Genomic DNA, 57,671 nt, shown 5'->3' with positions numbered 1-57,671 from the left:
ACCCAGTACCCGAATGGTAGATTCTGGAGCACCTGAGATTTTGCTGAAGAATTCCTGCACGGCTTTATCCCTGAGCTGAATTCTCTCTTCGCGGCTGTATTCTCCTTCAGCGATACTTTTGATCGTGGCGGAGGTGCCAATGGGGATGAGTTCGGGATAGCGCCGTGCTTGTTTATCCGGGGTAACGTTACTCAACCAGTCTTGTCTGGCATTGGCTAAGTGCGTTCTGACTCGTCGCATCAGTAGGGCGATGTTGCTACCGAGAGTACCGCGATAGGTGTGAACTTCATCGAGGACTAGGAAGCGACAGCGATGATTGGCAAAGATGTCCTCTCGGTCTGCTGGGCGTACCAAGAGGTACTCCAGCATCATATAGTTGGTAAGAAGGATGTGAGGAGGATTTTGACGTAAAGCCTGCCGTTCTTTCTGTTTAGTGCCTCGGTCGTATTGAGCAACGGAGACTGCACCTGCCCATCCAGACGATTCCAGGTAAGATTCGATCCGCTGTAGCTGGTCGTTGGCAAGGGCGTTCATGGGATAAACCAGAATTGCCGTGAGTCCGGACTGCTTGAATTGGATGGCATCCTCAATGGCATTCTGGATGACTGGCAGCAGGAACGACTCGGTTTTACCGCTCCCCGTCCCGGTGGTGACGACTAGGGGCGAGGCAATTTCCCCTAATAAGTGGGCGATCGCTTCACTTTGGTGCAAGTAAGCAAACTCACTGCGCGATCGATCTTCCATCACCCTGGCGAGTTGGGAGTCGATGGGTAAGTCCCGCCAGCGCTGACCCGTTTTAAAGGGTCGATGTGCTTGATAAAAAGGTTCTTGCGCTAAAAATAAAGGCTGGTCTAGGGCTTCCTCTAAAGCGGCTTTCAGTTGGGGGTCTTTAGCACGAAATTCGGTGAGCAGGTAATGCTTATATTCTCCAATCAGGCGATCAAGAGCTTTGATCGGATGGAGGGGAACAGGAGATGAGCGAGCAGGGGGAGCAGGGGGAACAGGAGGAGCAGGGGGAGCAGGAGGAGCAGGGGGAGAGGTGGGTTGGCGTCCTTGGTGTTGGTTAACCCACTGGCTGAGCTGTTCGGCAAAGCTCTCGGTGAGGGTTTCAACTAAAAAGACTTCTTTCTCTGCGAGTTCTACAAAGTCCCATGTTTCAGGAATGCCGGAAAATAAGGCGGTGAATTGTTCTGGGGTGAGGGTTTCGACTTCGCTACAGTCAATATGGGCTAAGCCTTGTCCTAAAACTGGACTAATCGCCGCGATCGCAGCTTCTCCTTGCTGAACTAAATCTTTAAGCTTGAAGGTGGGTTTCATTAGATTGCCTGCTTTTGCCAGTAGGGTTCGGTGAGAGAATTCAGAAATTGGGAGGGATGGGAGGGAGAGCCACAAACCATTAGCGATCGCATGGCACGGGAGCAACCCACATAAAACAGACGCCGCTGCTCCGACAAGACGGTTGACACTTCTTCAGAGGGGAGGTCAGGTTCGAGTTGGGGTAAACTTCCTTCCTGTAAGCCCATAACCACAACAAAGGGGAATTCCAGCCCCTTGGCGGAGTGGAGGGTTAAGACATTGATGTGGGGACTGTTGATATCTATCGTTTTGCCACTGACAAATTGAGCCTTTAATCCTACGTTAGCGAGCTGTTTGGCGATGCGACGAGCGCTCTGTTGGTGGGGACACAAAATCGCTCCGGCGTGCAGGGGTAAGCGAAACTGTTTGGCAGCAGTGATTAAGAAGTCTTTGATAGCTCGTGCTTCTCGGTCGGGGTCATCGACGAGGAGTAGGGTAGGCCAGTTCCCCGTGTAGGGAGAGGGCTGTTGGTACAGACACTCAGTATCTCCCGCTTCTGTATCCTGGAGAATAGTGGTGCAGGCAGCGGCAATTTGCTGAGTGTTGCGGTAATTGCGCTTTAATAGGAGCGATCGCCCGCTTACTTTCAGGTCGGTGTGGATTTGTTTCCAACTGAAGCCTCGTTGATAGAGAGATTGGGAGGCATCGGCAGTCAGGTAAATGCCTTCTAGGTTTGGGGTGAGGGCGAGTAAGAAGCGCAGGGCAACGGGAGACAGGTCTTGGGCTTCATCGATAATGACGGCTTGGTAAGGTTTGTCTGAGGATTGGAGTGCCGCGTCTAGCGCTTTGCGTCGCAGTTGTTCCCAAGTGATGCAGCCCTCTTTTGCCATCAACCCCTCCCAGGTTTGATAGACTGCCCAAAGTGCTTCCCGAATGTTGGCTTTCAAGGGGTAGCCGCGTCCCCGTCGTGCCAGTTCTTGGTATTCTTCTAAAGTGGAGACTCCCCAGGCTTCAATGACACTCAAAATTTCTTGCAGGATGTAAACACTCCCCAAGCGTTCTAGAGCCTGCCGACGCACTTGGCGATCGAAGGTATTTTTGGCAGGGAGTTCGGTGGTTTGGAGTGCTGTTTCCAGGTAAGCTAAACACCGGTCGGATTCAGCAAACTTGGGCTTGCCGTAGGTTTGGGCGTAGCGGCGATAGATTAAGGAATCGACGGTGGCAACTTTGACCCCAGCTTGGGCAGGGGATTCTCCTAACAGTTGGGAGAGCAGTTGTTCCGAGTAGGTGACAAGGGCGTTGGTATAGGTGGTGAAGAGAATGGACTGGTAACCCAAGTCTCGCATTTTTTGCACTCGGTAGAGGGCGAGAGTGGATTTGCCTGTACCGGGACCACCTTTTACTAAGATGGGACCGCTGCCACTAAAGTTGAGGAGTTTCTCTTGTTCGGGGTTGAGTTTGAGTAGGAAGTCGGGAAGAGTGCCTTCGACAAAGCGGTCTAGGTCTTCGAGGTCTTTGAGGAGATATTGGGGTTGGGTTTCAATGTCTTCAAGAGGACGGGGGTAGAGGTTATCGAGAATTCGATTGATATATTTATGAGAAATATCGAGTTCAAGGATGGCTTCGGAGTTAGAGACGTTCAGCAAGTCTGTCCAGTATTCGGAAGGGATTTGCCATTTTTGTAGTAGGTCTTTTGTGAGTTTGTAGGGTAGGGCTGTGGTGATGCCACTGTTGGGGAGTGTAGATTTTGGATTTGCGACTTGGGGTTGGGAGGTTGTTGTCTCTGATTCGGTTTTTCCTGACACCTGATATCCGCTACTCGACACTCCAACTGTTGCTGTTTGAGGTTGGAGAATAGCGGCATTCGGTGAGGTTTCCGGGGTTTCAAATTCTGGTAGTTCTAGGGTGTAGGTGCGTTCGTCTCGTTTGCGGATACTGAGGAGTTTAATCCAGCCTTGACCGAAGGTGTAGAACAGTCGATAGTCGTTAATGCGGACGCGGTAGACGTTATCGTAGTCTTTGAGCTTTTTGGCGTCGCCTTTGGCAGAGGTGGGGTCTTTTTCTAGAAGGGCAATTTTTTTAGGCACGAGTTTGCTGACTTTTCGAGGTAGGTTCAGCAGTTCGTTAAGGAAGGTTTGAGTGGGGGAAGCTGTCCAAGCTGTCATGAGGGATGGCTGTAGTTTGAATCAAAATAACTTCAGTTGATGGTTGATGCTCGTTTCACTCTTTCAGTCTTCAAGATGTTAGGCGTGGGGTACATCCTGATTCCTTAACCAACAAGTTCACATTCAAAATATTCCGAGTCGATTGCCTGCCTTCCTTCTCCGGGTCTTACATGACTGTATGCCCTCACCTCTTGCTTTAGCAGAATCGGAAACAGGCGCGGAAGTTGCACTTCGGGAGCTTCAGCTTCCGGGATTGATAAGCCATAAGCAACAGCAAAGCGATGAAAGTGGCTTGGTTGAATGCCACTTAGGGAAAAATCACCTAATGGAGGTGGAAGCTCTTTCACAGCATAAGCAGGTACACCTGCATACTGATGCCCAAAGGCTAGGTAAGTAGACTCAATGGTGTCTCGATAGAATTTGACGATTCCACCACCGCCTGCAATAAAAATCGGCAATGTACTAGATTCACTATAATAGTTAGGATTTTTTTCCTTGGTAATCATTACCACTTTTGCTACTTGCCGATGAATTAACCGTTGTCCCAAAATTAGGTGAAGTAATCTGCGCTCCTGGCTCAACTGGGTTTGTTTGAGAGCATTTTCAGTGGCTTCGTTTGAAAGTTTTAGTTTATTGGCAATATACTCACCGCTCCGGATTGGATTAATCTTAGCTAAGCGTGTTGATAAAGACTCGATAGCTTGACAAAGTGATTCGCAATCGCGAGTTATACAATCTTCAATTTCTATTTCTTCTTCTTGAGAACCGTTAGCTACACATTTAGTTAAGGCATTGACCCCCAAAGGTTCTACTTCTCCTGAGTAAAAATCAACCCTTGGCATCTCATCTTTCCGCCAGAAACGAAAAGATGCACCTTCAAGCGTTCCGCTTCCTACATCGAAGAAGACATAAACTCCTTCTGTTGCTTGCCGCGAGGCTGTGTAAGAATGAATCGCTGCTGCCACTTCTGCGATCGCGTAACAGGGAATATCATCGCGATCGCGAATTTCTAGCCTGAGTAACTTAAGTTGCTGCTTCAACTCATTAACCGTTGTAGATTCAGGGTGAGACTCACTGAGCAACCAAGCTAGAGATAAAACTTTCCCAAATCCATCGATTGCCTTGGAATCACAGTACTTAACGGGAACCCCTATATTTGCACTCCATTCAATTTGCTGATTCTTCACTAAATCTGCATTGTTATCCAGAACCCAAGCCTTTGCCTTGGAAATTACACTACTAAGATAGTAGGCACACAGGTTTTCAATTGTATCGGGGTCTTCCAAATCGAGTCCTGATATCTTAAGCGCCGATAGGTATTCAAACTGCCATCCTTCTAACTCTTGATGGATATAAAGATTGGCTAATCGCATCTTGATAAAATCAATAGAGGTATAACTTCCCTCTAAATGCTTGCTCCACTCTAATGGAGTTAGACCAGCCAATATTTTTCCTTCACTTGATATACCCAGCTTTGTTGGTAGCAGTGCTTGCGTAAGCGCTGGTTTGCCATTGCTGAATGTAACAACCCAGGAGCGATCGCGGTCTGTATCCCGAACGCAAACCTTGGTGAAGCTAGTTCCAAAATCAATGCCTAAGTTGAGATAAATTTTAGTCATCTGATTAATCTTTAACGAAAATGACCCCAGCAGCTAAAGCTGGGTTAGAGGATGAAATTTCTTCACGTTTTTGAGCTATCTTGCTCAAGGTAGTTCTCAGATCTTGCTCAACTTTTCTGAGCCTGCCCTCTTCTAACGGAATAGTTCGTAGCTTGTTTTCTGCTCTGAAGTTTGCAATTCGCTCTTCAAGTTCTTGTCGTTTCCGTTCCGCGTAGGCTATGGCACTACGCTCCTGAACATTGCACCAATCGGTATTTTCAATCCTGAAGGCTTCTTCTGCCTCAAAGAAAGCTTCTTGTAAGCAGTCTTCACTCTGTTCGTAAGCATTTAGTACTAAATTTACATCAACCAAGTTAACAACATTGGGTCTTTGGTCAGCTCGTAACGAAATCGTAGAAATCAGAGTCTCTGCTGTATCATCGGGCAGTTCTTGACTATCTTCCAGTCGAATAACTTTGTAAACTAGGCGATTTTCTTTTCGTAGTCCTTCAAATTGCCAGCGATGAATGACATAAACATAGATACCCTGAGGGATACCTAACTCCTCACTGCTTAGCTGAGAAGCTGAAACTCGATGAAAAGTTTGAGAGCCTGTTTCATTTTTTGATTCTGGCTCATATTTATGCTGAATCCACTGGATGAATGGATGGGTTGGATCGAGAAGTTCATGATTTTCCTTACCCATCGTTCCAGCCATCTTAGACTCAAAAAAGCAGGGAATGGGCTGCTGACCAGGGTGATATAAACGAGTGGGCGTTGAAAAGCGGCGCTGTTCGCAGAACAACCTCAAATTAACCTTAGCTTGCTCTGATAGACTAATTTCAAAGACTTGGTTAGATTTTGGGACAATTACTGTACCTGGATACTGAAGTTTAAAGAAATCTTCTACAAAAGCTTTCAATTCTTCCGGCTTTAACCACCTGCCTTGTTCCCGACTTTTATTAATGGTACTGAGAATATAGTCAGAGAATGCCATCATATTGATGGCTTCACTCTCTAAATCTTCTTGTTCCGCCTTTTTATTAGCAATTGCGATAATTGTATCGTCAGTACGCTGTTTTATCTCTTCTTCAGTAAGACTGGAATTAAAAAATTCACTGATTAATTGTTCAGTTTCTTCTCCAAGAATCTCTTCTAAATCGCCAATACTCTCCTCAAAAATATTGATTCTTTCGTATAGCCTAGACAGAATATATTCTTCAATCGTGTTTTTAATACTGAAGTGAACGATTGAAATTCTGTCCGACTTTTGCCCTATCCGATCTAACCGTCCAATCCGTTGTTCAACTCGCATGGGATTCCAAGGCAAGTCGTAGTTAATTATGAAACGGCAGAACTGGAGGTCAATTCCCTCACTCCCGACTTCAGATGACAGCAGAACAGATGGCTGACCGTCTCGAAATTTTTGGAGAACAGCTTGTTTTTCTTGACCCATCCCACCTCTAATAAGACAAGTCTGAATCCCATCGGCTTCTAGTCGTTCTTGTAGGTAATCAAGAGTTCCCCGGAAATAAGCAAATAAAACAAATTTCTCTATGGAGTTCTTCTCAAGTTCAGCTCGAAGAAAAATAATTAATTCGTTATATTTTGTATCTATTTTTTTGAGTTCATCAAAGTCAACATCTACTTCTATAAAAGGCCATTCTGGAAGTTCAAATTCATCGTCTTCCCAAATACCCAAATCTTCCCAAAGTAAATTGTTTTCTTCCTGTAATAGCTCATCTAATACACCTTTGTTTTTCCAAGCCTGTAGCGCTGCTACCATACAGCTTGCCATTTGTCGCTGGCGTGCAATTAGCCTGAACAGAGCTACTCCTTGCTGCCCGCGAGCTTGTTGGCGAATCTGGTGGGTTACATAGTCATATACCTGTTTCTCTAATGGTGAGAAATCCACTGTTAAGGGTTGGGGAGAACGTTTGACTCGGTCTTCCATAACATCTCGTTTCCGACTTCTGGTCATGAACTGACCAAACAGAGACGAGCTTTCTAAAACCTGACGCAGTCGCACTTGTGTTTCAAGTTCTAGGATTTCAACGTCCTTTAGTTCTGCATATGCCTGCTGAAGTCTCAAGTTATTTGAGAAATAGTCAGATTGAATTGCTTGCTCGATTGCTTCTTTTGTACCATCTAGGTCAGGTGGATTTCGCCAAATCAGTTTTTGCGCTTCAATCACTGGCTTATTAGCATTCAGCATTTTTTCAAAGACTGATGGGTCAAAAAAGTCTTCAGGACTGATGAGTTTAAGGAGCTGGAATAGATTATCACTATGAATTTGGATTGGAGTTGCTGTTAGTAATAGGAGATGACGTGCCGCCTCTCGTAAAATATTTCCTAGTTTATGGCTAGCTGTCTCTGGATTTCGGAGGTAATGAGCTTCATCAATAATGACTAAATCAAAAATGCCAAACTCATCTGTTGCTTTGTTTTGATTAAGTAACCAAGCGAGTTCTGCTTTGGGGTCTTTGACATCTTCTTCATCCAAATCTTCCCAATTTTTGGGAGGACGCAAGCTTTCAAGACTGAGAATCTGGATAAATGAGAGTGCTTGAGAGTTTCTATTATTTAGGCAAAGGTGTACTTTTTCTAGTAATTTCCTTGTATCAGCAACTTCAGCAGAGATATTAAAACGAGACAATAAATCGTTTTTCCATTTATCTCTTAACATTGCAGGGCAGACGATTAGTAATCGTCTGGCATCTTCTCGTGCCTGGAGCTCTTTCCAAATATAAACGGATTCTACAGTTTTACCAAGACCAACTTCATCGGCAATTAGTAAGCGTCCAACTGGAGAATCGAGAAATTTCAGGACAGGTTTGAATTGATAAGCATAGAAATCAGTATTACTTGACTCCATGCTGTAGAATACATTTGTCAAGTGCCCTTTGACTTTTTCAAAAGTCAAAATGCGTCGCAAATCGTCAGGAGTCCCAAATCGCCCTGCTTCTATTAAATCTTTGATTCCTTCCGGTTGATTACAAAGTTCTAGTTGTTCGTAACGCTTGTAAGTTTTTTCATTAGGACCAAAATTAATAAGAACCAACAAACGACCACCAGATTCTTTTGTTGTTCCCGTAGTAAGTCCCCGACGACCAGGGTTGTTCCTTAGTCGAACTTCTTGATCGGGGATATTAGGGTTCCATGTCTGTTCTGTTTCCATAATTTTCTTCAGCTTCACTATTTAATGCTGATATTTGTGATGCCGTTAGGCTAAGGACTGGGCAGGCTCAATGCTGATAATTAACTCTCCGTTGGCGTTAATTTTGATGGTTGCTATATGATCCTGATTAGTAAAAGCTTCTGCAACAACACCAGAAACTAAACCAAAAACACCACCAACTACAGCTCCTGGAGCTGCTCCAATTCCTCCAAAAAATGTTCCAATTCCTGCTCCTGCTGTAGCTCCAATAGCTATGCTTCCCAGGAAAAAGATTGCCTTATAGTTTATGGTTGCAGGCGCTTCTGTAAGCTGTGGTACGCTCGGAGTCATAGGAGCGTAGTGGATTGATGAATCTGGAGAAATTGGAGCGTAGTGGATTGGGGCGCAAGCAGCAAAGGGAGGGCAACTGGTATCTTTCTTTTCAGAAAAATTTACTTCAGATGAATCAAGTTTAAAAATATTCTTCAATCTAGGGGGTAAATCAGCATAGCTTTTGTAGTTTGTGCTAATTTTGACTTCTTTATTAGACTTCAGAGCATCAGCTAACTCTTGATAAAATCCGTTTGTATCTGAAAATACTAATTTGTAAGCTTCACCATCAATATAAGGAGCAGCTAATAGTGTTGAATTCAATGGAGATATAGGGGCGGCTTGTGCAGGATTTACCTGTACTAACGTTTGTACGATGAAAACTGTTGCGATAAACCAAGCCGTTAATTTTTTCAGCATCGTCATTCCTTGTATTTAGTGTTGCTATCCAGGTCTCATAATCTGTCCATTACCTCCATAATCAACTTACCCCTATCCAAAATTTTGCAGTTCGCAAGAACTGCAAAACTCTCGTAACTAGGTAAGAAAATTGTGATTACGTCAGTTGGTGTGACTGAATCAAGGCATTATTGAACCCCTATATTTATAGTGTTCCCATTTTTCTCTCGTATCTCACAATTCCTTCCCTAAAAAATTTGTGATTATAATCACTGCTGATGTACCAGCGATCGCGTATTCTATTACTCTCCAAGGAACACCCTATCTGAAACGACTAAAATCAGCTTTTCTAGTCCGTTTTAACGGTATTCCAGCGATGAGTCAGGGTTTTAACCTCTGGCGGGATTATGAAGAACTCTGCATCACTTTGCGTTGTTTTTCTCGTAAGAATTCAGCAAAGTCTTTTACTTCTTCTAGTGAATTTTCAGATAGCTCGTCTAGCAAGGCTAGCAACTGCGCCCGTACTCCTACTGTCTCTTTTGCGGGTTTGACTAAACTCATCTGGTGGGGATAAACTGTTTCTACTCCAATGGTTTCTATGAAAGAGTCTGGGTCTTCGCGATCGCCAGGGATAAAATCTCCATTAACGTCTGCCTTTACCCATCCTCCAAACAATTCCACCATGTAGGCTTCACCGTTTTTGAAGACTTCCACGATCGCGCCTGGTGTGCCTTCAGGGGCTGTGCCTCCTTCGTCCAGGGGAATGGGTTCTTTGAGTTTGATAGAGTCAAACAGTTGAAATTGGCTCATTGCTGTCTCCCAAATCTTTCTGGAACTGCGGTGACAAATCTAGCGACATCTTCTCCGGTTAACACAATCCAGCCAGTTCTGATTCGCCAAGCGACTCCTGATGGTCCTTCAATCAATACGGTTGCTTGATATTTTTCTCCATAATTGTTTGCTCCTCTGGGTTCTAGTCCATCGATCGTCACTTTTGCCAGAATTGCTTCTCGAATCGTTTCTGGACTCTCAAATCCTAAAACTGTACGCCAAAATTTTTGTTTGTCACCTCCTTCTCCGGAAGCCGTTGCATGGTTGAATAGGTACTCAGCTTTAGCAAGCGGGAATTCCATACGATCAATAGTCATGATGTAACGTTTTTCTTCCTCCGTTGGCGCTTGGGCTTTTCGGTGACAGATGCTAAATCCAGGCTACCTTGCTGATATTCAGGGGTGAGGCTTTCAGGAATAGGCAAGTCGATGACGGGTTGGGGCAAGTTCTCGTTGAGGGGGATGTCCCAGTAGGGGTCGTATTTTTTGGTGAAAGCCTCCAGTCCGATCGCCTCCAGTTCATCAAAGCGATCGAGGCAGAGTTGGGGGGCTTTGGGATAGCTTTTGTGGCTGAAGGTAGAAAGGACGTGAGCATATTGGTCGCGCTCAAGTCCATAGGCTTGAGCAACGATGCCATCAATGGCGGCACGGACTGACCAGCGATCATCTTCTGTAGCGAGAACGGGGAAAGTAAAGGGGTCTTTGTTAGGTTCGCGCCACTCGTCGCCCAGTTGTTCGCGCCAGAGAGGTTCGTAGCCATGATGTACACAATTCAAGCGAAGAGCAGAATGAGACAAAAAAACAAAATCAGCCAATTGTATTTCTTTTGGAAAAACAGTTTTTGACAAAATACCTTTATTAAAGTGGGTTTGTACTAGCCTCCTAACTTGAAAATCAAAGGAAAACGAATTGATTATTGAACAAGCGGCTAATACCTTATTTGTTGGTCGTTCTCTAGAAGAAGTTTCTACTATTAGTGAGTTAGAAGCCGCAGTAGCAGGAGGTAGAATACATGCACGAGCGCTCCTTTGATTCGTTGCTATATGCCCACATGTTTCGCGCCAAGCTAATCGATAGAAGCTTAGATTATTAATTTGGCTCAAAAGTTTTGAGCATCTTAAAGAAACGACTAAGTCTATTTGTGGAGTCCATTTACCAGATTTTTCTTCTGGCAGTGGATTAAATAAGTCAATGCTTCTTCCTGCGTATAAACATAAGACATTTCTAGCAATTAGCTCATTTTGGACTTGAGGCAATCTAGCATCTGTACACCCTGGCAGGACATCTTCAAGGCTCTCAATGTATTTCTTATTTTCTGTTCTGTGTAGTCCTTCGCTGACGGATATTCTCCAATTCGATAAAATTTTCTTGGCATTTATGCCGTTAACATTAAAATGTGAAGTTGTATCATCATTCACAGAATTATCGTTTGAAGAAAATTCTCCGATAAGTCTTTTCCTATTCAATGGTACTAACTTTCCTTCTATATTTTTTAGTGGGAGATCTGTAAATTCTTTTAAATCGAAGCCTGTAAGTATCTGCTGTAAGCGAGGATTGTGATCAGCAACTATAAGGACAAAAGAGATACGAGATGATGCACCTACAAAAAGCTGATTTAAATTAAAAAAATGGGCAAAAATTCGTACCTGGATTTGTTCAAAAATTAGTCTACGCAAGCCTGATTCTGTAGGGCTTTTCGCAAATCCACCACCAAGAACTAATCCAAGCCCCCCGCTCATAGATAAGGTCTTTTGAAATTTGGCAATAAAGAGATGATATGTATCTAAGTTTCCTATGGGAAAATCGTAACCTCTTGACGTGGCTGGTTCAATAATAGTTCTTTGTGTAAAGGATCTAGTTTGATTGATTTCAAGCTCATATACCTTTGCTTCAGAATTAGATTCAAAAATATATTTAATTAACTCATGTTCATCGCCTATACCAGCAACTTCTTTGCCGGAGAGAAACCGTGGATCAATTGCTGCAACAACATCTCGACGTTCTACTCTTAGCTTTTCCCACGGAGGGTTTCCCAGTACAGCATCAAATCCCTGACGATTTGTTAAATTCCCATCTGGATAAAATACCTCTGCAAATGTCAGATCATATGTAAATGCTGGAACGTACTTCTTACTTGCCAACACCTCCAGCAACCCCGATCGCTCACCCGGAACTGCCTCAGCCCCTAACCCTTTGGCAATCATCGCCAGAAGTTTCGGTTTATCCGATAAGTCCTCCGGCAAATCTCCCGTCTGAGCAATGGTGCTAAACAGACTGGCATAATCCGTATCGCCACTTTCATCTCCCAACATCACTCCACCCGACCAAGCAGCTGCCAAAATCTTGAACGGAGCCAGAGCGCGATCAAGGTTTTGCTTAGCAATTTCCTTCGCCTCAATGTCTGAAATATCCGTGCCAATCGACGCTTCCAGATCGCGCACATACCGCAGCGCATCCGCCAACGCATGGCGGAACTGATCATTCACGTTCTGCCACACCAGCTTTTGCACATCATCCCCACTGGCAGGCTCCTTCAACAGATGCTCAAAAAACGCCCCCGTCAGCGAATCCCCTAACACCAGACGGTGATCCAAAAATGTCAGCGGCAACCCCTCCGCATGAGACTCCAACCACAAGGATAACTTCGCTAACTCCACCGCCAGCGGATTCTTATCCACCCCATACAAACAATGCACGGCGACTAAACGACGACAAAGAGCGATCGCTTCCTGTTGCGAAAACCCCGACTCCTTCCTCTCCGGAGCCGAACTGGGCAGATACTTCATCAGCTTGTCATCCGGATCGGGCAAATCAATCACCCGCTGCCAAAACTTCTGCGCCTCCGCCAGTGCTGCATCCTTCTCCTCTGGAGTCTTCGCCTTCTCGACCCGTCCCTCCGCCTTCGTCGCCAACTCATCACACAGCCGACAGGCTTCGTAGAGCTTATCCCCCAAAAACCGACAGGCTTCCACCAAAAAATGCCCACTTCCCATCGCCGGGTCAAGCACCTTCAACTTCAAAATCGCCATTGGGTTCGGGTCATCCTTCGGACTGCGCTCCTCCACCTGCGGTCCCAACGTCTCCTGCACCAAAAACCGCACAAAGGAATGGGGCGTATAGTATGATCCCGACGCTTTCCGTCCCAACCCCACCCGTAAATAGAAGCGATTAGGCGGAATCTCTTCAATCCACTCGACTTTCGTTTTCTTGCCCTTCTTCGGAGCCTCGTCTTCCTCATCTTCCTCTGCCTCCTCCAGTTCCTCTTCCAGAGCAACCGGATCGATCGCCTGCGGCACTGCCGGACGATACTTCTCCCCCTGCACCACAGGCACCACCACCTCTAGCTTCTGCCGCCGCAACCGACACATCCGCTCGGTTGAAATCCCCGGCTCCAGTTCCAGCAATGCCTCATAAACCCGCCCCAAATCCTCCACATCCAGCGAGCCATAATGCACCCGTTGCCGATTACTCGCTCCCCGCTTCGGTGCCGTCCAGAGCAACTGATCCAACAAATGCGCGACTGCCCGTTCTCCCCACTGCAACTTGGACAACACTGGAGTCGCACCCGCCCCAAACAACGCACCGCCCAAAGGCTTGACATTTAGCTCAGTACATGATATTCCTTCAGCAAACATCCGAAACAGCGATCTCAGCCCCGACTCTAGGAAACTCCCCGTTTCCATCCCCTCGTCCAGCACTTTTCGCGCATACTCGGCTAATGTGATTGTCGGAGAGAAGGTATTGCGCCAGAGACTCGTTGAGGCAAAACTGAACGCCCGTGCGGGGTCGTCACTCGCTTCCAGCTTCAGGACAAACAGCAAGCGATAAACAACAATCAGCCCTTCTTTCCATAACTGCTTCGCTAACCTCTCCCCCGACCCTTGCTCCCGATGGGGTTGGGGGGTTAGGTCTTTCAACATCTCCCGATTATCCGGGTGTTCCAGAATCTCGTGAATAAACCGCTCCACCGCTTGACGCGCCTGCACCCGCAGTTCCTTCGTTACCCTGGCTTGCTGCAATCGCGCCTTCTCAACCAGGTTCGGCAGCTTCTTCACTCCTTCTGGCGAGGCGAGTGCCAGCAGCAGGAGATAGGAGTCGGGGATGTTCCGTGATCGCTTCCAGTAAGGGTCGATGGTGATGGTAACTTGGGAATCCGGTCGCGCCGGATCGGAAATCAATAGCCGCAGTTCCACCCCATTCGTCAGCAGTCCCAACCGTTCCCCACAGGTAAGCAACACCCGTTGAGCAATCCGCAAGTGACTGTAACGGTAAGCCGCGCCGCGACGGACAGGGGCATCTAGGTCAGTTTCAAACTCCGTACACCAAACCCGCAGCTTACTCTGATTGTCTGCCGTAAGGAATAAGTAACCCCCATCTTCCTGTCCTTCGCGGGTTTCCACCTTTGGTGCAGATTCCAATCGAGCATACCCCAACCGCTCCACCAGTGGCTCAATAACATGGTTCTGGACGCGCAACGCACCACCCCGGACTGCCAGTTCCCGCAGCTTGCGCCGATAGCTCTCCCAAGACACCTGGAGTTCTTTGCCCTCCTGTCCCATTGTCTTGGACAATAGTTTTTCTTTACTAAGTTCCTTTTCCAGCTCAAACTGAACAAATGGTTCTGGGAGTGCTGGTCCGGTGAAGGTACACTGTTGCAGTAGTTCAAGCGCCATAATTAATTTTTCTCCGGAACCAACATCAGTACCCCCAGTGGCAGAGTTTCCGGGGATTGAAGTGCTAACCTCGACTCTAACAATGCCAATCGCTGACGATAGATTCGTAACACCCCATCTGCTTCGCTGCGAACGCGGACGGGTTGATTGGTATCCGTAGCAAACGCTGCCAACCGCTCAACGGAGTCAGTCATCGTCATCCAGCCCGACTGGGGCGCTGTCTGCACCGCCGTTCCCTGCACAGGCGTATCAAACAAACTCATCTGAACGGCTGTTTCAACCTCAACTGGCTCCCCCGTAATTTCTTTCGTTCGTTGTTCCAGCCATTCGATTTGGCGCGATCGCTCTGCTCTCAAGTCACGGGTGCGAGTTTTGACAAATTCCTCTACCAAAGACTGCGCCCCCGTCTGAGCTACCTGTTGCGCCTGCTGTTGGGCAGTATTCCACCAACTTTCAAAGTAATTCTTCCAAACATCCGTAGTGCGAATCGCCTGTTTCCGGTCTGCCAGGAACAGCCATTGCTCAGCCTGGTCATAAAACTTAGCGACTCCTGTATTCATAACTTTAACTGCCAGCACCCGTTCAAATTCCGGTCCCGCCCCACTGGATACTCGCCCCAAGAAGGTAAACAGTAAAGTGGGCGTTGGGACATCCGCTTTAACGACACTGGCACGGGAGTCTTGACTTCTCTGGTCAGCACCGCCAAACGACAGGTTACGCACCCGGTCTAATGCCCGTCGCACCAAGGGATGGGCGCGACCCAAAAATCCTACGGGTCGGTTCTTGGCATCGCGGGTGATATCCAGATTACTGGTTAACCGCAGGCAGCGCGTATCGGCATCATACCCCGGTAGTTCATCCAGCCCATAACTCCAAACCGAGGGAAGTTGCACTTCAAAAATGTCCGCTTGCTCTGTTTCAGTAAAGTTGCCGCCATCTAAGAAGACGGCATCCCGAACAAAGCTGACTAAATCTACTTTACTAATGCGATCGCCCAAGTCCAGTGCTTTGTCAGCTTCCGTTAAAAGACGACTCTCCGCATTTACTCCCGTATCTGCCAACCAAGTATTCGTCCGCGCCGCCTGTTGAAAGCCCTTGAGCGAACGGTCTATCTCTTCTAATAGTTCACGGGTAGCCACATCAGCCCCTTCATTCTCATCAGCGGTCGAGAAGTTCACCAACAAGGGAGTTTCATCGTGAAATAGCTTCTGGTCTTCTTCCATTAACCCCTTGAGTAACCGCTGCGCTGAGGCATCGGTCGAGGTCGTCAATCCCAGCGTATTGGGGACAAAATTCAGAGTTTCCCGCTGCTTCTCGTACTTGGCAATCAACCGCAGCAAAATCCGCTCCTCAAACGTCCTACGCAGGTACAAATAACGCACCACTGGCTCGTATTCCTGACCGAAGCGGTCAATGCGCCCATTGCGCTGCTCTAAGCGATTGGGATTAAAGGGTAACTCCAGGTGAATGAGATGATGGCAGCGTTGTTGCAAGTTAAGCCCCTCAGCAGCGGTGTCCGTACTGACTAAGACCAAACCGCTCTCAGACCGAAAGCGATCGGTAATCTCCAACCGCACTTTTCCACTGTCATCCCCGCTCATCGTCAGCACTTCCCCCACCCCAGCATCCCGTAGCGCTTTGGCTGCTGCACGCTGACTGGTGGTGTACTCGGTGTAAACCAGAACGTTGGTGTTGGGAATTTGAGCGCGAATGCCTTGAATTTCTCTAACCAACTGTTGTAACTTCGGGTCTTGGGAGGTAGCTGCATCTGCCAAATCCACCAAGTTATCCAGGGCTTCGACAAAGGTGGATACTTTAGCTAGCGATCGCGAATCCGACTTCACTTCCCGTTCCAGTTCTGCGAGTTTCTGGGCTAACTCTTCCGCTTCCAGTGCCGACTGTTCTTGTTCCTCCTCAAAGCTAATCGTCCCAAAACGCTCCAGCTTGCGATTATAATCTCGCAGAGTCCGCAACCGCTGCCGCCGACTCTCTTGGGTTTCTGACTTCTGAGTAATCAATTGCTGAAACCGCTCTGCCACCACCGTCAAAGTGGATTTAAATGCCTCTACAGTTGAAACACTGCGCTTGAGCAAAGCAATAAATGCCAAGACATCGCTGTAGCGCCGAGTTCGGAACGCTCGACGCAACTCCGGTGCCAGTAACTCCAATAACCCCTGCTGTAGAGCCACATAATCAGGATGTTCCGCAACAGAAGCGGTAACGGGTCGCGGCTCAACAATGCGTGTTTTGAAGCGTTGTTTTCCAGTAACCGGGTCAATGATATGGTGTTTCAGGCGGCGAACCACATAAGGACGATAGCGATCGCTTCGCAACACCCCTCTCCCATCTACCAGTGATGGGTCGAGTAATTCGCATAGGGAGGCGAACGAGCGGTCATTCCCATCATGGGGGGTAGCCGTAAGCAGCAATAACGAGTCACATTGACGTGTCAATACTTCTGCCAATCGGCGACGCTGTGAATCTTCTCGCTCTTGGATTGAACCTAAATCCATACAGTGATGCGCTTCATCCAGCACCACTACGTCATAACTCGCCCTCTCCAATAAATCGAGGACTCGCTCCTGTTTGAGAAAGTCAATTGAGGCAATTCCCAATGGGATGTGGTCAAAGGGGTTGGCTCCCAGTTCGGTACTACGGCGAATTTCTTCTAAGCGTCCCCGATTCACCTCATCCAAGCGCAAACCAAAACGCTCGGACATCTCCAGCTTCCACTGCTCCAGGAGCGGTCCTGCTGGGCAAACAATTAGAATCCGGTGGGCTACTCGCCGCGCCATCAACTCAGTCAGGATTAGCCCCGCCTGAATCGTCTTCCCCAATCCAACTCCGTCTGCCAGCAGTAGCCGCACTCGACTCATCCGAATCGCTCGCAGTACGGGAACCAATTGATAGGGTTCTAACCGCAGTCGTCCCGGCTGCACGGCAAGCAAAGCATCAGTACCAATCGCTTGCTCCAACAAAAAAGCTTGGTGGTAAACTAGCCAATTCGGTAAGGGAGCCGCTCGGTCTGGACGCAGATCGCGAATTACTGGCTCCACTGGCTCAAAAGGATGAAGGATGTCAAGTTCTGTCCCTCGCAGTTCTCCTTCCAAACAGCGCAAACGGTAGAGAGTTTGCGGTCCCAGTTGAGTTGATGTAACAACTTCCCACCGCAGTCTCCGCGCTTGAACTTCTGTGCCAGCTAACAGGTTCGCCATGCTTTACCCTTTTTCTCCCACCCTTGGCTGCTATTGTGCAAAATATTGCTTCAGTAAATCGGAACCGCGATCGCCGAAGGCGGTTCGATCGATCGCCCATCTCCTTCACTATCATCTCAAGAAGCTTGAGAACTATCGGCAAAGGCTTCGTCTTTCCGCGTTCCCAGCGGTTCACTGATTGAAACGACACTCCCAACGATTGGGCAAACTGTAATTGAGTCAGTCCCAGGCGCTTCCGGAGTTCCTTCACGAAGACAGCGGTTGATAGTGATTCAGCTAGGGGCATGGCGAGAATGCCTTCTTAATCATCTTTGTTGAGCTTAACTAAGGAAGCACGGCAACGATAGGGTAAATTCACTGATCTTTCAAACTTTGCCAAAAAAATAGAGAGCCACTTGCAGTTACTCTCTCGATCATCAGGGTGCATCTATTAACCTTATTATTACGCTTAGCAATGAGGGGTTTCACCCCATATTTTGAAGTGTTGATGAAGGTGTGAGTGTGCGATCGCCCCAGTCGCTTCACAGTTGCCGTTCTCGTGTGTCTTTTTAACAACCTTTTTTGGATACTGTCTCCACCTAGCTCTTGGCTAACCCTTTTTGGCTGAAAACCCCAGTTCCCTTAATTAGGACAGACAAAAGGTGTTAGAGCTATCTGCACTACAGAAGAACCTTGCCAACAACTACGCCGCCTACAGCAATTAGGCAAACGCCAGCCAGCATCCCCATGCCAATGACAGAACCAATTGCTGCTAGTGCAGAGGTGATACCAGCAGCGCTTATTCCAGCAACTCCAAGTAGATTAATTACTGTACCAACACCAGTCACAACTGCGATACTTACCAAACCTAATCCTGCAATCTCTAAAATCATATCCACGCCAACCTTTCAGATTTCCAGTTCAATTTGTATTCAGCAGCTAGCTTTTACTAAGCAGTAAAATACTTAGGTTTACTGTTGATTGCGATCGCAATCATGATCGATTAACTAATTACTTATTACCGCCCGTCAACCAGTTCCATGCATGGTAAACAGCAACACCACCAGCTACTGCTCCTGCGACAGGCGCTGCTGCTGTCATAGCGATTCCCGCCGCCATGCCACCACCAACTACCGAGCCAATTGCAGCTAAGCCGGAAGTCATTCCCGCTGCACTCAAACCAGCTACACTTCCAGCAGCGGAAACCGCTCCAAGAGCTGCTGCGCTGCCTGCGACAGTACCACTAACAATACCTGTTCCAGCCGCTAAGACTTCTTCTGGTTTCATGTTCTTATTTCCTACCTTTGCAAAAGTAATTGGACTTAATTTTGTGGACTATTGAAACACTCCCAAGCTTTGCAGAATCCAAAGCCAAGCAAACCGCCAGCAGCCACAAGACCTGCAACTGGTAATGCGACGGTAGTTGTTGTAGTAAACCCCAGTACGCCCAGGATTCCGGGAGCCGTAGAGGTAATTGTAGCTACTGTTACTGAGCCTGTACCTGCGGCTGAAGCCGTGCCTACAATAGCCACTAAAGCCTTTGCGTCATCCTCTGACATGGTTATCCTTTTGTGAAAATTACTTTGCTGGTAGCTTCATCCCCAGAACCTCAAAGTATGTAGTGCGGTCTGGCTGAGGTTTGTGTGTCACTTATTATCCTCCCCTACTGGAATGTAAAGTAGGTTTGTAAAAGTACGAAATTGTATGAAGAGTTTGTGATCGCATCTACAGCCCACACCGGTTCTGCAATAGCAGCAAAAGCTTTGCGCTAGATGACGGATGCCATGCAGATGCTTGCAGGGGTAATCAAAATGCATCAAATGCCCTAAATGTAAGGTTTTGACAAAGATTGGGAATTGTTTAGCTGATTACCCTGATAGCCGAGTTTTATTCGGAAAGGTTGATTGGCGTATTTTTGCCAAAACCTATGAACACGGTAACAACAACGTTTACCTTGCCTGCGTGGATTGCTCAGGGGTTAGCAACCGGAGCTTATGAGAGAGTCGGTGGTGTCATTCGAGAAGCGGGAACAAAACAAGTTGTTTCTTGGTTGCGAGAGACTGGCACAAGTAATCTTCCGAGTTTTCCTGGTCTTCTAGGATTCTCAGGGCTTCCTTTGCCATCTGATCCGGTTACTGGTGCGCTTAATTTAGTTGTTCAAAGTTTAAATACGGGAGTTTTACTGAAGGGATTTGGTGACGTAAAGACACGCCTATCCGCACTCGGAAAACAGATAGAAGCAGTTGAGCGCAGTGTGCAGGAGGTTAAAGGAGTTTTGCAAGTAACTTCTGCTGTTAGTGCGTTGAATCTTGGTGTGTCAGTGATGGGTTTTGCTGTGATAAACCAGCGTCTTGACGAACTAGAAAAACGCCTAGCAAAAACAGAGGAGCTCCTTAATAAAATCGACAAGAAAATTGACTTAGCTCACTACGCTAACTTTAAAGCAGCGCTGGGTTTGGCTACAAATGCCTTCACAATGAGCAAGCGCGAGAATCGAGACAATATGGCAACTCAAGCCATCAATCGCTTCCTAGAAGCTGAGCATATTTACAGTGACTATGCAAATAAAGAACTAAAACAAGGCAGTCAGCTTGCTGATGAGTACCTTCTAACACTATCGCTAGCTTATATGGCTGAGGTACGCTGCCATTTAGAGTTGAATGAGATTGATACAGCACTTTGTCGCCTTCAAGAAGCAGAAAGAGTCATTGGTTCTCTTACTAAAAAATACGTCGAACTTCTTCTCACTTCTAATCCAGCAGCTTACCTACAACCTCAATTCAAAGGTCAGATTGACTTGCGCCGATTAACCCAGGTTCACCAATGGATTGAACCCACTCTGGATGAAAACGCTGTGTTTGAGATGCATCGCGAGAGCTTAGTCAAGCTGGTGCAAGACCCAGGTAAGTGGATAGAATCGCTACCAGCATCAATTTGGGATGCTCAAGTAGACTGGGTAGGCAAAGCCTTCTGGGATGATCCAAAACCACAGATTTTTTCGCGACTCCCCAGAGTTATGGCAGCAATGGAGTCTATGATTGAAACTCACAGACGTTTGGAATCCTATCAATGGGAACTGCAAGCGATCGCACAACTCGGAATCAGCTTCCATGAATGGCTTCAACTAACTCCTTCAGAGCCAAAACCAGATGAAGCGAAGTTGATGTATGTTATTCCGTCAGAACCAATTTCAGCAGCCTGATGCTTGTTGTTTAGGCAAGAAGTAGATTTCAATCAATGTTCAATAGGCTCTACAGCGGGAGAGTTCTGTTACAACAAGCAGCCTTATACTTACCGTTACACAATCTTGAAAGGCACAAACCCTATTTACTGGGAATAGGTTCACACTTCACGCCCTCGAACGATCGCAAGCGAGAGGGAGAGTCGGCTATCCCAAAAAACGCCCCCGAATCGTCTAAGTTGAATATTAAACTTAGACATTTGTTGTCATTGACTTTAACATAGGGGAGAATTATATTTTTGGGTCGATCGCCTTGATCGCACCCCCCTTACACCCTTGATTTTCTGATGGGTTTCTGATGGGTTTCTGATGGGTTTCTGATCGGTTTTTTGATGGTTTGACAAACAGACGTAGCTCACCTAAAACTAAGCAATTCCGGCGAGACGAGTTTCGCTAGGCACTTTTGCTGCGCGTTTTTAGGCGCGACTGAGGAAAGGCGATCGCACATAGATCCTAATCTCCTGCCCCGCCATCAACCGACGATCCACATCAAACGCCGTCTGCTACAGTGACAAACTCAACTGCTGATGCTGCGGTGTAGCTTCATCATCATCCACAAAATTTGGATCGACAATCATCATGATTTCTGCTCTCATCCGCCGTAGCTCAGTAGCGTAGTAGCCTGTGAAGTACGCGCCAGATGTTACGGGCACGCGATCGCCCTCTGAAGGCGGAAACAATCAAACCTTAATGTTTTCGTTTGGTGTCTGCGAAGCGTCACCAATTTGAACCTTTGCATTTTGCCCAGTAACAGTAGATTCGGTTTTGGTCGTCTGGGCTAGACCCGCCGCACCGGCGATCGCTGTTCCTGCTAGTCCAAGACCAGCTGCCGACTGACTCTCACTCAGTTTAGTGGGTTGCATCAAAACAATTACACCAAACAGTCCACCAATAGTTGCTAAAAATAACGGGGTACAAGCGCGAATTACCTCAGGATTCATCTCTTTCGGGATTGTCAATTTTTGTAGAAGTTCAGCTTTTAGTTCGCTGTATCTACTTATCCACCTGAGCTCTGAAATTTACGCAAGAGTATCAAGCACTCGATACTCTTCCAGCAAGGGGTGGTGGGTAAGTTCGATAATTCTAGCTACCGCCGATTTTCCCCTAAATCCCAAAACTTCTTCAAAAAGTACCCTCATAGGTACCCCTATCCCCTCTGCTCAGCAGTTTAGCAACGCCAAGAGCCACACATTATTTCTTCCGGAGATAGATTCCCTAACTGCGAATAACAGAAGAAGTAGATGCACCCTGATGACTGCCTTCGCCGCCAGGTGAGGGCTTTTTGTTTTCCATATTCCCTCACTGCACAATAGTAGTAAGTTCCGCTCACCCGTCAAGGATAAGTGGCGATTTATGTTGTCATGCCTGCCTTAAAATCTCCAGGAACTCCCGCACCACTTCGTCTGGATGTTGAAAACAGCAGATCGCATCATAATGCTCGACAACACGAATGCCGTGAACCCTGAACAAGCGATCGCGTTCATGGTCATGCACTGTCCGAGAAGGAGGATGCCACGACTCACCAAGGAGTTCTTCAACATCCATAGGCTTTTTGGTAGATGCACCAAAGAACTCCCTACTCTATTGCGTACCCCAGATGACTGAGGGGAGGTTCATACCCCTCGGTCATTAATCCGCTCTAACGTCCTCACCCTACTCCGCAAACTGACTATTTTTACAAATGACCCTGGTTTTACACCAATTCATCAACGCCATTCAGCCAAAGGAGAATGATCGCATCATGGCGTCACCTCAAAATCACCAGCCTTTAGCACTAGTGGCAGCTCACGGTTGCGCCTTTGCGCCTGCCTTTGACTCGACACATCCCACGTAACAAAAAATTCGCCATTCTTTGAGATGGCAGATAACTCACCAGAGTACTCGCCGCTGTACCGGATTCGCTTTCCTACTTTCCCTTCTGTTTTATGGGGCTGCTGCTGTTGATCCTGATTATTCAATTGAAGCACCCATTCTTTTATTTGATTGTGTTTGTCCGCCGATAGCCGCTTGCTAGCCTTGCTCATCACGGAGGGTGTGAAGCCATTTGTACTCCTGAGTTCGGCAAGCATTTCTTTGCTGCTACAAAATTCCAGTATTTCCGCTAGGTCTGCGATAGCTTCCTCCGATTCCAGCAACTCAGGACAACTCAGGACAGTCCCAGGGCAGTTGTCCTGAGTCTTGTCCTGAGCTGGAATGCACACTGTTGTTGAGTTACGAGACTCGCTTACGAACTCAGGACAACTCAGGACATCAAAATTCGGGGCAGCATCCTTTATTTCATTTCCAGTTGTGTGGACATCTACCAGATTTCTTTGTGCAACAGCAAAACTGTCCTGAGTGTCCTGAGTTTCTACCGATGATTGCTGAACACAAAGACTGGAAGCACTTCCAGTGCTTTTTAGGGTGTCCTGAGTTTGTCCTGAGTTGCCCTGAGTTTGTCCTGAGTAATTTACAACAAAAGACTGAACACAAAGACTGGAGGCACTTGTCGTATTTGGGGGGTTGTCCTGAGTTTGTCCTGAGTTTGTCCTGAGTTTGTACACTGGTGGCGAATCATTGTCTTGATAGATCGACCACATCAGTTTTGTACCCTCACCCCTGGTCTGACCAAAGCCGGAAGCTTCTAATTCTCGGAAGTGCCTGCGAATGTCATCAGCGGTGAATTGTTTTTTGATTTGGCGATCTATATCGCGCATGTCTGCTGCCTTGAGCCAGCCCTTACGTTCAGACAGTTGGATGATTTTTGTATGAATGGCAGCGATCTCTCCATTGGCTGCATCACCTTCTGAGTGAATGAGTTTTACTTGCCCGATGTGATGTTTGGCCAACTTGATCGCTGCCACCATTGTCTGTTCGTCAATCTCTGAATCGGGAGTAGAGCCTTCATGGACGCAGCCATTAAAACAGTGCAGCAATAACGCCAAAACTCCGGTATCACCTTTCATCTTGGCGAAAACTGCTCTCATACCCTGGCGAGACTCACTCATTTTCAATTGGTCGAGTTCGTTGTACCATCTGCGATAGACTTTCTTAGCTGGCGGCGAGAGAGTGTAAGTGGTAGCCGGAAGATTCTTGAGACGCTTGTAAATACCTTTGAGTAGGCCAGTGACATCAAAAGGAATGGCGTCATCGGGATAAGGAGCCGGCTGAACTTGCATTACTGTCCAAAGGAAACGCGCCCATTGCCCGTTAGCGTCGGTAAAGTCGCCCATCATTTGACGCAGGATTAAAGGCTGCAAGGAGCCAGTGATGCTGTAGGCTGATTGGTCAACTACCAACCGCTTCCCAGAGGCGCGGTTCACTTTAAAACCTGTGCCATCCCGTCCTGAGAGAATTTTCTCCCCGTCCGCGCCCCGTCCGCTCTTGTATTGCCCTTGAGACTTGAACAAGGCGGGTAATTCATCAAACCACCCCAAGAACCCCCTGTTAGGCTGCTGACTTTGAATTAATGCGATCGCCTCACTGGTGGCATCCGTGGTGTAGTATTCATGGGGCACAGGCTGCTCTGGTGCTGGCTGATCATTGTCCTTGACCTTTTTCCACTCAGATAGCTCTTGCTGGTACTGCGAGAGCCGCTCTTTGTACTCAATTTCTGCTTCAGCTTGTAGCGCGAATAGCGGTTTGAGTACAGTTTTCTGTGCAGGGGTTTTTCCTCCGCCAGACTCACACACAAGGCCTGCGTAGATAACGGGTAAAGCATAATGATCGGTGGCTTTTATTAACTCTAGGCGAGTGCCAACCTCCAACAAGGAGCCGATTACCGGATAAAGAGTGGTGAGCATGGCAACTGGAGTTGTGCCCATCCATCCTGCTACCCGCTCTAGTGGGCAAGCAACTGCTGAATCGAGATAGTCTTGCAGCTCAAGTTGAGACTTCCCGATTTTCAACAGGTTTTCAACTTCTGCTTTACGCTCGGTGCGAGATTCCTCTAGATCGGCTTCGCCCAACCTTTCGTAATAAAACTTCCGGAGTTCGCCGATGTAGTATTGGCTTACAGCGGCGAGACGATTAAGCTGCCCTGTCAAATAAGAGCCGGTCGCACCAAGGGCTATCAGTTCGTCGATTTTTTCCGTCACCTGCTCAAGGGTAAGTTCCCCAGAACTGGGGGAACCCGCAATCTTACCATCGGGTAAGGCTAAAGCCTCTTCCAGCTTTGCTCGGATACCATTCAAATAATCTTTGTGCCACCTATAATCATTCATTCCAGCTCTTCTGCCCAAAATATCTAAGGCAATCATACGCTCTGGTGAATCCGGCTCCGACTTGATTGTGTGTTCGGCGATCGCAACTGCGTCTTCCAGATCTAAAGGCACTTCCTTTCTGGATTTAAGCCAATCCCTATAGGGAAGCGCGCCCAGCATAAACATTGGTGCTGCGCTAATTCCAACCCCTGCGAGTAAATTTTCGATCGCACTTTCGAGCTGGTAAACCTTGATTTCAGCCCCAACAGAAATTAGCTTTTGAGCCAATTTGCGAATTTCAAGCTCATTTTTTAGCGCGATAAAGTGCTCACCGGGCTTCACATCAGACACATGGTTTGCAACATAAAAGCATTCTGACAAACACCTCGCGGCGATCGGCTCGGACACCCAGAGGCAGGGTCTCGGTTCAAACGTTGTAACTGTCGCTTGATTCGTGATACCATTATCACAGTTGAAGATTTCTTTCATTGTAGAGCTTCTCCTAGTTGGGTGACGGGGGGAAGCCCTGCTGCTTTTTTTGCTTTCCAAAGTCAGCCTTAATAGGCTAACGTTGAAATATCATTTAATATGACTCCGGTTGTCCGGTGTCTTTTGCCGTGCTGTTGAAGCAGCAGGTTTTCAGGCATGGGCAGCAGGGGCAACCGTTTTTTTGCGGTTTAAGGGGCGGCTTAAGGCGATCGCTTCAGGAACATAATTGCCGTTAAGCTTCCTCTGGTGTGTCCTTGACTGTTTTTAGGATGAGGCTAAAAAGCTTTTCAGTCCATAACGTCTAAGTGCAAAGTTTTGTTAAGCTCGCCAGCCGTTATTGATTCCGATCCTTTTAGCTCCATCGATCCAAATTTCACTGATCTGTCCTTGTCGCCTCAATTCTGGTTTGCAAGCTGCGTCTTGCTGTAGTTTGCAAATCCCTCTCATGATTTCGTCATGTATCGCCACCCGGACTTGGAAGAACTCGTCTGTTTCTGCAAGTCCGCGAGATACATCAATCAATCGCGTAAGCCAGGTATTAGGTTGCGAGTGTTTTTCTTTGAGTCTGGCCAGCTCTGTTCTGTCTTTTTGGCTAAGGAAACCTTTGTAACTGCGATGTGCTAGCTTCGCCAGTTTTTTAAGCTCCTTGACGTGGTGCTCATAGCGAGGCTTCAGGATATTGGAAAATTCACCATTGATTTCACTTGCGATAATCTCTTCCAGTAATTGGCGGGGCGACTCGAAAGACCACTCCAGCTTGTTGAATGCTGCCTTGATGCGTCGATCCTTAAGGTGGATTAATTTCCACAGGTTTTCGTAGAAATCTACGGTTAGCCAGCAAGAATCGTGATAATACTGGTCAATTTCCCCCTCTTCTAATGGCCTGAGGAGCGGATTATCCACTGAGCCGCGTCCGGCCATGAAGCACTTGGCTATCCAGATACACTCGTTTTTCCACTCCGCCCAACGGTAGATCTGATCGAGTTGGGTGAGATCTTGAATAAAATTTGCATTGGGTAACTCAGAAATAAATTTGGCTATTCTTTCTCTGTCCGAGGCTTCAGGGGCATTATTAACCACTGGAGTCCAGAATATCCAGCCTTTAATTTTGCAGCGACCGCGCAACAATTGATCTTGAAGCGGAGCCAACACAATGTGTGTGTTACCGCAGTCTTTTCTGGCAACTGGCTGTAAATTGCCATCCGTATCACTAAAGATGGCATTTAATTGTGAAAAATCAATCCAGAGATTAAAGCGTATTCCGTGATCGCCTATTTTTGCCATTTCAATTTCCATTGGAATCTCCTACTAAATCTGTTGGTTGTTCCTTACTTCAATAAATATTTTTCATGTAGCAAGAAACAAGGGAATAGTTTTGCCGCGATCGCCATGCCATCAATTTTAAATATTTAACACTGGGAGATTTCTGAAATCTGTGACGGCGATCGCATTATATCTGAAATTTGAGTGACGTGATCGCACATTTTCTGCTCCTATAATCTGCGCTAATGGTATTGGCGCGATCGCCGACGTTATATCAATTTTGTCTAAATTTAATATTCAACTTAGACGCGATTTGACAATAAGATAGGGGAGAATTAGCTGATAGCTTGAGCGCCAATCAATTTTGTAGGAAAGGGGAGGGATGCGATCGCACTGGGTTAATTGAGTGCATCACGACTTCCCCCGATTACCTGAAAGGTATAAGGCCACATACCGATGCGCTGATTCAGGGTCACGCAATGCAAGAGACTCAGCCACAGACCGCACGTCAGGCGGTAAAGCCTGAAGCTGGGTTTCAAAGCTGGGCTTGGGAGTCACTCTGTAAACACCTGGTGTCTCTGTCATTCCCCGCCTCCTGTCTTCTTCCCCCTACTTTTGCTCCCAGGTTCGAGGGGTGGGCTTTCTGGTGCCGATGGTTGTTGCTGCTTCCAGGCTGCGATCGCTTCCAAGACAATCTTCTCTACTAAGTTGCTTACACTCCGCCTTTCCTGCTCAGCCCATTGCTGTAAATCATTTTTTGCTTCGTCGTCACATAAAAACATCACTCTGTTTTTGTTGGTAGGCATTTATATAGGTTCAACACTGTGTCTCTAGTTTAAGTAAACCGTAGAACCGTCGCACACTAAGCGATTGAATAGGTCTGGTGTTGAACTATTCAACAAAGTTATTGACGGTGTTGAACTTAATCGCTACTATAACAAACATAGACGCACAAAGGACAGAGGCAAGCGTAAAACGCACACAAGCGGACACCAGTACTAAATGGTTGCAAATCGTTCCCAACGCGCCCTAAGCCCAGAAACTGCAAGGCATCTAGCCAATTTGAACCATGAAAATGCAAGAACACTTAGAGACGCTAAACGGACAGGCGTACCCTTCAAGCTACGGCTACATGTATCCTCAAAACTCCCAGATACGACCATACGTGGTTTTTGATGGTGGAAACCGCTTCATCAAGTGGATCGACCCAGAAAACCAGGTCAAAATCATCCCTTCGTGTATCAAGGAAGTGTCCGAATATCAATGGAAGCGGTTACGTCCCGACCCTGAAACAGTGCTTTTAGAGGTTGATGGCAAACGTTACGTTGTTGGTAAGCTGGCACAAGACTTAGGTGGTGAACCTACTTTTCAAAAAGACAAATGTGAACTGGCTTCGATTCTCGCCCTAGTCGCAATTGAGCCGAATCCAGATTCCAACACAGTCCACATCTCAAAATTGGCGATCGCACTGCCAAACAGCCTCAACGATGACGATGTGGCAGCGGTCAAACGGCTGGAGAACTACCCTTTGACCAAAGAGTTCAAGCGCAACAATCAGGACATCTGTTACACCGTTGCAACAGTTGAACCCTTAGACGAGACACTACCTGCGTTTCTCTACGGTCAAAGCCAAGGATTCTTCAGCTTCCCAGATGTGAAAAATGCCGTTTGGGACATCGGGGGTGGAACAGCGATCGCCAGAATTTACCTTCCCAATGGCACCCTGATTCATGATGCAGAAGTGATTCTCCCCGGAACCAAGGCATTAGCCCAGCAGGTAGCCGTTGAGATGAAAGAGGTGTTTAACCTCGATTTCAGCCCCAACCTAGCAGACATCATGGACGCCATTCAAAAGGGCGATTGTGTCTACGGAACTGACCGACTCGACTTTTTTGGCATCTATCAAAACGCTTGCGAGAAGTGGGTGGAGGCAGCACGGGCTGAAATCCGTTCCAAGTGGACACAACATTTACCCCAGTTAGGCGAGGTTTTGGTGGTTGGCGGCAGTGCAAACCTGGCTGCACCCATTTGTGAAGCATCAGGCGATCGCTTCCGGATTGCACCTGAACCCCAACTGTTCAACCTCGTGGCAATGGCAAATTTAGCAGGCAAGACCAATGGCTAATCAAACACGGGTTGTCCTGGATGAAACAGAACGCCCCAAAGCCGAACAAATCCTTGAATTAACAGGTATCAAAACCTTTTCTCAGTTATTTAGCATTCTCCTCGTCAATTATGGCGACCACTTGGTTAGCGCACTCAAAGCTACTCCAATAGCACCGCCGCCACCAGTGGTGATGCCATTACAGCAACCTACACAGCCTAAGCAGTTACCAAGCATTCAACCATCACAGACCGCACAGCCTAAGCAATTCAGACCAATGGGCGGACTCTAAGAAAACTCAATAGACATCTCCGATAATTAACCTGAAATCCTTGCGGCACAGTAGCTGAAACTTAATTTCCGGAGAAGTCTAATAGCGATCGCCTATTCCCCCACCGGGAACTACGGCATTGCATGGATGCAATCATCAGGTACTTAACGATGACCCTAGACTTTAACGACAACTTTGAAATCATTGCCCTCAACGGCGTTACGGGCGACTGTTTAACGTCAGACGATGTTGACCAAAACAATTGGTCGCAGCGACTCAAGGAAAATCCGCCTGAGCCAGAACTCACACCCGAACAGGTGGAAGCGCTACGGCAGGAACACGAAGGCTTTTTGACGCAACTTGAGGCGTTAGCGGTTCAGGCGATCGCTAAGGGGTACTGGGACGAAGTGTACGACCACATTACCTGCAACGCCCCCGAAACGGAGGACTCATGACCCAAACCACAGACGACGTACTTCCTATCCTTTACCTCCCCACTTCAACGCCTGAATTTGAGCGAGGCATCTGGGGGGCAGTGATTGACCAACAACGTGATTGGGACGAAACCGAGCAGGAGTACCTCCGCCGCAACGACGGAATACGCGATAGTTTGGCGGATTGGGCCAACTTCATGCAAGGAGGTCTTTGGACTGACGCGAACCTTAAATTTATAACCCCTTACTTAAAGGAGATCGAATGACCGACCAACGCTTATCTCAAAAGAACTGGCGAACTGACGCCCAAGGGGATTCACCACCGTACCCCCGACAACCCTGGTACTTTCCCTTTAAGTCCGAAGCGGCGTGCCGTGAGTGCGCTTCAACGGGCGACGTAGTAGCGTTACGGATCGTTAACGCCCACGACGCAGGGTTAAAGGGGTAAACGATGACGATTTTCAAACACGAGGCGACCCAACAAGTTATTGACGTTTCGGAGGTAAAACCTAACGTCTTTGACGTACTCGGAACCCTAATGGAACGCAGCCTCCTCAACACCTGTGGTTGGGGGGAATGCGCCGACGACCCCGGATATCGAGGAATGCCAGAAGCCAGCGCCGACGAAATGGAGAATCCCAGCGCTGGCCTGAACCTAAGACCCTAAACGAATCCAAGGACTAATCAATCATGACAACTTTTAGCTCATCCGCCAAACCTTTACCTTTCTACGCCGATGGAGAACCTCCCTTGGAGGAACTTGTGGACAAGTTTGGCTCAAGACTCGAAGCCTTAGCCCCCCACGATAAACTCATCCTCCTAGCTTCGATCGCTACTAACCTCGCGTTTCACGATACTGACGAAACGGGAGAGGAGTGGAGCCTCAATGACACGTACAACGAACTACCCTCCGCCCCCATCGCTAACGAACTACTCCACACGTTAGCCTCAATCGACAACCTTCAACGGGATAGCCTCTTGGGGTTATGCGAAGCGCTCGTGGCTCAAATCCGCTACTCCAAGGAGGTACGTTAAATGTCCAGAGTTAACGTCCCAGCCTCTACGCTACACCGTGCGATCGCCGCAATCGCAGAGTACCTCGAAGACGAGTTTTCGGCTGAACTATTTTCGTTCATGGATGGGGGTACCACCTTAGACCTTTGCTCCGAAGCGTTAAACCAGTGCCGTCAAGACCCTCACTGGCAGGCGTTAGCCAAAAACTACGAAGCGTTAGGAGGTTCCATCTCGTGCCCCGACGATAACGAGTGGGAGGTAGCGTAGATGCTCGAATACGATTACCGCGTTTCAGAGGACTCTGACGAACTTTACCCCCCGTACTCTGGACATGAGTTTTTAGCCACCCACAACGCCATTGACGAACACGAATACGCCTTAGCATTTGGTCAGTTCCTAGCACTAGGACTCGACGCCGATATCGCAAATATCTTGGCGTTTGGGGAGAACCGTTTCGACTTAATCAGCGACGACTTGGACAACCTCCTAAGGCAACAGGCGTTTGAAGTTTACGATCGCCTATGCGAAATGGGTTATTGGTGCATTGAAAGCGAATAACGCTACCTTCGCCCCTGGCGTTGCTGGGGGCATCGAAAGGACTTTTAACGATGACCACTCGTCCCAACAAATACCAAAAGCAAGCCACCCTTGGAATCGTAGGTTTACTATTTGTCGCCTCCCCGTTTTTCCTTAAACTTCCTTTTCAGTTCGCTTCGTTTTCCGCATCAACTCAACTCGAAAACGAAACGGCTTTAAGTATTGCTCAAGTAGCGCAAAGTGAGGAGCTTGAACGTACCCGAATCGCTCAACGAAAGGAGACGGCGGACAAACTCAAAGAAACAGGCGTATTGCCTTCTGGGGACAAACTAAAAATCCGCGACTACTACGATAACTCGAAGTGGAATCCCAAACCCAACGTAACAGGTTTCTTAGCAGACGAAATCATTTACGTTTACGATTCGGCAGGCGCATGTATCGGCAAAATTCAAAACCGTAAGTGGCTTTGGAAACACTTTTACGCCAACGTCTGCGTTAACGCTCCAGTACAGTAACGAGAGGACTCTCAACACATGGATTCAAAAGTTAGCCCTAATCCAAAGTCAACCACAAATCAAGGCGAAGAAACGCCCGAATACCAACACAAATCGTGGAGTGACGGTGCAGAAATCTTAGCCCGTTGGGTTGTGGATTTAATCGCTATTCCCGTATCGTTTATCGCCGCGTTTCTGTTTCAGTTCCTCGACCGCACAGGGTCAGGACGAAAGGTTTTAGGCGCATTGGGTTTTTGGATTGGAACCTTACTGAGTACCGATGGGATATGGCAAACGTTCTTCCAAGGCGTTCCCTTGTTCCCTTGGCTTGAGGCGAATTGGATAGGCTGGACGGGGTGGTTAATTCTTCCGTTAAACCCCCTATTTTGGATTTCCTTAGCTATTAGCGCCCTAATCCAAACCCAAGAGGCGAAAACGTTAAGAGGTAAACCCCCGTCAGAGGCGAAAAAGGAGTTTGAAGACGCCAAACAGTACACGTTACCTGAGAAGCCCAAAAACACCATTGACTTAACACGAGCGCTATGGGGTCAATACAAACGCGCCGGGATGAGAGAACGTAATTCAGGTGGACTAATGGCGTTGTTTTTCTGGGGGTTTGATATCGTCACAACGTTTGTTAGCCGATGGCCTTTCAAGTATACGAATCCCGCTATGATCCTCGCGTGTTTTGTGTATAACGTAGGGACTATGGTAGCTGGCGAAATGGGCTACCACATCTGGAAGCACTCGAAAGAATAACCCGAATTAGGGGTTCTAAACGCTAATTTTTTACCCCTGCCGTATCACTACGCAGGGGTTTTAAAAGGAGAAGTTATGAACGCAGAAGGCAACATTTTAATCCCAACGTTAACGACATCCGAAACTCAACGCTTACGCAGTGATTACCCCTCAATTGAGCACCTGGAAGCAGGTAACGTAGCGGCTTGGTTAGTCGAGAGGCAGGAACAGTTACTTGTGAGGGCTAAGGACGAACGCACGGGTATGAATCTCGCCAAACTTTTAACGTTAGCGGGAGGCGCTGTGGGAACCATCTGTTACGCCACTTCACCCCTTGCTCCCATCGGGGCGTTGATTGCAGGTGTGGGGTATGTGTGGGCGGTGGCTCAAGACCTTAACGATTCTCATCAGTTTGCCCCCGTACCTTTCGTTAGGGGTAATTTCGTTGAGTTCCTTTCAGCGATGGGGGACTCAAACGCGAGAGAGGAATGGTTTGGGAACTCTAACGAACTGGTGGACTTAATGTTTCACCTTGACCCCTTTGAGCGCTACGAGTTGTGCATGTTGAAGGAACACGCCCACGTATTGAGCGAGTACCTTACGCAAGTAGAGTCAGGAAAAAGATTTTATGCGTACCGTTGGCTCTATGACTGGTTCGTTAATCTCAAAGGGACTTTCCCCAGCCGTGAACAGTTAACGTCACACCTTACGCACGTAACCCCAGACCCGCGTATAGATTCCCGTATCGTCGAAGCTATTCGTGAAGCACAAACCCCACAACGCTCTTGTCTAGGAATACCGCCAACGCCCGTTGCTGAACTTCCCCAAACCCCGATTGCTACGTTACCTCAAACGAGAACCGTTAACTTTAACGAAGAGCGGGAAACGGAGACTCTCGCCGGAGAAACGCCAGCGGTGGAAGTTAAAGCTCAAAACATCACTGTTAATTTTTTTGACTTTACGCGGCTACGCACCGAACCTGATAAGTTTGCTCACCTTCGCCTCATTGGGGGCACGGGGGTAGGAAAGACCACGTTCGTTGACTGGCTACTAGATACTTTAGGCGGCGATCGCTTTGTTATTACTCCCAAGAAGAAGTCCTGGAACTGGGTCGGGTTAAAAGTTTACGGATTATGGTTTGATTACGCAACGATTCGCGCCAAACTGCGATGGATTCACGCCGAGATGTATCGACGTTATCCCCTAATGGCAGCGGGTCAGACGTTTGAAATTACCAATTTTGTAGTAGACGAATGGAGACTGATTAACACTAACGTCAAGGCGATTAAGGAACGCGATCCAGAGACGAAACAAACTATTGAAATCGCTCCTTCTGCTAAGGCAATGATGAAGGATATCATCACTGTCGCCCGTGAATCGGCGTTAAGACTTATTGCGTTAGCGCAAGGTGAAAATGTAGCGTCATGGGGGTTTGAAGGCGAGTCGGATTTGGAGGAATGTTTTACCGATATTAGGTTAGGAGAGTTTGCCATTAATTATGCTAAATCACTCCGGAATCAGTGCCGCAAGGATAGTGACGATTACGAGTACTGGACAGCCGTTTTAAGCGAACTAGAACGGCAAAACCAACAACGCACTCGTGAAGGTAAATCGATTCCTTGTTGCATGGTGGGGAAGTTTCCAGCACAAATGCCAGACTTAACAGATTGGAAGCGTAACGTAAGCGATAGTGATTATGACGAAACTTTTTCAACCAAACTAATAGAAACTAACCCTTCCACTCCTCCTTCCGAGGAAGCCACCCAAGCGGTGCGGAAGGCTCCCCCTGAGGATGCGGAAGAAGGCTGGAAGGCTGATGGAATCTTGATGGAAACCTTTTTAGCCCGAATCGAGTCAGCCTCTTCGGAAGCTTCCTCCTCTGCTTCCATACCCCTGTTCGACGGCTTAGAGCGAGACGGGAAGCTTCTCATGCTCCGGCTGTTATTGGTGAAAAATTTGGGCAAAGAAAAGACAATTCTACTGGCATGGGGATTGAAATCTGGCGGCAGAAGCCATGACAAATACAAATTAGCTTCCCAATTGCTAGACGCGATGATTGGAGAATTATCAGAGCTTGGCTTTAAGGAAGAAAACAACTGGGGAGTAGCCAAAGAATCAGAATCCTGAGCCATTGAGAATTTTATCCGGTTCCCAAGTTTTTCTAAAACTTAACCATGTATTTTTTGTATCCTTTTCGAGGAAATCTAAAACCATGTTGAATGTTGTCCACTCAATAGACAAAAATTTGATTGAACAAAAAGCTTATCAGCAAGCATTATCGGATTTTGGTTTTGAGGAATTATTGGAGAAAATTACCAATTATTCGGATGCTGATTTTGATGCAGAACAGATGAATTTAGAGCCGGAAGAGGTAGAAACTTTAACAACAATCCTCATCCAGCATTGGAGCAATAGCCTCAACGGAAAACTGCTAGGTGGATTTTTAAATGCTATTCGTCATGGGAATTCTGAGATATTGTCAGATTCCATGAGCCAAGAAATTCAATTACCCGATTCAGGGTTGCCAAATAATTTTCCCGATGTAGAAATGCCTCATTACTCGGAAGGAAAAACGGTTCGGTGGTTCTCCGCGATCGAAAACTCAGATTGGGGAATTATTCTTGGACGATTCTATGCTTATGCTCCGCATCGTTGCTGCTGGGCTTGGAAATACGTTGTCCTGTTGGATAAAAATTCACCCAGTGAGGAGTGGTGTGTTGCGGATGTCGCTTGGGAAAATGACCTAGTGGAGGTGAATAATGGTAAATAATCGTCCTCTAACTCTAAGCGAACGAGAGTTAGAACTGATCGAGTTATATGGCTACTGCTCCCTAGGAATGAGTCCGCAGAAATTTCGTACCAAATGGCCAGTGACATACGAACAGATTGCCTTTATTTGTGAGCGCTCCACTAAGACTGTCAGCTTATGGTTTGCGAGAGGAGACAAGTATCGCCGTCCTGCCAAAGACGATTTGCGTCACCTGGCGATAATGGATTTCATGTTGGAACATTTTGACGAGATTCCACTTGAACTTAGAAACTTACTGTGTCCACTCAAGCGAGACTGATAAGGTAAAGTTGCCAAAAAGTAAATCTCCAGCCTGAATTTACGCTAGCCAATCTTTTTTTATTGTGAGAGCAGTCAGTTTTGTCTTTAAAAATCTCTAGTTAGCTGTTAAGTTATTGAGATTTTATTGAGCTTCACTCACTTAACTCCTTGAGGGTTACTCTCTAACGCAAGCCTCTTAGGCTGTTTGTACATCGCACACCCCAAAAACAAAGCCCTTGGTGTTGGTTCCAGGGGCTTTGTTTTTGTTCCAGTTGGAGGAATTGGTGGATATAAAGGCTGGCTGAGGATTTGTTGCGGAGACGGCGGGAAAGGCGATCGCCAAAATGACCCGAAGACTTGCCTATTTTCCCTCAGTGATTGCATCCGGTTAGTTTTTGTAAACTGCCCCCTTCTCGGATAACTATCGCTTGCGTTCGCACTACACTTTGTTGTAACCAGAGATTTGTTCAACTCAGGACAGAGATCTTGTAAGGGATTTTTCAGGAGATCACGGTTAGTACAAAATTGCACTAACCGTCAGGAGTGCCCTGAGTCGAGCGGATGCGATCATCTCAACTACGGAAAGCACACCTCCCTAGTTAATCAAGAAGGCGTGATTTGTTATCCAATAGCTTGGTTTCAGGCGGAGTTGCGATTGAGGGATGTTCTTTGACATCAGGGAATTGCTCTGTTGCCTCAAATATATTTGTGTCTGGCTGGTCTTCTTGGTTGTTGTCGTCTTCGTCCTCGATTAGATAGTACACAGCTCCTAAAGCAACCACTACTGCTAGCACTGGGGCATACTGGGGAAAGGTAATAAAAATCGCGATGATTTCCAGGATTGTTTTGATTGCCTCTAGGGTTTCCATGATTGACTTCCTTGTGAATTCGACAATTTCATCTTCTAAAGAGGCTGTCTGAGCAGGTGTCAGATCTATGTCTGATGTTTCTTCCTACAAAAGCCCGACAAAAATCCGACACGAGGAGAGTGACTGTCAGAAAATGAGTTATGCCGCGCTCGCTTAGGGTTGCCTCACACTACATTGAAAAAGTGAAATCAGCCCTTCCGCGCAATCGCTTTGGACGGCAGCAAGACTTGGCTGAACGCTTGGGAATATCCAGAGATACCCTCAACAGATTTCTCAATGGAAAACCTGTTAAATACCTGAATTTTTTGGAAATTTGCGAGAAACTAGGGCTGAACCTGGAAGAAATTGCCGATTTTGGGACTCAAGAGAGCGAGAGTTCAGAGCCATCTGCTGGGGTTAATTCTCTCCAAGAGCGACTGTTTGGTTATGCAGGACTCTCTGACACTCAGTTCACTTCTGATGAGGTGGAGGTGGAATCTTTACCAGTCCAAACATCTCCTTTTCTTTTTGAGCAAATTCTCCAGATTGACTTTAGAGAGCAGTCTCGGCTATTCAAACAAGTTATTCAATCACATCGAACCGCAGGGTTTCTGATTCACGGTGAGCCTTGCTGTGGACAGCAATTTTTGGTTAATCGGCTATTGCGATTAAAGCAGGGGTGGCAGAATCAGTCTCCAATCAAAATTGATGTGAGCTATAGCGGCGTGGGAAGGAGTATTCCTAACTTATGGCGAGAACTCACGCCTTGGTTTAGTCTGCCGAGAGATGCTAGACCAAGCGAGATTATGGATCGGGTTTGCGATCGCTGGCAGACTCAGGATGTCATTTTTATTTTTTACACGGTGGACTATATGCTGCCTGGAATGCTTTCGGCATGGCTTCAGGAGTTCTGGGAACCGCTTATGGCAAGGGCAACAGAAAATATGCCCAAATGCGAAACGCATCTGTTGATGTTTCTGGTTGATAATTGCGGCAGCGTTTGTCAATCAAATGTCAGGTTAGCAGAACAATGCGAACATTCGGAGTATCCCCGCCTACCCCTGCGCTTGCCGCCAGCTAGTCCGTTTCCACTGGATGCACTCGATGAGTGGATAGACAATCTGAGTATATCGAGTCAAGTTCAGATACCTGCTGGGTTGACTTCCCGAATCCTGTTAGAAAGGTCAAGTAACGGTGTTCCCCAATATGTCTATGAAGAAATTTGCAGGCATTGCGGTCTTAGTTGGGAAGGAGGATTGGCAAAATGGTTAATTTAGCAACCCCACTTGCTGCCAGTGGCAAGCAGTTCTACACTGGCAAGCCAATCTCGCAGAAAGAGTGTGAAAAGGACGGACTTGCTCCTTATTTGCCATCGAAAGAACTGGTTAATGCAGTCAACCTAGCTATCTTTTTGGAGAAACGCCCTTTGTTGCTTAAGGGTGAGCCTGGATGCGGTAAAACGCGGTTAGCTCAAGCTGTCGCTCATGAGCTAGGTTTGCCTTATGAGCCTTGGTATATCAAATCTACAACACGGGCAAAAGACGGTCTTTACTCCTATGATGCCGTTCGTCGCCTACACGATGCTCAACTGACTCGGACGGGTAAACAGAGCAAATCTCAAGTTGATAATTTAGACAATTACATCAAAATGGGTGCGTTGGGGCGTGCTTTTAAAAATGAACAGCGCACGGTGGTGCTAATTGATGAAATTGATAAGGCTGATATTGATTTTCCTAACGATTTGTTGCGGGAGCTTGACGAACAGAGATTTACGATTGATGAAACGGGAGAGGAAGTAAAGGCGAAATACCCACCAATCGTGTTTGTTACTAGCAATGATGAGAAAGATTTACCGGATGCTTTTCTGCGTCGTTGTCTGTTTCATTACATTGAATTTCCCTCGTATAAACAGTTAATTGATATTGTTAATGCTCACTTTCCGGCATCGCCAACCGATTTGTTTGAGGCAGCAGTGGAGCGATTTGCAGAATTGCGATCGCAAATGGAAAAAAACAAATCAGGCAAGAAACCCAGTACCAGTGAGTTACTCGATTGGTTTGCGGTGCTGCGGCAATTTCCTCAAGATGAGGTGTTAAAGCAACTTCAGGGAGAACTCCCCTTCCCAGAGGTATTGCTGAAAAAATGGGAAGATCATCTGCGGTATCTTAAAGCATGAAGCCTGAGGAACTGCCACTGCTAGAGAATTTTAACAGCTTGCGTCAGCGGCATGGTTTGCCGTTGGGGGTTGATGAGTATCTGGCGGTGGTGCGAGCGCTCCAAGCTGGCTTTGGGGTGGAGAGTCGTCAGGAATTAGAACAGTTGTGCTGTACGTTGTGGGCCAAGTCTAATGATGAGAGTCGCCTGATTCGACGGCTGTTCGAGCAGATGTGGAAGCAAATAGATGCAACACCGAGTCATTTTCTGCAAGGTAGCTACCGCCGTGAGACGGCAATTCATCCAATCACAGATGTTGATGTAATTATTAGCACCAAAAGTGACCACTCCTCAGAATCCACTTCTTCCTCTGAACTAGAGGAACCCCCAAGTCTGACGTTGGAGATGGATGAACCCGTGCAGGTAGTTCAGGCGGTGCGGCACAGCCGTAGGGACAGCGAACTCAAACGCCCCCGCTATAGCCTCCGGAGTGAGTATTTCCCCGTTACCAAGCGACAGATGAAGCAAAGTTGGCGTTACTTACGTCGTCCGATGCGGGAAGGGGCGGCAAGGGAGTTAGATGTCGAGGCAACAGTGAAAAAGATGGGGCGTGAGGGCTTTTTGCTCGAACCTGTGCTGCTGCCACCCCGTACTAATCGGACTGATTTGGTGCTAATGATTGACCAGGAAGGCTCGATGGTGCCGTTTCACTCGCTGTCGCGGCAGTTAGTAGAAACGGCTGAACGGGGTGGACGGCTGAGACAAACCCGTGTTTTTTACTTTCACGATTACGCTGATGAGTACTTGTATCGTCATCCGACGCTGCTGAATGCCCAGCCGATTGATGAGGTGTTGGCGGAGATGGGAGAACGGGCAGTGGTGTTGATTGTCAGCGATGCGGGTGCAGCACGGGGGAATTTTGACTTGGAACGGGTGAAGTGGACTCAGGAATGGATTGAACGGTTGCAGCAGTCGGTGCGTTACACAGCTTGGCTGAACCCAATGCCAAATGAAAGTTGGCTGCATACGACGGCGGGGGAAATAGCCCGTTTTGTGCCGATGTTTGAGATGAGCCGTCAGGGGATGAATGAGGCGATTAATGTGTTGCGAGGTCGATATGTGTCTTGGGAGAAGATGTATTCATGGCTGATATGATAGCTCCCTCGAACCAAGAACGGACAATGCGAGCAGCTGTGGATAGGATTGTCGGGTTTGCCAAGCAATTTGATGAGGCACACCTGAATCTGGCTTGTCATGCAGCGTTTCCCCTGGTACTTACCCCTGATTTGCTCTACAAAATTTGGGCGCACTTTGCCCCACAAGCACCTTGGACTGCGGTGGCGCGGGTGCTGCTGTCGCGTCTGTGTCGGCAGGTGGGCTATGAGATGTATGAGATGGATATTGCGGTTCGTAATCTGTTGCTCAAAGAACTGAAGGAGCAGTTTGGGGGGGAGCGATTGGACGAACTGGCTGGGTTTTTGATGGATTATGTAGCACAGCAGCTTACTGGCGACGATTCGGATACACAGAATTTGCGAGAGGCTCAGGAATGGACAGCGCTATCGTACACCAGACCTGATGATGTGGCGTGGGAATTAGCAGAGAGGCTAAGGACAAGGGTCAAGCAGGAGGATATGGCAGAGGTGTTTCGCCTTGCGTCGTTAGTAGAAACTTTTGCAGAACCACTACTTGAGGCAGGATTTGAGCCTTTACTAATTTACAGTCGTGGCATGAGCAGTTGTGTTCGAGGTGATTTAGAAGGTGCAACCGTTCAATTTAGAAAGTTACAGGAACAAGAGAACCAAGTAGAAATTGCTGGAGTAAGTTTAGATATTCCTTCAGAACCTCGCAATGTTTTCAGTAAAAAGACTCTGAAAGAACAAACTTCCAGTGTTTACCGCCCACCAGGTAGGGAACCGCTAACAGAAGCGCAACAACAACTCTACAACTGGCTTGTGGAATATATTCGCATCTCACAACAGGCTCCTTCAATTAGACAAATGATGAGAGCTATGAACCTAAGAACTCCAGCGCCGATTCAGAGTCGCTTAGAACAGTTGCGAGCTAAGGGATATATCGACTGGACAGAGGGGAAAGCTCGCACGATTGAGATTCTGGGCGATTCCACTGGAGGAGTACCCATATTGGGGGTGGTCAGTAATGGTCTTGTTGAGTCTTTTACCAATGTAGCCGAATACCTAGATTTATCAAGCTTGTTCCATAAACCCGGTAATTTTGCACTGCGGGTAACTGGGGACAGCATGAAGGAATATCTGATTGCTGAGGGTGATGTAGTGATTATGCGGCCTGCCCCTGACCCCAATCAATTGAAGAATGCACTGATTGTGGCAGCACGATTAGAAGGACGGGGTACAACAATACGCCGTTTCTACCGCACGGATGATCGAGTTAAACTAGAACCTGCCAATTCTAAGTACACTCCTATTGAAGTTTCTATTAGCCAAGTACAGATACTAGGTGTCCTGGTAGGCGTTTGGCGAGAAAAGCACAATTAACCAGTGCTTACGATCTCCGACATTTTGCACAATTCGCGACAATCTACTACTGAATGCATTAGTAGAGTGCGGTGTCATCAGATGCAAATGTCGAGCAGGGGATATTTAGTGATATCAAATGAATTAAACTAAATTGCGAGCTTCTCCCTTCGTTTGAAAAATTGCCTTAAATTTTTTGACTTCCTTGCCCAGATACAGCAAATCGTTGTAGTAGCGCGGGGAAGGTTGCTGCTTTCCGGTGGCATCGATGAAGTGTATTCGTTTATGCACTTCACAAATAGCCGTTACCCGCCGCAACTGTTGCTTATACCAAGCAGCCCCAGTGCGGTTGAGTAGGAGTATCGCCGCTTCTATTTCTCCGTTCTCGTAGCAGGAGAGTGCCTTCTCTAGCCAATCTGGTGCCTTCCTGCCTTTGGGCTGCTCTTTCCCGTAGGGAGGATTGCACCATACCCGCCCAAACCAAGGTTGCTCCATGCCGTCCTCTAAGGCAGTATAGTAAGTTCCAGCCTTTATCCACTCTTGGGGCTTGGAGGCGCTAGCCGGGTCTAAGTCAATCCCACCTCTGACATCGAACTCCAAAAACTCGCTCAACGGCTGGTAAAACTAAACGGCGAAGCGTGGGAGGAGGGGGAACTTGTGGATATTCGGCTAGCTGAGGATTTGAAGCGGAGACGGCGGGAAAGGCGATCGCGTTGCGCTGCTGCGTTTGCGTAAGCATGGTGCGGAGCAGCAAAGCGCAGATTGCACTAACTGCTTAAACCTGTAGCTAAGGGTAATGCTAGGAACTTCGCCGATAAAATCAACCCCCTCAAGATTTTTTGGTGTGATCGCTTTCTCATGTGACCTAACAGGGATGTTCTGGGAACACTAACACTAGAACGTCTGTGCTAACGCTTGGTCGATGAAGGCGACATCGAGTCCGTAGTCATTACGGATTACATGCCAAGTTTGTCGGCGAGAGGCAGGTGCTAAGAGAATGAGTCCTCTTGTATCAGTTAGGTGCCGGAAGGAAATCAGTCCATTACTTGCATTATTACCAGCGCCGTGTAACATCAGTACCCAGAGGGGCTGGTCTATCCACCCGATAGCCTACGGGTATGTAGAGAAGACCGTCGCGTTCCCCAGAAAGGCCCAAGGGTTGCAGTCCTCCGGGTGCTGTTCCAGTTGGTTGGGTCGGACGCGCTAGCAAACGTCCTTGTGTGACTGCCTCTCTAAAAGGCTTCTCTCCTAAGCTCATCCATGTACTCCAATACATGGATGAGCGGTAGCAGCTTTTAGATAGATGGTTAAACAATCGCTGCCATCCCTTTACGAAGCGCAGGATGAGCCAGGTAACTTACTCCTTCTGGTGATGCACAATCCACTCCAGGAGGCAGCGAATAGGATTCAGATACAGGCATTACCTCAATATCGGCTCAAACATTATGAAACCGCTTTGGCTACAGTAGTATTTGTGGTGCGCGATTGCATAAGAACACCCGCTCTCGCCGATCGCATCCTCTCATCCTGTTAAAACGCGATCGCTCTTTAGCGCGATTTCTTCCTAATATGCAGACATTTAACTAAAAAAGATTAGTATGAGTGGACAAGCTGGTGCTAGGGGATATATTGTTCAGACTTTAATTGGCGTTCTAGATTCGTTAGAAGATCGAGAATGGCATTTTTTGAGCATCGAACCAAATATAGCTTCTGACAAGGTAGACGTAATCTGGTATTATCCTGAGCGCACCAAGGTAGTACAAGTTAAGCACTCCCAAAACCAAATCAATTGGGGAATGGTAAAAGCTTGGGCTGAGGAATTGGAAAAATCTATTGAGGCTCAAGAGTATGAACTGACCCTAATTGGTCCCTGTAATAAAGATGTAGCTAGTACAGGATTACACGGTAAAGTCTCGATACCAAAGCCTCATGTTCTTAATTTATTATCACTAATTGAACAAGCTGCTCATAAACTCGCTAAGTACCTTGAATCAAAGAATATCATAAAAACTACCTCGCAAGTAAGAGAGCTGTTAGTTAATGCTTTAACAACGGAGCTATCTATTTATTCAACGAAAGGTTCTAGAATATCGAGAGAAGATTTTGACAATTTATTAGTTGGATGGATTCAAATTATCTATCCAGACAGCACTAATGAAACCGATAGTGCGAGTTTACTAAAAGAATGGAATATTCCTTGGAGTGAGGTTTGTAGTGCCATACTGGAAAACCAAAACCAATGGCTAACAACCCATGCTCTAGCCTCTGGAAATCGGCGAGTTAAAGATATGTATGTTCCTTTGGGACTAGTGGAGCGCAAACAACCATCTAGACCAGAACGTAACATTTCTCCAGAGCAAGGGTCAGAGTTTTACCAGGAAAAAATCACGCCAATAGAGCATAAGGATTTTTTTGAGCAAGTCCTCAAACTGGGGATTAGTCCCAAAAGTAACGGCAGGTGCATTGCCATTATTGGTGAACCGGGTGCGGGAAAAACAACCCTGCTACAAAAGATTGCTTCAGAAGTTGATGGTATACCAATTTGGGTAGACTTGGCAGACCCAGATCTAAAGCAAGAAGAAAATCTAAAGGACTATTTAGTAAATAAATGGCTTGAAGAAGCACTGCCTTATATCCGAAAACATTTACTAGATGCAGTATCACCGCCGCTGGAAGTCACGCAGGAGGTAAAAGAGGCTTTCAAACAGGAATTTTATCAGGGTCGAGTTTGGCTGCTACTTGATGGTGCGGATGAAATAGCAGCAGAATTCGGCAATCCTTTAACGTGGGTTTCTCGGCAAATCAGAGGAGGTTGGATTTCTGAAGCACGATTAGTGCTGACTTGTCGCCAAAATGTTTGGGATGCAGACAGAAATGCTCTAGACGTTAATTTTGATGTCTATCGCAATCTGGATTTTAGTTATCCAGAACAGGTGGAGGAGTTTATTGATAAATGGTTGGCTAAGGAATCTGAACAGCAGTCACGGGGCAACCTGAAAGCTCAGTTGAATAAAGCAGAAGAACGGATTAAGAACTTAATCAAAAATCCTCTGCGGTTAATGCTGTTGTGCCGTACCTGGGAAGTAGGAGGTAAATTACCTGATACCAAAGCAGGGCTTTATCAACGCTTGGTGAAAGGACTCTACCAATTAAAGGACGATAATCCAGAATTCGAGATTTCCCTAGAGCAACAAGACGAACTGAATCGAAAATTAGGAGAGTTGGCACTACAATCCATTGACGGTAAACATTCTCGGTTTCGGCTACGGGAAAGCTTTATTAAGAATTTATTGGGTCATCCTGAACAAGAGAGTTCTCTGTTTTGGATAGCACGGAAATTGGGATGGCTAAATCAAGTAGGCTTACCAATGGTAGAGGAGAAAGACTCTGATGAAAAGGTCTATGCTTTCTTTCATCCCACGTTTCAGGAATATTTTGCAGCTTGTGCAATTCCAGATGGGGACTTTTTCCTACCTCGTAATCACATAGATAGACCAGTAGAAGATAAAGCTCATCCAGCACAATACAATCGCTACAAAATTTTTGAATTGCAGTGGAAAGAAGTTTTTTTACTGTGGATGGGGCAACCGAAGGAAAAAATATCAGATAAGAAAAAGGAATGTTTGCTAAAAGCGTTAATAAACTTTGATGATGGAACAGGACATGATTTTTTTATCTATAGAGCTTATTTTATAGCAGCCTCTGGAGTTGGAGAGTTTGGGAGGTCGGTAGAAGCTGAAAAAATTGCAATCAAATTGATTGATTGGTGCTTTTTTAAGGATGATGATATTGAATTCCCATATTGGTTGTCACAAGCAGCTAAAGAATCTCTTAAAGAGATAAAAAGGCAATTAGCGTTGGTGAAACTACTGGAACTACTGTGGTCTGTTGATAATGAGAAGATTAGAAAACAGATTGCTGATTATCTAGCCAAGATTGGCATTGGCAATCCTTTGGTGGCATTAAATTTAACTCTAATTATAATCAAAATACTAAATACTCATAAATTACTCAATTCTAAGAGGGGAGGGATTTTTTCGATCGCTGTGTGGGGACTGGCAGAAGTTGGTGTTGTTAGCCAGAATGCTATTGAGGTGCTGATTGATACATTGCACTATACCAACAAAATCGAAACATCTGTTGATAACTTTTATAAAACTCTAGCGTTTGATGATCCGAAAATTGAAAATCTAAATGATTTACGTTGGGTGCTTCAGGATATTCGTAAACCAGTTCTCGATTGTTTAGGGAAAATTGGTATCGGCAATCCAACTGCTATTAAGGGGCTGCAAGAAGTTATTGAAACTATACGAGATGACGAATCTCGTGCAATAAATGCCGAAATGTTGTGGAAAATACATCCTGGGGACTGCATAGCTATCGAGATTCTTAAAAAGCTTCTGTTCACTAGCAATTATGAATGGATTATTCAGAAAGCTAGCTGGATTTTAGAAGAAATTAGTGCTAGTGATTGTAGGGGTATTGAAACCTTAGTTGAAGTTTTAACTACTACTCGTAATGAAGAAACTCGTAAAATAGTATCTAGAAGTTTGGGTGAAGTTAAAAGTGGCAATCATAAAGTAATTGAAACTTTAATTGAAGTCTTTAAACTCACTCACAATGAGGAAACTCGCAGAATAAGCGTCGAGAGTTTAGGCAAAGTCGGTACTGACAATATAACGGCTATTAAGGCATTGCAAGAAATTCTGCACACTAATCAAGATGATTACATTCGCAGAGAAGCTGCTAAGAGCTTAGGAAAAATCGATCCTGGTAACACCACAGCTATTGCGGCGCTTACAGAACTGCTGCACATTGTTAAGGATCAGTGGCTCCTTTGCTCCACTGCTACCACTCTGTGGGAAATCAATCATGGCAACCGAAGTGCAATTAAGACACTCAGAGAACTGTGTGCTTCTAAAAATGAAAACCTCTGTTTGAGTGCTGCCGAGAGCTTAGGGAAAATCAACCCCAGGGATCTGATAGCCATAGAGACGCTGATAAGAATTGCGTGTATGGATTCAGATGTTGAGGAGATTGAAAGAGAAGCAGCTAAAATTTTGTACGCAATCGGCACTAACAATAAAACAGTCATCGAAACACTGATTCAATTCCTGCGTACCGAGAAAAATGAGTTGGACTGTGTGCGAGTTGCAAAAATCTTAGGAAAAATCGATACTGGCAATCAAACTGCTATTGACAAGCTAATCAAAATTATAGGCACCACTCAAAAAGAGGGCATATGTTGGGATGCCGCAGAATATTTAGGAGAAATTAGCCCCGATCACCCAATTGCTATCGAAGCATTGATAAAACTACTGTATAACCATCAGTGGGGGTGGTTTCAAGACCAGTTTATCGTGAATAGCCTTAGGAAACTTGGTATTGGTAATCAAAATGCTATCGAGACACTGATTCAAATTCTACTTACCAGTCAGAACCATCAGCTCCGTTCCAAGGCTGCGGAAGGGTTGAAGAAAATCCGACAGGAAGAATTTTTAGTTAAGGTAGTTAAAAGCTTAAAAAGCAACGTTCAAGATGAAGTCTATGAAAAGGACTTTCATCTTTATCAGAAATGTAAGGCAGTTATTTTGTACTGCTCGCAAAATTTACCCTACCAGAAGTTTTATCAAGCGTGGTACAGCAACAAAGATTCTACCCTTTCTGGTGAAGCTCAAAAACTCGATTTTAACCAACTGCAACCCACTGACTATACTTATCCTTTAGCAATCAATATACTATCCTTAAAAGAAGAGACAGAACAAGCAGCGATAGCGCAAAAAGTCTGCACCAAAATCTACAAGCATCAGGCTGTCAAAATTTCAGGGAAACCACCCACAGTCAAGAGTGATGCTGAACTCCAACAACACCTCTTCGAGATTCAAGAAAAGTTGCAGCGCAAAAACCTAGCTTTGGTTTTGTACATCAAAGACGCTAACGGTTTTCACGAGCCAACAGAAGAAGCGATCGCATTCTGTCAAAAACTTGCCGATCCAGACTTAGGGATTTACATTGCTTGGATTACCAACCAGTCTCTTGAGCAACCCTTGAAGCCTATTCAACCTGACTCACCAAAGCTGATGAGCAAGATTCAAAGCTGGATTGATGAAATTGTATAGAATTATATTGAGTCTATTCTCTGGCAAATTTAACATAAACGAATTTAGATAGAGCTGATATTATCAGAGCAATTATGCCTGATGAAACTCTCCTCCCCCATAAAGCAGCGCAATTCATTAAGCACAAACTTGCACATCTCGAATGTTTAGCATGGCAGCCAGTCGTGAGAGAAGGGGATGGAGACTTGAAAGCCTCTAAATTCGCAGGTAAACCTTGGTTAAGTGCTGGTGAATCCTATCCGACTTGCCCAAATTGCGAAAACCCAATGGAGTTTATTCTCCAACTTAATTTAGAGAAACTTCCTGAAGCTGTTAATGAGAGATTTGGTAAGGGGCTTTTTCAGTTATTCTATTGCTTTCAAGATGATTGCGATGTTGACTACGAAGGATGGGCAGCATTTTCTCCGATACAAATCGCCAGAGTTATTCAGCCTGAAGGAGAACCTGCCGAGTTTGAAGTTCCTGTAATCGAAGGTGAATGTCTTTCCAAACAAATTGAAGGTCTGTTGCCTGCCAAATTAATTGTTGGATGGGAGGAGATACAAGATTATCCAGATTGGAGAGATGTAGAAAGTTATGGAGTTACCCTGACTGACGGTGAACACCAACAATTAGTCACGCTTCTACCTAGCGCTATCTTCCGCACATATTGGGATTGGTGTAGTGCTGTAAATGCTTTCATGAAGGAAGCGGGGTTACACGCTCCGTTTAGAGATAAACTTGCAGGCTATCCTCATTGGCAGCAGGGAACTGAAGATTGCCCTAACTGCCATATCTGCGGTGCAAGGATGAACCAACTGATTGCTCAGCTTGAATCGAATGACAATATTCCTATACATTGGGGCGATGTTGGCTCAGGCTATATCGTGCAGTGTCCAAAGCATCACGAGCAAGTAGCTTTTTTCTGGCAGTGTGGTTGAGCTTTTATGTCGAGCAAGAGTTACTGAGAACCTCCCAAAGTTTAGTCCATATCAACTAGAACGGGATGTCTAAATCGTCTTCACCATCATCTACCGATAACTGTGATGGCGGTACTGGAGATAATGCCTCGTGAGGAATCACTTCCATCCAATACCGATGCTTATCGTGAGTCACCTGGACAAACCAGGCTTCATTAAGAAAGAAACAGACGTTTAACTCGTCCAACACCAAGCCCGCCCGGAGGTACTGGATCGTCAGAGGTGCATACCGCCAACATGAAGGAGCTTAAGGTGCGCTTGAGAGAGCAATATAGTCCACTCGTCCTTCTCAACAGTGAGCGCGAGTTTTGCCTAACGCTTCCCGTGGTGCTTTCCGGAGAGCACATCGGAATACAGCTCACATTCGCTTTAGCAACGTTTTTTTACTTCTCAATGAAACATAACGGGGGTCTCGTTGCTCGATTGCTTGGAGCAGAAGTTGGCTCAATGGGTGAGCGATAAAGTTTGTCTAACAGCACCTTTACCCTCTTATATGGAAGCGATTGCTTCCCCACTCCCAGTGCTGCCCTAAGCCGTTCTCGCAACGCTCTTGCTTCAATCAAGCCTGTCTAATGAATTCCGTGTCCCCTTAACAAAGAGGACGGATAACCACAAAATGAATAGGCGTGTTATCTGTTGAAGGTGACACGCCTTGGCTTTGTGAAAAAGATTTCACTCTATATCTATGTCTATGTTACCAACGAATAATTTTGGGGAAGGGAACCCTTCAGTGGAGACGTGCGTAAAAGCGAATTATCGCACCTCGGATTCATCCTGTTTCACCCCTTTCCTTATGGGCGATTCCTCCCTGAATCAAACCAATACCAGTTGGCTCTCTCAAGCCGTCGAACCTGACTTAATCCAGCAGTTGCTTAATGACAAGAGATCAGTCAATACCCGCCGCGCCTATGCACGCGACCTAAAAGATTTCTTCTTGACCATTGCCAATTCAGAACCGACACCGGAGTTGGTTAGCCAGTTCCTGAGACTTGATAGATTTAACGCGATCGCTCTCGTGGTGAAGTACAAAGCAAGCTTGATTGAACGCAAACTATCAGAAGCAAGCGTAAACCGAAGATTGGCGGCTCTCAAGAGCTTGGTTAAGTTTGCCAGACGCCTTGGGAAGTGTGACTTTACCCTGGAAGACGTTGAAGGCGAAAGAGTCAAAAGCTATCGCGATACGACGGGCGTCGATCCACAGACCATCAAGAAGATACTGGCAGTCCCCGACAGGGCTACACTCAAGGGGAAGCGAGACTATAGTTTATTGCTACTGCTTTGGAGTAATGGCTTGCGGCGTTCAGAAGCGTCACAGGCGACGATTAAAGACTTTGACCCCCATGACCAACGCCTGTGGATTCTGGGAAAAGGTCGAGGGAGTCAGAAGGAGTCTATTGACTTAAACAGACCAACGACGGAAGCCTTGCTCGACTGGCTGAGACACAGAAAAGAGTTGGATGCATCCGCACCATTGTTTATCAGTCTAAGTCAATGGCAGCATGGGCACGCGCTGACTGGGAAAAGCATCTATGAGGTTGTTCGCCAGTGTGCCGAAGCGGCTGGCATTACTAAACGAATCTCCCCACACCGAATCAGGCATAGTGCGATCACTGCCCTGCTGGATGCGAACAACGGGAATACACGCCAAGCTCAAAGTTTCTCGCGCCACAGCTCTGCTGATATCCTGCGAAAATATGACGACAATAGACAGCGCCTTCAAGGGCAAGCTACTGATTTGTTGGGAGATTTACTTTGAACCTAAATTACTTATTCAAGGGTTTGACTACACTGCAATGCCGTAGCTTCATAGGCACACTTGTTCTCCCCAAGGGGGATTATTCCCTTCTGGATCGAAATCTATGCATTTAAAGCTTTCGATTGTGCCGCCCGACATTATCCCAAATGTAATAGACCAATCAGTTTCCCGTCTGCCAAACGTGACAGCTCCAACAGAGCCACAAGATTTTATAATTTCGGAGGCGATAGTTTTTTGAAACACTGGCGATGACATCACCGAGTCAGCCGCATTGGGAGCATCCCAATTGTGCAAAAATAAAGGTATCGCTTTTATTCGCGAAGTTGTCTCGCGAATAAAGGGGGATGATTCAATTTTGTGGTTTTTCTTCCTCCTGCTCGGCTCCAGAAGTAATATCCAGCAAGCAATCATCTAGGGAACGGATGATCTTCTGTATCTCATCGATAACAGAACGCCTAAAAACAGACATGACAGCATCTATATGGTCAGTAGTACCACCTTTCCCCAGATGCTTGTATTTACTCAACTCTTCGGAGGTCGCGCATGGGAAGTATGGAGTCGGCACTTGTAATTTGTAGTACCAATATTTCTTATTATTTTGCCGAACTTGATAACGCGCTACCCAAGCGCCTCCTGGAGCCAGCTCACCCTGTTTTAATATTTGTCTTTGTTGTTTTTCTAACGCTGCTATCGCCTTTTTAATACGGTCAAATCGAGCGAATTTATCTTGCTCAATATCCTTTGAAGCCCTTCGAGCCATAAAAACCAACTCCAATTATTCGCGATTATAACTCGCGAAGTAAAGCCGAGCGCTTCTTTTCACACTATTTTTTGACGTTTAAGCACTTGGAGCAAGTTGTCGATTGAGATAAGCGCAGCGCAATTGCAGCATTTGCGGTAAATTTTGGGACTTCCATTGAGCGCCGACTATTTGTAGTCGCTTGTCTATTTGCTTGACGGCAGACTCGACGGCTCCAGAACCAATCGAACTTAGTTGCTCGGCTTGGAAGTACATATAATTAACCAAGCGATGCCTATGTTTACGTAGATAACTTATAAAGTTTGTCACGCCCAAATACTTAGTTTTCTGGAGTTTGCCAATCGCTTCTTCTCCGACTCCTTGCCACAAATCGGCTTCGATTTGTTCTAAAAACTTTTTTGATGCCTGAATTTTTTTGTTTAATATTTGGTGGAGATAGCTCTACTTTCTGAACTTGGCGATGATGAGTACTGTGACCTACTTCTATCCCCGTCAAGACTTTAAGATCATTCTCGGCATCTTGAAATGACTCATTTGCTGCAAGTAATAAGCAGCACTTTTCCAGAAGAGGACTTAATCGCCGATACGGCTCAATTCCTAAGCGTGACGCTTGTTTTTGGGTTATTTTTATTCTTCCAACACAACTTCTTATCGTTCGGATGCGTCCCGATTCTGTTCCTGTCTTTTCTCCGATAAAAAAAAGGTGATTTTGGGACTGACATGTTCTAGAACTTGGTCGCGCACCGCTGTTTCAATACCCTCCAAGGTCTCAATTTTATCAGGTGGAGTATTTTTATAGAGAATTTTGGCTATCGCCTTAATATGGTCAGCTAAAAGTTTTTTGTCTTCCGGCGTCATTGTCATCAAGATGCTCCCTAACTACAATCATTGTCCCCATTATTACAACATCCACATAATCCCGACTTTATTCGCGATGATAACTCGCGAATAAAGTTCCCTTTCTCTTGTCTTCTTGCAAAATTGGGATGCTCCCGCCGCATTACCATCAACAATGATTGTGACGAACAGAGGACGGCCTTTGGGGTGGTTGGGATAAAATTCGCTGTGATCTGCGATATCAGTTGTTACACTAACATCCCTCGCCTTTTCGATGCGACTCCTGCCATCGGCAATAGCTGTTTCACAGGATTTTCTCGTCTGTTTGCTTTTTGCCTGTGTTGGCAGGGCAAAGGCAGACAGACCTAAAGAGCCTGCGGCAATAAAAACAATGGTGCTAGCAAAAAACTTCTGCATTCTTGTGGGATGGCGTTACGCTTCTTTCCCAGTTTGACCAAACTACAAGCGAGGAATTTTACGATCGCAGACTCTTTACATTCCGAGAGACAATCGCGCCGATCTTCAAAGGGCAGCTTCCAAGCTATTATCCAATGCGTTAGAAGAGTAACAGCGCTACTAGACGAAGTAGTTTTCTCGCGGAGCGATCGCCATGACTCAAACACCTGTTAAGAACCTGACTTTCGAGGAATATCTTGCCTACGATGACGACACGGACAACCGCTACGAGTTGGTCAATGGAGTATTAACGATGGTTCCACTACCAACCGCTGACCACTCCGATGTCATTGATTTATTATCTGATGCGTTCAGGGCAGAAATCCATTGGCTTGTACACCCCTGGATCGTCAAGCGCGATGTAGGGGTGTACACGCGCACAAATCCGGTTACAGGGAAAGACCAGTCTCGCACTCCGGATGTCTCAGTAATGACGAAAGCACAATGGCAAGAGCTGAAGGTCGATAAAAAATCGTCGGCTGTGCTGAGAACCCCGCCTCTCCTGGCTGTTGAAATAGTCAGCCCCGGTTCCAAGAAAACAGACTATGGCAGCAAGGAGGCGGAGTATAGAGCTATAAGAATTCCTGAGTATTGGATCGTAGACCTCCGTAATCCCAAGGTTTCAGTTCTACTGCTGGTGGATAGCCACTACAAGAAAACTGAGTTCAGAGGTGGGGAACGGATTATTTCTCAGACCTTCCCTGAGTTAACCCTGACAGCACAGCAGATTTTGTCAGCTTGAAGCAAATCTTGATACTCGGTGCCCCAGTATAAACACATCAGAACAACTGCCCCTGAACAGCTACTTCCCCAGCTTCTTCATTCCCTACTATAAGCGTGCAGATAGGTAATCCACCGCCTGTAGAACAGTAGCAATGTTGCTGGGGAAGTAGCAAGCTGATACTGTTGACGAATGTAGAACAGCCACACTTGCGTCACCAGTATCGTTGGCTACTCACACCCCAACTTCTAGGGTGGAGTTAACCAGTGGCTGACCCTGCGACAACAATCCGCGTTTAGTGTCGTACTCAATGGGTGAGTGACTCCCCCAAGTCGAAGCTGTATGCACACTGAACAGTGAAGGTGTCTGTGTTGGCACCAAAGCCACAGGTATTTTTTCTCCTGAAGCGGTTGCCACTAGGCTGTGTGTCGGATTGAAGCTACTGGGTGTTTCTTGGGTGAAGCCTTTGTTCCCGACTTTTTGGGAGGGAGGAGAAGAGGAAGGCTTTGGCTCTTTGGGTTGAGACTTTTTTGGATTAGTTGTGGCTTTAATCGTCTTAGCTTTTGGAGGGCGGCACTGTTCGCAGTACAACGGTCTAGAGCCGAAAGTTTCCCGCACTGTGGGCGCAGAGCATTGTTTGCAGATGAACTTGAAGATGCGGGCGTGAATGAGTCTCGAATGAGCTTGTACAGTGTACTCTCGAACAAAAACGTACTTACTAGCCATTGCATGAACACACAATTCGATGATGTAAAAACAGCCAGCCACTATTAATGAGTGGGTTTTTACTAGGCTAGAAGAAGATAGCCTTTGATTAAATACCAAGCGACGGAGAATGCTCCTACCCAATGAGCCAACATTTCCAACTCCAACCCCCTCCCGACAACTTACGCACGCCCTTGGTAAAGCTAAAAGACCACTACGTGCAGCAGATAGAGGAGTATTTACAAAAGCTGTCATTAGCTAAGGATAAGTTGGCCCATGTCGAAGCCCTGTTGGAAGGATGGTCAAGCGTTGAAGAACTACCACACCAAAACCCACGTTCTCAATTCCCGACAGCATCTAGCACGGCTATCCCAGAAAACGTGGAGAGTGAAGTCGGTGATGTCCGAGACTTCGAGAGTTCCCTCATGGGAGGCAAGGGTAATGCCAGTGGTGCCGTCAAAGAGAATGCGGTTCCTCCTCATCAGGAGAATGGCGCATCCTCCCGCACTGCAATAGAAGAACCGTTTTTTCCAACATTGTTAGAGCGCTTCATTGATACTCTCGATACCTCCACCCGTACCCTGCTGAGTTTCTGTGTTGACTCAAGGGGAATTGAACTAACTGACACCATTGGTGGTGGTAAGACTTTATCCTTGGAGTGTCCCAACGACGCCGTGTTTCGCCGTCTCAAGTCGAAGTTACCGCGTTTGGTTTTCAAGTGGAATCAGTTCGTTAGTTCAAACAGCATTGTTGTGATTTCAATGGCTAAAAATCCTTTCGACCATAAGGGGTTGTCTTGGTCAAAAGAAGATTTAGCTCAACTTTCATCAAAGGTGGATAAGGTAGTTGAAGTCAATGGGGTGGCTTATACCCAACTGACAAACAATGACCGCTCCTGGTTGGCCATTGTCCCCCAATCGGTACTGACACCCAAAGAAAGTGATGAAAAACAGTTTTTGATGCCACCTCAACCACCAACCACTACCAACACACTCGTCAATGGTGAGCGCAACTTAATTAGTTCAATAGATGGGGTGCAACATGTCGAAATGCTTCCCCCTTATCAGGGGATGGAGCGAATGGAGGCACTCTCGCTCCTGTTAACAGAACACTCCGGCACGGTGTTACACCTTGGCTTTATTGTGCATTCTCTTTACGGGGAATTAGAACCCTCACTGTTCAAAGTTATCAAGACCCGCGTGACGAGTAGCTTGACGCAGGGGGTAGAGCAGAATTTGTGGGCGAGAGTAACTGACGAACCTGGTTGTTATACTCTTGATTTGAAGTTGATAGAACCAGAGTAATCCCCACCAGCGTCTCGGTCGGGTTCTGGTGGGAGAGTCACAACGCAAGAGAAAAAGTTCAAGAATTAATCTTTCTTCCCTGATGCTGCCAGCGTACCGGGGGCAGTCGGTTAAAGCCGCAGTGGCTTCAATCATAGAATGTCATCCAGGAAAAATCTATTCCATAGATGACTTCATCGCCTTCGTGTTTGGCTCGGTTCCACAGAGCCAAAAGATTCGAGTCAGGGCGGCTGTAAGCAGAGGGCTTTTCGAGGGGAAGCAGGAAGGGCGCTTTGAAAGGGTACCGGGATCAAAGGGCTGCTACACGCTTATCTATAGTTTACTGGGGGCGCAATCCAAGGGACGCCACCCCTAGATGAGCTGTGGAGTCGCGCCGCCATCTTGGTTAGAATTCCCAGCTATTTTTATTTAAACATTGCCATGTCATCTATCCGAGGCTAGGTTAGTCTGAGAACTCTAGCCAGTACTGAGGCGTTCTGTCCTTTGTTTTGTGCAACTGCCTGAAAATGAATAATTTGTTTGATGCCTTCATTTCCTATGGACGAGCAGATAGTAAAGCTTTTGCTACAAAACTTTATGCTCGACTGCTAGAACGAGGGTTGAAAGTCTGGTTTGACCAAAATGATATTCCTCTGGGCGTAGACTTTCAGAACCAAATTGATGATGGCATTGAGAAGGCACATAACTTTCTATTTATCATTGCACCTCATTCCATTAATTCGTCCTATTGTGGCAAAGAAATTGAACTAGCCCTGAAGCGCCATAAACGCATCATTCCCCTTTTGCATGTCGAGCAAATTAGTTGGGAAACTTGGCAGCAGAGATTTCCTAAAGGGACGCCCCAAGAGTGGGAAGATTACAAGGCCAAGGGGTTACATTCGAGCTTTTCCAATATGCACCCGGCACTTGGAAAGATTAATTGGGTGTATTTTCGAGAAGGAATAGATGATGATGAGACATCTTTTACAGGCTTGATTAATTTGCTCCGTTCCCATGCTGATTATGTTCAACAGCATACCCGATTTTTAACCAAAGCATTGGAGTGGGAGAGGCATCAAAAACAAACTAACTACCTATTAGTCGGGGAAGAGAAGCAACAGGCCGAATCTTGGTTGAAGATACGGTTTAAACATGAGCAACCGCCTTGCACTCCCACAGATTTGCACTGCGAATACATTACCGAAAGTATCAAGAATGCTAACAACTTGATGACTCAGGTCTTCCTCTCCTATGCCGATGAGGAGAGGGTGACGATGGAGAAGATTCGCAACAGTTTGAGGCGAGAAAGCATTACGGTTTGGACAAATAAAACTGATATTCAAACGGGTGAAGCGTTCGAGGAAGCGATTAACCGAGGGATTGAACAAGCGGATAATATGGTCTATCTGCTTTCTCCTGACTCGATAAACTCCACATATTGTCAGCAAGAATTAGACTTGGCTATGTCACTGCACAAGCGAATTATTCCTGTGCTGGTGCGCTCAACTGACTTGATGCAGGTGCCGAGTGCGCTGCGTTCTTTGCAGTATATCGACCTCACTGACAATGTGTTGGAAGATGATTACTTGCTCGATGAAAGTCAATTGTTGAAGATTTTTCATGAAGATGCGGCTTACTACAACGAGCATAAAATTCTGTTGACTAAAGCGCTCAAGTGGAAGCGGCAGCACTCCAATCCCAGCATTCTGCTGCGAGGGTATAACTTGCGTAGTGCCCAGTCTTGGTTGAAAGTATCGCAAAAAAGAACACAGCATCCACCCACATCATTGCAGGAAGAATTTATTGCTGAAAGTCTGCGACAACCGCCTGCCAGTTCGCTGGATGTGTTTGTTTCCTATTCCCGTGGTGACGCAGATTTTGTCAGAAAGCTCAACGATACCCTACAAATTCAGGGCAAGACGACTTGGTTTGACCAGGAAAGCATTGCATCGGGGAGTGACTTTCAGCAGGAGATTTATCGGGGAATTAAAGCGTGTGACAACTTTTTATTTATTCTCTCACCGCAATCGGTAAATTCGCCCTTCTGTGCGGATGAAGTGGAGTATGCGGCTTCGTTGAATAAGCGCTTTGTGACGGTGCTGCATCGGGAGGTAAATCCCAGCGACTTGCATCCGGAATTAGCCAAAGTACAGTGGATTGATTTTAATCACAATGAGCGAGATTTTAATACGAATTTCAACCAGTTGATGAGAACTCTCGATACGGACAGAGAACATGTCCACAGTCATAGCAAATGGTTGCAGAGGGCGCTCGAATGGCAGGAGAAAGGGAAGAACGCTGATTTGCTATTGCGGGGGAGTGAGTTGGCGGTGGCTGAGGCTTGGTTGAAAGATACTCAAGCGCAAAAGAAACAACCCGCCGCAACGGATTTGCAGAAAGCGTATATTGCCCAAAGTGGTGGGAACAAGCGCAAAAACCGTTTGTTATTGACGGGGGCAGTAGTCTCGGTGATGGGGGTAGTGACGACAGCCGCGATTGTCTCCACAATGCTCTGGCTCCAAGCCAAAACGCAAACCCAAATTGCTAAAACGCAAACCCAAATTGCTAAAACGCAAACCCAAATTGCGACACTACGTGAAAATGCCGCCCGCGTGCAGAATTTGCCATCTGTTGAAGGGCTAGTTTTGGCAATCAAGGCAACGGGTGAGAGTCAATCCTCATCACCAGAGGTTCGTGAGCAGAGTTTTTCCCAAGTGCAGTCTAGTTTAAATGATGCGATCGAGGATGCCAGAGAACGCAATGTACTTAAAGGGCATGAGGATTCGGTCACCTCAGTCGCCATTAGCCCAGATGGCAAAACTATTATCAGTGGCAGTAATGACAAGACGATACGCCTGTGGGACACTTCGGGCAAGCCCATCGGTTCACCCTTAAAAGGGCATGAGGATTCGGTCACCTCAGTCGCCATTAGCCCAGATGGCAAAACTATTATCAGTGGCAGTAATGACAAGACGATACGCCTGTGGGACACTTCTGGCAAGCCCATCAGTCTACCCTTAAAAGGGCATGAGGATTCGGTCACCTCAGTCGCCATTAGCCCAGATGGCAAAACTATTATCAGTGGCAGTAATGACAAGACGATACGCCTGTGGGACACTTC

At 46.6% G+C, this 57,671-nt stretch carries 55 protein-coding genes and 1 pseudogene (1 of these 56 running past the window's edge); 26 read left to right on the top strand and 30 right to left on the bottom strand.

The features are described 5' to 3' along the window. The 13 genes from NDI48_28955 to NDI48_28895 all read right to left on the bottom strand — a co-directional run. Positions 1 to 1,317 carry the 5' portion of a DEAD/DEAH box helicase gene (locus NDI48_28955; GenBank protein ID MEP0835194.1) on the bottom strand. Its footprint begins 4,335 nt before the window's first position, so only the first 1,317 of its 5,652 coding nucleotides appear in the window; it begins with the start codon at positions 1,315 to 1,317; the stop codon falls past the left edge of the window. After that, entirely contained in the window at positions 1,317 to 3,461 is a 2,145-nt protein-coding gene (locus NDI48_28950; protein MEP0835193.1) for an AAA family ATPase, read from the bottom strand. The genes NDI48_28955 and NDI48_28950 overlap by 1 nt, the downstream gene beginning before the upstream one ends. A 104-nt stretch (positions 3,462 to 3,565) precedes the next feature. Continuing rightward, positions 3,566 to 5,080 carry a hypothetical protein gene (locus NDI48_28945; GenBank protein MEP0835192.1) on the bottom strand — a complete coding sequence of 505 codons (1,515 nt, stop codon included), beginning with the start codon at positions 5,078 to 5,080 and terminating at the stop codon, positions 3,566 to 3,568. A gap of 4 nt (positions 5,081 to 5,084) precedes the next feature. After that, positions 5,085 to 8,237: an SNF2-related protein gene (locus tag NDI48_28940; protein MEP0835191.1), complete on the bottom strand. Its 3,153-nt coding sequence runs from the start codon at positions 8,235 to 8,237 to the stop codon at positions 5,085 to 5,087. Positions 8,238 to 8,282: 45 nt separating this feature from the next. Next, positions 8,283 to 8,966, bottom strand: coding sequence for a hypothetical protein (locus NDI48_28935; GenBank protein MEP0835190.1), 684 nt, complete (start codon positions 8,964 to 8,966; stop codon positions 8,283 to 8,285). A gap of 384 nt (positions 8,967 to 9,350) precedes the next feature. Beyond that, complete coding sequence (locus NDI48_28930) at positions 9,351 to 9,755, bottom strand: hypothetical protein (GenBank protein ID MEP0835189.1); 405 nt, start codon at positions 9,753 to 9,755, stop codon at positions 9,351 to 9,353. Further along, positions 9,752 to 10,093: a hypothetical protein gene (locus NDI48_28925; GenBank protein ID MEP0835188.1), complete on the bottom strand. Its 342-nt coding sequence runs from the start codon at positions 10,091 to 10,093 to the stop codon at positions 9,752 to 9,754. Before NDI48_28925 ends, NDI48_28930 begins: the two co-directional genes overlap by 4 nt. Continuing rightward, a complete protein-coding gene (locus tag NDI48_28920; protein MEP0835187.1) occupies positions 10,090 to 14,448 on the bottom strand; it encodes a BREX-1 system adenine-specific DNA-methyltransferase PglX in 4,359 nt (1,452 codons plus the stop codon). Before NDI48_28920 ends, NDI48_28925 begins: the two co-directional genes overlap by 4 nt. Before the next feature lie 2 nt (positions 14,449 to 14,450). Then, positions 14,451 to 17,621: a DEAD/DEAH box helicase family protein gene (locus NDI48_28915; GenBank protein ID MEP0835186.1), complete on the bottom strand. Its 3,171-nt coding sequence runs from the start codon at positions 17,619 to 17,621 to the stop codon at positions 14,451 to 14,453. Continuing rightward, complete coding sequence (locus NDI48_28910) at positions 17,527 to 17,949, bottom strand: helix-turn-helix domain-containing protein (GenBank protein ID MEP0835185.1); 423 nt, start codon at positions 17,947 to 17,949, stop codon at positions 17,527 to 17,529. The genes NDI48_28915 and NDI48_28910 overlap by 95 nt, the downstream gene beginning before the upstream one ends. Before the next feature lie 373 nt (positions 17,950 to 18,322). Further along, entirely contained in the window at positions 18,323 to 18,535 is a 213-nt protein-coding gene (locus NDI48_28905; GenBank protein MEP0835184.1) for a hypothetical protein, read from the bottom strand. A 118-nt stretch (positions 18,536 to 18,653) separates the two neighbouring features. Continuing rightward, positions 18,654 to 18,929: a hypothetical protein gene (locus NDI48_28900; protein ID MEP0835183.1), complete on the bottom strand. Its 276-nt coding sequence runs from the start codon at positions 18,927 to 18,929 to the stop codon at positions 18,654 to 18,656. A gap of 35 nt (positions 18,930 to 18,964) precedes the next feature. Further along, the gene (locus tag NDI48_28895; GenBank protein ID MEP0835182.1) at positions 18,965 to 19,201 is read right to left on the bottom strand and encodes a hypothetical protein; all 237 of its coding nucleotides are present in this window, start codon (positions 19,199 to 19,201) and stop codon (positions 18,965 to 18,967) included. A gap of 368 nt (positions 19,202 to 19,569) precedes the next feature. Between NDI48_28895 and NDI48_28890 the strand changes: the two genes are divergently transcribed. After that, positions 19,570 to 20,844 carry a hypothetical protein gene (locus tag NDI48_28890; protein MEP0835181.1) on the top strand — a complete coding sequence of 425 codons (1,275 nt, stop codon included), beginning with the start codon at positions 19,570 to 19,572 and terminating at the stop codon, positions 20,842 to 20,844. A gap of 542 nt (positions 20,845 to 21,386) precedes the next feature. Here the strand turns inward: NDI48_28890 and NDI48_28885 are convergent. The 7 genes from NDI48_28885 to NDI48_28855 all read right to left on the bottom strand — a co-directional run bounded on the left by NDI48_28885 (position 21,387) and on the right by NDI48_28855 (position 27,622). Beyond that, the gene (locus NDI48_28885; GenBank protein ID MEP0835180.1) at positions 21,387 to 21,563 is read right to left on the bottom strand and encodes a hypothetical protein; all 177 of its coding nucleotides are present in this window, start codon (positions 21,561 to 21,563) and stop codon (positions 21,387 to 21,389) included. Beyond that, positions 21,564 to 21,842: a hypothetical protein gene (locus NDI48_28880; GenBank protein MEP0835179.1), complete on the bottom strand. Its 279-nt coding sequence runs from the start codon at positions 21,840 to 21,842 to the stop codon at positions 21,564 to 21,566. Positions 21,843 to 22,242: 400 nt separating this feature from the next. Then, complete coding sequence (locus NDI48_28875; GenBank protein MEP0835178.1) at positions 22,243 to 22,428, bottom strand: hypothetical protein; 186 nt, start codon at positions 22,426 to 22,428, stop codon at positions 22,243 to 22,245. Between the two features lie 194 nt (positions 22,429 to 22,622). Next, a complete protein-coding gene (locus tag NDI48_28870; GenBank protein MEP0835177.1) occupies positions 22,623 to 25,553 on the bottom strand; it encodes a YfjI family protein in 2,931 nt (976 codons plus the stop codon). 318 nt (positions 25,554 to 25,871) lie between these two features. Continuing rightward, a complete protein-coding gene (locus tag NDI48_28865) occupies positions 25,872 to 26,849 on the bottom strand; it encodes a hypothetical protein (protein ID MEP0835176.1) in 978 nt (325 codons plus the stop codon). Between the two features lie 378 nt (positions 26,850 to 27,227). Next, on the bottom strand, positions 27,228 to 27,401 hold the full coding sequence (locus NDI48_28860; GenBank protein MEP0835175.1) for a hypothetical protein: 174 nt from the start codon (positions 27,399 to 27,401) through the stop codon (positions 27,228 to 27,230). Next, on the bottom strand, positions 27,398 to 27,622 hold the full coding sequence (locus NDI48_28855; GenBank protein ID MEP0835174.1) for a hypothetical protein: 225 nt from the start codon (positions 27,620 to 27,622) through the stop codon (positions 27,398 to 27,400). Before NDI48_28855 ends, NDI48_28860 begins: the two co-directional genes overlap by 4 nt. A gap of 263 nt (positions 27,623 to 27,885) precedes the next feature. Here NDI48_28855 and NDI48_28850 point away from each other — a divergent pair, with 263 nt between their 5' ends. The 14 genes from NDI48_28850 to NDI48_28785 all read left to right on the top strand — a co-directional run bounded on the left by NDI48_28850 (position 27,886) and on the right by NDI48_28785 (position 35,476). Beyond that, entirely contained in the window at positions 27,886 to 28,941 is a 1,056-nt protein-coding gene (locus NDI48_28850) for a ParM/StbA family protein (GenBank protein ID MEP0835173.1), read from the top strand. Beyond that, complete coding sequence (locus NDI48_28845) at positions 28,934 to 29,212, top strand: hypothetical protein (protein ID MEP0835172.1); 279 nt, start codon at positions 28,934 to 28,936, stop codon at positions 29,210 to 29,212. The genes NDI48_28850 and NDI48_28845 overlap by 8 nt, the downstream gene beginning before the upstream one ends. A 149-nt stretch (positions 29,213 to 29,361) precedes the next feature. Beyond that, positions 29,362 to 29,646 carry a hypothetical protein gene (locus NDI48_28840; GenBank protein ID MEP0835171.1) on the top strand — a complete coding sequence of 95 codons (285 nt, stop codon included), beginning with the start codon at positions 29,362 to 29,364 and terminating at the stop codon, positions 29,644 to 29,646. Beyond that, entirely contained in the window at positions 29,643 to 29,891 is a 249-nt protein-coding gene (locus tag NDI48_28835) for a hypothetical protein (GenBank protein ID MEP0835170.1), read from the top strand. Before NDI48_28840 ends, NDI48_28835 begins: the two co-directional genes overlap by 4 nt. Next, positions 29,888 to 30,073 carry a hypothetical protein gene (locus NDI48_28830; protein ID MEP0835169.1) on the top strand — a complete coding sequence of 62 codons (186 nt, stop codon included), beginning with the start codon at positions 29,888 to 29,890 and terminating at the stop codon, positions 30,071 to 30,073. Before NDI48_28835 ends, NDI48_28830 begins: the two co-directional genes overlap by 4 nt. Positions 30,074 to 30,076: 3 nt before the next feature. Then, entirely contained in the window at positions 30,077 to 30,292 is a 216-nt protein-coding gene (locus NDI48_28825; protein ID MEP0835168.1) for a hypothetical protein, read from the top strand. Between the two features lie 23 nt (positions 30,293 to 30,315). Further along, complete coding sequence (locus NDI48_28820) at positions 30,316 to 30,660, top strand: hypothetical protein (protein ID MEP0835167.1); 345 nt, start codon at positions 30,316 to 30,318, stop codon at positions 30,658 to 30,660. Further along, on the top strand, positions 30,661 to 30,906 hold the full coding sequence (locus NDI48_28815) for a hypothetical protein (GenBank protein ID MEP0835166.1): 246 nt from the start codon (positions 30,661 to 30,663) through the stop codon (positions 30,904 to 30,906). Continuing rightward, entirely contained in the window at positions 30,907 to 31,197 is a 291-nt protein-coding gene (locus tag NDI48_28810) for a hypothetical protein (GenBank protein ID MEP0835165.1), read from the top strand. Between the two features lie 50 nt (positions 31,198 to 31,247). After that, positions 31,248 to 31,691 (top strand): hypothetical protein, encoded by a 444-nt coding sequence (locus tag NDI48_28805; GenBank protein ID MEP0835164.1) that lies wholly within the window; start codon positions 31,248 to 31,250, stop codon positions 31,689 to 31,691. An 18-nt stretch (positions 31,692 to 31,709) separates the two neighbouring features. Then, positions 31,710 to 32,429 (top strand): hypothetical protein, encoded by a 720-nt coding sequence (locus NDI48_28800; GenBank protein ID MEP0835163.1) that lies wholly within the window; start codon positions 31,710 to 31,712, stop codon positions 32,427 to 32,429. Positions 32,430 to 32,504: 75 nt separating this feature from the next. Further along, on the top strand, positions 32,505 to 34,535 hold the full coding sequence (locus NDI48_28795; protein MEP0835162.1) for a hypothetical protein: 2,031 nt from the start codon (positions 32,505 to 32,507) through the stop codon (positions 34,533 to 34,535). Positions 34,536 to 34,620: 85 nt separating this feature from the next. Continuing rightward, positions 34,621 to 35,178 carry a hypothetical protein gene (locus tag NDI48_28790; protein MEP0835161.1) on the top strand — a complete coding sequence of 186 codons (558 nt, stop codon included), beginning with the start codon at positions 34,621 to 34,623 and terminating at the stop codon, positions 35,176 to 35,178. Then, entirely contained in the window at positions 35,168 to 35,476 is a 309-nt protein-coding gene (locus tag NDI48_28785) for a helix-turn-helix domain-containing protein (protein ID MEP0835160.1), read from the top strand. Before NDI48_28790 ends, NDI48_28785 begins: the two co-directional genes overlap by 11 nt. A 580-nt stretch (positions 35,477 to 36,056) precedes the next feature. On the opposite strand, the gene NDI48_28780 is transcribed toward NDI48_28785, so the two are convergent. Then, positions 36,057 to 36,326, bottom strand: coding sequence for a hypothetical protein (locus tag NDI48_28780; protein ID MEP0835159.1), 270 nt, complete (start codon positions 36,324 to 36,326; stop codon positions 36,057 to 36,059). Positions 36,327 to 36,508: 182 nt separating this feature from the next. Between NDI48_28780 and NDI48_28775 the strand changes: the two genes are divergently transcribed. From NDI48_28775 to lexA, 4 genes are all read left to right on the top strand, one after another. After that, positions 36,509 to 37,582, top strand: a complete 1,074-nt coding sequence (locus NDI48_28775; GenBank protein ID MEP0835158.1) for a helix-turn-helix domain-containing protein — start codon at positions 36,509 to 36,511, stop codon at positions 37,580 to 37,582. Beyond that, entirely contained in the window at positions 37,570 to 38,481 is a 912-nt protein-coding gene (locus NDI48_28770; GenBank protein MEP0835157.1) for a MoxR family ATPase, read from the top strand. Before NDI48_28775 ends, NDI48_28770 begins: the two co-directional genes overlap by 13 nt. After that, a complete protein-coding gene (locus NDI48_28765; protein MEP0835156.1) occupies positions 38,478 to 39,614 on the top strand; it encodes a VWA domain-containing protein in 1,137 nt (378 codons plus the stop codon). The genes NDI48_28770 and NDI48_28765 overlap by 4 nt, the downstream gene beginning before the upstream one ends. Positions 39,615 to 40,330: 716 nt before the next feature. Further along, on the top strand, positions 40,331 to 40,975 hold the full coding sequence (lexA, locus tag NDI48_28760; GenBank protein MEP0835155.1) for a transcriptional repressor LexA: 645 nt from the start codon (positions 40,331 to 40,333) through the stop codon (positions 40,973 to 40,975). A gap of 123 nt (positions 40,976 to 41,098) precedes the next feature. On the opposite strand, the gene NDI48_28755 is transcribed toward lexA, so the two are convergent. From NDI48_28755 to NDI48_28740, 4 genes are all read right to left on the bottom strand, one after another. Next, positions 41,099 to 41,566, bottom strand: a complete 468-nt coding sequence (locus NDI48_28755; GenBank protein MEP0835154.1) for a phage N-6-adenine-methyltransferase — start codon at positions 41,564 to 41,566, stop codon at positions 41,099 to 41,101. Further along, positions 41,526 to 41,693 carry a hypothetical protein gene (locus NDI48_28750; GenBank protein ID MEP0835153.1) on the bottom strand — a complete coding sequence of 56 codons (168 nt, stop codon included), beginning with the start codon at positions 41,691 to 41,693 and terminating at the stop codon, positions 41,526 to 41,528. The genes NDI48_28755 and NDI48_28750 overlap by 41 nt, the downstream gene beginning before the upstream one ends. Positions 41,694 to 41,848: 155 nt before the next feature. Beyond that, on the bottom strand, positions 41,849 to 42,028 hold the full coding sequence (locus tag NDI48_28745) for a hypothetical protein (GenBank protein ID MEP0835152.1): 180 nt from the start codon (positions 42,026 to 42,028) through the stop codon (positions 41,849 to 41,851). Further along, positions 42,009 to 42,212 (bottom strand): hypothetical protein, encoded by a 204-nt coding sequence (locus tag NDI48_28740; protein ID MEP0835151.1) that lies wholly within the window; start codon positions 42,210 to 42,212, stop codon positions 42,009 to 42,011. The genes NDI48_28745 and NDI48_28740 overlap by 20 nt, the downstream gene beginning before the upstream one ends. Positions 42,213 to 42,257: 45 nt before the next feature. On the opposite strand from NDI48_28740, the gene NDI48_28735 reads away from it, so the two are divergent. From NDI48_28735 to NDI48_28725, 3 genes are all read left to right on the top strand, one after another. After that, positions 42,258 to 42,488, top strand: coding sequence for a hypothetical protein (locus tag NDI48_28735; GenBank protein ID MEP0835150.1), 231 nt, complete (start codon positions 42,258 to 42,260; stop codon positions 42,486 to 42,488). Positions 42,489 to 42,552: 64 nt separating this feature from the next. Further along, the gene (locus NDI48_28730; protein ID MEP0835149.1) at positions 42,553 to 47,073 is read left to right on the top strand and encodes a HEAT repeat domain-containing protein; all 4,521 of its coding nucleotides are present in this window, start codon (positions 42,553 to 42,555) and stop codon (positions 47,071 to 47,073) included. A gap of 74 nt (positions 47,074 to 47,147) precedes the next feature. Beyond that, positions 47,148 to 47,993: a DUF1963 domain-containing protein gene (locus NDI48_28725; protein ID MEP0835148.1), complete on the top strand. Its 846-nt coding sequence runs from the start codon at positions 47,148 to 47,150 to the stop codon at positions 47,991 to 47,993. Positions 47,994 to 48,048: 55 nt separating this feature from the next. Here the strand turns inward: NDI48_28725 and NDI48_28720 are convergent, their stop codons facing one another. Further along, positions 48,049 to 48,222 carry a hypothetical protein gene (locus NDI48_28720; protein MEP0835147.1) on the bottom strand — a complete coding sequence of 58 codons (174 nt, stop codon included), beginning with the start codon at positions 48,220 to 48,222 and terminating at the stop codon, positions 48,049 to 48,051. 495 nt (positions 48,223 to 48,717) lie between these two features. On the opposite strand from NDI48_28720, the gene NDI48_28715 reads away from it, so the two are divergent. After that, complete coding sequence (locus NDI48_28715; GenBank protein MEP0835146.1) at positions 48,718 to 49,788, top strand: tyrosine-type recombinase/integrase; 1,071 nt, start codon at positions 48,718 to 48,720, stop codon at positions 49,786 to 49,788. Positions 49,789 to 50,137: 349 nt separating this feature from the next. Here the strand turns inward: NDI48_28715 and NDI48_28710 are convergent, their stop codons facing one another. The 3 genes and pseudogenes from NDI48_28710 to NDI48_28700 all read right to left on the bottom strand — a co-directional run bounded on the left by NDI48_28710 (position 50,138) and on the right by NDI48_28700 (position 51,802). Continuing rightward, positions 50,138 to 50,548 carry a transposase gene (locus NDI48_28710; GenBank protein ID MEP0835145.1) on the bottom strand — a complete coding sequence of 137 codons (411 nt, stop codon included), beginning with the start codon at positions 50,546 to 50,548 and terminating at the stop codon, positions 50,138 to 50,140. A gap of 78 nt (positions 50,549 to 50,626) precedes the next feature. After that, a pseudogene (locus tag NDI48_28705) lies at positions 50,627 to 51,412 on the bottom strand (ISKra4 family transposase). 36 nt (positions 51,413 to 51,448) lie between these two features. After that, positions 51,449 to 51,802, bottom strand: coding sequence for a hypothetical protein (locus NDI48_28700; protein MEP0835144.1), 354 nt, complete (start codon positions 51,800 to 51,802; stop codon positions 51,449 to 51,451). 193 nt (positions 51,803 to 51,995) lie between these two features. On the opposite strand from NDI48_28700, the gene NDI48_28695 reads away from it, so the two are divergent. After that, positions 51,996 to 52,583, top strand: a complete 588-nt coding sequence (locus NDI48_28695) for a Uma2 family endonuclease (protein ID MEP0835143.1) — start codon at positions 51,996 to 51,998, stop codon at positions 52,581 to 52,583. A gap of 213 nt (positions 52,584 to 52,796) precedes the next feature. Here NDI48_28695 and NDI48_28690 read toward each other — a convergent pair whose 3' ends face one another. Beyond that, positions 52,797 to 53,288 (bottom strand): hypothetical protein, encoded by a 492-nt coding sequence (locus tag NDI48_28690; GenBank protein MEP0835142.1) that lies wholly within the window; start codon positions 53,286 to 53,288, stop codon positions 52,797 to 52,799. Between the two features lie 122 nt (positions 53,289 to 53,410). On the opposite strand from NDI48_28690, the gene NDI48_28685 reads away from it, so the two are divergent. Together NDI48_28685 and NDI48_28680 are read left to right on the top strand one after the other, a co-directional pair. Then, on the top strand, positions 53,411 to 54,571 hold the full coding sequence (locus tag NDI48_28685; protein ID MEP0835141.1) for a hypothetical protein: 1,161 nt from the start codon (positions 53,411 to 53,413) through the stop codon (positions 54,569 to 54,571). A gap of 506 nt (positions 54,572 to 55,077) precedes the next feature. Continuing rightward, on the top strand, positions 55,078 to 57,671 hold a 2,594-nt coding region (locus NDI48_28680; GenBank protein ID MEP0835140.1), incomplete at its 3' end, for a TIR domain-containing protein.

This window comes from Microcoleus sp. AS-A8, from assembly GCA_039962225.1.
Lineage (GTDB): Bacteria > Cyanobacteriota > Cyanobacteriia > Cyanobacteriales > Coleofasciculaceae > Allocoleopsis.
This window is presented reverse-complemented; position numbering and strand designations above follow the sequence as displayed.

Excerpts from the sequence above, each read along its gene's own strand:
- NDI48_28735 (MEP0835150.1), top strand. The coding sequence starts at position 42,258 with ATGGTTAAACAATCGCTGCCATCCCTTTACGAAGCGCAGGATGAGCCA.
- NDI48_28940 (MEP0835191.1), bottom strand. The coding sequence starts at position 8,237 with ATGGAAACAGAACAGACATGGAACCCTAATATCCCCGATCAAGAAGTT.
- NDI48_28700 (MEP0835144.1), bottom strand. The coding sequence starts at position 51,802 with ATGCAGAAGTTTTTTGCTAGCACCATTGTTTTTATTGCCGCAGGCTCT.
- NDI48_28685 (MEP0835141.1), top strand. The coding sequence starts at position 53,411 with ATGAGCCAACATTTCCAACTCCAACCCCCTCCCGACAACTTACGCACG.
- NDI48_28860 (MEP0835175.1), bottom strand. The coding sequence starts at position 27,401 with ATGACAGAGACACCAGGTGTTTACAGAGTGACTCCCAAGCCCAGCTTT.
- NDI48_28830 (MEP0835169.1), top strand. The coding sequence starts at position 29,888 with ATGACCGACCAACGCTTATCTCAAAAGAACTGGCGAACTGACGCCCAA.
- NDI48_28890 (MEP0835181.1), top strand. The coding sequence starts at position 19,570 with ATGAACACGGTAACAACAACGTTTACCTTGCCTGCGTGGATTGCTCAG.
- NDI48_28875 (MEP0835178.1), bottom strand. The coding sequence starts at position 22,428 with ATGGATGTTGAAGAACTCCTTGGTGAGTCGTGGCATCCTCCTTCTCGG.
- NDI48_28765 (MEP0835156.1), top strand. The coding sequence starts at position 38,478 with ATGAAGCCTGAGGAACTGCCACTGCTAGAGAATTTTAACAGCTTGCGT.
- NDI48_28850 (MEP0835173.1), top strand. The coding sequence starts at position 27,886 with ATGAAAATGCAAGAACACTTAGAGACGCTAAACGGACAGGCGTACCCT.
- NDI48_28785 (MEP0835160.1), top strand. The coding sequence starts at position 35,168 with ATGGTAAATAATCGTCCTCTAACTCTAAGCGAACGAGAGTTAGAACTG.
- NDI48_28750 (MEP0835153.1), bottom strand. The coding sequence starts at position 41,693 with ATGCTTACGCAAACGCAGCAGCGCAACGCGATCGCCTTTCCCGCCGTC.
- NDI48_28805 (MEP0835164.1), top strand. The coding sequence starts at position 31,248 with ATGACCACTCGTCCCAACAAATACCAAAAGCAAGCCACCCTTGGAATC.
- NDI48_28905 (MEP0835184.1), bottom strand. The coding sequence starts at position 18,535 with ATGATTTTAGAGATTGCAGGATTAGGTTTGGTAAGTATCGCAGTTGTG.
- NDI48_28820 (MEP0835167.1), top strand. The coding sequence starts at position 30,316 with ATGACAACTTTTAGCTCATCCGCCAAACCTTTACCTTTCTACGCCGAT.
- NDI48_28825 (MEP0835168.1), top strand. The coding sequence starts at position 30,077 with ATGACGATTTTCAAACACGAGGCGACCCAACAAGTTATTGACGTTTCG.
- NDI48_28790 (MEP0835161.1), top strand. The coding sequence starts at position 34,621 with ATGTTGAATGTTGTCCACTCAATAGACAAAAATTTGATTGAACAAAAA.
- NDI48_28740 (MEP0835151.1), bottom strand. The coding sequence starts at position 42,212 with ATGAGCTTAGGAGAGAAGCCTTTTAGAGAGGCAGTCACACAAGGACGT.
- NDI48_28920 (MEP0835187.1), bottom strand. The coding sequence starts at position 14,448 with ATGGCGCTTGAACTACTGCAACAGTGTACCTTCACCGGACCAGCACTC.
- NDI48_28895 (MEP0835182.1), bottom strand. The coding sequence starts at position 19,201 with ATGTCAGAGGATGACGCAAAGGCTTTAGTGGCTATTGTAGGCACGGCT.
- NDI48_28780 (MEP0835159.1), bottom strand. The coding sequence starts at position 36,326 with ATGGAAACCCTAGAGGCAATCAAAACAATCCTGGAAATCATCGCGATT.
- NDI48_28900 (MEP0835183.1), bottom strand. The coding sequence starts at position 18,929 with ATGAAACCAGAAGAAGTCTTAGCGGCTGGAACAGGTATTGTTAGTGGT.
- NDI48_28865 (MEP0835176.1), bottom strand. The coding sequence starts at position 26,849 with ATGGAAATTGAAATGGCAAAAATAGGCGATCACGGAATACGCTTTAAT.
- NDI48_28935 (MEP0835190.1), bottom strand. The coding sequence starts at position 8,966 with ATGCTGAAAAAATTAACGGCTTGGTTTATCGCAACAGTTTTCATCGTA.
- NDI48_28795 (MEP0835162.1), top strand. The coding sequence starts at position 32,505 with ATGAACGCAGAAGGCAACATTTTAATCCCAACGTTAACGACATCCGAA.
- NDI48_28710 (MEP0835145.1), bottom strand. The coding sequence starts at position 50,548 with ATGGCTCGAAGGGCTTCAAAGGATATTGAGCAAGATAAATTCGCTCGA.
- NDI48_28870 (MEP0835177.1), bottom strand. The coding sequence starts at position 25,553 with ATGAAAGAAATCTTCAACTGTGATAATGGTATCACGAATCAAGCGACA.
- NDI48_28770 (MEP0835157.1), top strand. The coding sequence starts at position 37,570 with ATGGTTAATTTAGCAACCCCACTTGCTGCCAGTGGCAAGCAGTTCTAC.
- NDI48_28815 (MEP0835166.1), top strand. The coding sequence starts at position 30,661 with ATGTCCAGAGTTAACGTCCCAGCCTCTACGCTACACCGTGCGATCGCC.
- NDI48_28930 (MEP0835189.1), bottom strand. The coding sequence starts at position 9,755 with ATGAGCCAATTTCAACTGTTTGACTCTATCAAACTCAAAGAACCCATT.
- NDI48_28690 (MEP0835142.1), bottom strand. The coding sequence starts at position 53,288 with ATGGCTAGTAAGTACGTTTTTGTTCGAGAGTACACTGTACAAGCTCAT.
- NDI48_28855 (MEP0835174.1), bottom strand. The coding sequence starts at position 27,622 with ATGCCTACCAACAAAAACAGAGTGATGTTTTTATGTGACGACGAAGCA.
- NDI48_28730 (MEP0835149.1), top strand. The coding sequence starts at position 42,553 with ATGAGTGGACAAGCTGGTGCTAGGGGATATATTGTTCAGACTTTAATT.
- NDI48_28800 (MEP0835163.1), top strand. The coding sequence starts at position 31,710 with ATGGATTCAAAAGTTAGCCCTAATCCAAAGTCAACCACAAATCAAGGC.
- NDI48_28695 (MEP0835143.1), top strand. The coding sequence starts at position 51,996 with ATGACTCAAACACCTGTTAAGAACCTGACTTTCGAGGAATATCTTGCC.
- NDI48_28725 (MEP0835148.1), top strand. The coding sequence starts at position 47,148 with ATGCCTGATGAAACTCTCCTCCCCCATAAAGCAGCGCAATTCATTAAG.
- NDI48_28810 (MEP0835165.1), top strand. The coding sequence starts at position 30,907 with ATGCTCGAATACGATTACCGCGTTTCAGAGGACTCTGACGAACTTTAC.
- NDI48_28950 (MEP0835193.1), bottom strand. The coding sequence starts at position 3,461 with ATGACAGCTTGGACAGCTTCCCCCACTCAAACCTTCCTTAACGAACTG.
- NDI48_28845 (MEP0835172.1), top strand. The coding sequence starts at position 28,934 with ATGGCTAATCAAACACGGGTTGTCCTGGATGAAACAGAACGCCCCAAA.
- NDI48_28945 (MEP0835192.1), bottom strand. The coding sequence starts at position 5,080 with ATGACTAAAATTTATCTCAACTTAGGCATTGATTTTGGAACTAGCTTC.
- NDI48_28840 (MEP0835171.1), top strand. The coding sequence starts at position 29,362 with ATGACCCTAGACTTTAACGACAACTTTGAAATCATTGCCCTCAACGGC.
- NDI48_28925 (MEP0835188.1), bottom strand. The coding sequence starts at position 10,093 with ATGACTATTGATCGTATGGAATTCCCGCTTGCTAAAGCTGAGTACCTA.
- NDI48_28745 (MEP0835152.1), bottom strand. The coding sequence starts at position 42,028 with ATGTTACACGGCGCTGGTAATAATGCAAGTAATGGACTGATTTCCTTC.
- NDI48_28910 (MEP0835185.1), bottom strand. The coding sequence starts at position 17,949 with ATGCCCCTAGCTGAATCACTATCAACCGCTGTCTTCGTGAAGGAACTC.
- NDI48_28835 (MEP0835170.1), top strand. The coding sequence starts at position 29,643 with ATGACCCAAACCACAGACGACGTACTTCCTATCCTTTACCTCCCCACT.
- NDI48_28715 (MEP0835146.1), top strand. The coding sequence starts at position 48,718 with ATGTCTATGTTACCAACGAATAATTTTGGGGAAGGGAACCCTTCAGTG.